The organism is Nocardiopsis sp. NPDC057823, from assembly GCF_042797335.1.
GTDB classification, from domain to species: Bacteria; Actinomycetota; Actinomycetes; order Streptosporangiales; family Streptosporangiaceae; genus Nocardiopsis; species Nocardiopsis changdeensis.
Genome location: NZ_JBHVLR010000003.1, coordinates 345,138 through 397,490, shown reverse-complemented (window position 1 = coordinate 397,490; position 52,353 = coordinate 345,138). Strand labels below are relative to the sequence as shown.

General features: G+C 72.0%; 69 protein-coding genes and 1 tRNA gene (1 of these 70 cut by a window edge). 24 read left to right on the top strand and 46 right to left on the bottom strand.

What is annotated here, in order from left to right:
* Window positions 1-464 carry the 3' portion of an alpha/beta hydrolase gene (locus tag ACFVNO_RS08585; protein WP_355269388.1) on the top strand. 424 nt of this gene lie to the left of the window's left edge, so 464 of the gene's 888 nt are visible here — the last part of the coding sequence; the start codon falls outside the window, past its left edge; its stop codon occupies window positions 462-464.
* Between the two features lie 45 nt (window positions 465-509).
* Here ACFVNO_RS08585 and ACFVNO_RS08580 read toward each other — a convergent pair whose 3' ends face one another.
* Together ACFVNO_RS08580 and ACFVNO_RS08575 are read right to left on the bottom strand one after the other, a co-directional pair.
* Window positions 510-1,259 (bottom strand): SDR family oxidoreductase, encoded by a 750-nt coding sequence (locus ACFVNO_RS08580; protein WP_355269386.1) that lies wholly within the window; start codon window positions 1,257-1,259, stop codon window positions 510-512.
* Complete coding sequence (locus tag ACFVNO_RS08575; RefSeq protein ID WP_355269384.1) at window positions 1,256-2,080, bottom strand: SDR family NAD(P)-dependent oxidoreductase; 825 nt, start codon at window positions 2,078-2,080, stop codon at window positions 1,256-1,258. Before ACFVNO_RS08575 ends, ACFVNO_RS08580 begins: the two co-directional genes overlap by 4 nt.
* 189 nt (window positions 2,081-2,269) lie before the next feature.
* On the opposite strand from ACFVNO_RS08575, the gene ACFVNO_RS08570 reads away from it, so the two are divergent.
* From ACFVNO_RS08570 to ACFVNO_RS08555, 4 genes are all read left to right on the top strand, one after another.
* Complete coding sequence (locus ACFVNO_RS08570) at window positions 2,270-2,716, top strand: type II toxin-antitoxin system PemK/MazF family toxin (protein ID WP_220559642.1); 447 nt, start codon at window positions 2,270-2,272, stop codon at window positions 2,714-2,716.
* Window positions 2,717-2,889: 173 nt separating this feature from the next.
* On the top strand, window positions 2,890-4,164 hold the full coding sequence (locus tag ACFVNO_RS08565; protein ID WP_355269381.1) for a glutamate-5-semialdehyde dehydrogenase: 1,275 nt from the start codon (window positions 2,890-2,892) through the stop codon (window positions 4,162-4,164).
* Window positions 4,165-4,448: 284 nt separating this feature from the next.
* A complete protein-coding gene (locus tag ACFVNO_RS08560; protein ID WP_355269379.1) occupies window positions 4,449-5,420 on the top strand; it encodes a hypothetical protein in 972 nt (323 codons plus the stop codon).
* A gap of 119 nt (window positions 5,421-5,539) precedes the next feature.
* Complete coding sequence (locus ACFVNO_RS08555; protein ID WP_355269377.1) at window positions 5,540-6,271, top strand: alpha/beta hydrolase; 732 nt, start codon at window positions 5,540-5,542, stop codon at window positions 6,269-6,271.
* Between the two features lie 81 nt (window positions 6,272-6,352).
* Here the strand turns inward: ACFVNO_RS08555 and ACFVNO_RS08550 are convergent, their stop codons facing one another.
* Complete coding sequence (locus ACFVNO_RS08550) at window positions 6,353-7,402, bottom strand: M48 family metallopeptidase (protein ID WP_355269375.1); 1,050 nt, start codon at window positions 7,400-7,402, stop codon at window positions 6,353-6,355.
* Window positions 7,403-7,804: 402 nt separating this feature from the next.
* Between ACFVNO_RS08550 and nadD the strand changes: the two genes are divergently transcribed.
* The 6 genes from nadD to map all read left to right on the top strand — a co-directional run bounded on the left by nadD (window position 7,805) and on the right by map (window position 11,371).
* Entirely contained in the window at window positions 7,805-8,374 is a 570-nt protein-coding gene (gene nadD / locus ACFVNO_RS08545; protein ID WP_220559648.1) for a nicotinate-nucleotide adenylyltransferase, read from the top strand.
* Between the two features lie 17 nt (window positions 8,375-8,391).
* Entirely contained in the window at window positions 8,392-8,790 is a 399-nt protein-coding gene (rsfS, locus tag ACFVNO_RS08540; protein ID WP_355269371.1) for a ribosome silencing factor, read from the top strand.
* 40 nt (window positions 8,791-8,830) lie between these two features.
* A complete protein-coding gene (locus ACFVNO_RS08535) occupies window positions 8,831-9,454 on the top strand; it encodes a histidine phosphatase family protein (RefSeq protein WP_355269369.1) in 624 nt (207 codons plus the stop codon).
* 80 nt (window positions 9,455-9,534) lie between these two features.
* Window positions 9,535-9,607, top strand: a tRNA-Ala gene (locus tag ACFVNO_RS08530).
* A 400-nt stretch (window positions 9,608-10,007) separates the two neighbouring features.
* A complete protein-coding gene (locus ACFVNO_RS08525) occupies window positions 10,008-10,511 on the top strand; it encodes a pyridoxamine 5'-phosphate oxidase family protein (protein ID WP_355269367.1) in 504 nt (167 codons plus the stop codon).
* Between the two features lie 83 nt (window positions 10,512-10,594).
* Window positions 10,595-11,371: a type I methionyl aminopeptidase gene (gene map / locus ACFVNO_RS08520; RefSeq protein WP_355269365.1), complete on the top strand. Its 777-nt coding sequence runs from the start codon at window positions 10,595-10,597 to the stop codon at window positions 11,369-11,371.
* A gap of 25 nt (window positions 11,372-11,396) precedes the next feature.
* Here the strand turns inward: map and ACFVNO_RS08515 are convergent, their stop codons facing one another.
* The 4 genes from ACFVNO_RS08515 to ACFVNO_RS08500 all read right to left on the bottom strand — a co-directional run bounded on the left by ACFVNO_RS08515 (window position 11,397) and on the right by ACFVNO_RS08500 (window position 14,649).
* Window positions 11,397-11,957: a dihydrofolate reductase family protein gene (locus tag ACFVNO_RS08515; RefSeq protein WP_355269363.1), complete on the bottom strand. Its 561-nt coding sequence runs from the start codon at window positions 11,955-11,957 to the stop codon at window positions 11,397-11,399.
* A 1-nt stretch (window position 11,958) separates the two neighbouring features.
* On the bottom strand, window positions 11,959-12,777 hold the full coding sequence (locus tag ACFVNO_RS08510; RefSeq protein ID WP_355269361.1) for an alpha/beta hydrolase: 819 nt from the start codon (window positions 12,775-12,777) through the stop codon (window positions 11,959-11,961).
* A gap of 50 nt (window positions 12,778-12,827) precedes the next feature.
* Window positions 12,828-13,535, bottom strand: coding sequence for a helix-turn-helix domain-containing protein (locus ACFVNO_RS08505; RefSeq protein WP_355269359.1), 708 nt, complete (start codon window positions 13,533-13,535; stop codon window positions 12,828-12,830).
* A gap of 115 nt (window positions 13,536-13,650) precedes the next feature.
* Window positions 13,651-14,649, bottom strand: a complete 999-nt coding sequence (locus tag ACFVNO_RS08500; protein ID WP_378890698.1) for a helix-turn-helix transcriptional regulator — start codon at window positions 14,647-14,649, stop codon at window positions 13,651-13,653.
* 99 nt (window positions 14,650-14,748) lie between these two features.
* On the opposite strand from ACFVNO_RS08500, the gene ACFVNO_RS08495 reads away from it, so the two are divergent.
* From ACFVNO_RS08495 to ACFVNO_RS08480, 4 genes are all read left to right on the top strand, one after another.
* Complete coding sequence (locus ACFVNO_RS08495; RefSeq protein ID WP_355269355.1) at window positions 14,749-15,171, top strand: VOC family protein; 423 nt, start codon at window positions 14,749-14,751, stop codon at window positions 15,169-15,171.
* Between the two features lie 208 nt (window positions 15,172-15,379).
* A complete protein-coding gene (locus tag ACFVNO_RS08490; protein WP_355269353.1) occupies window positions 15,380-16,690 on the top strand; it encodes an ABC transporter substrate-binding protein in 1,311 nt (436 codons plus the stop codon).
* Between the two features lie 165 nt (window positions 16,691-16,855).
* Complete coding sequence (locus ACFVNO_RS08485) at window positions 16,856-17,704, top strand: sugar ABC transporter permease (protein ID WP_355269424.1); 849 nt, start codon at window positions 16,856-16,858, stop codon at window positions 17,702-17,704.
* Window positions 17,701-18,612, top strand: coding sequence for a carbohydrate ABC transporter permease (locus tag ACFVNO_RS08480; protein ID WP_355269351.1), 912 nt, complete (start codon window positions 17,701-17,703; stop codon window positions 18,610-18,612). Before ACFVNO_RS08485 ends, ACFVNO_RS08480 begins: the two co-directional genes overlap by 4 nt.
* A gap of 9 nt (window positions 18,613-18,621) precedes the next feature.
* Here ACFVNO_RS08480 and ACFVNO_RS08475 read toward each other — a convergent pair whose 3' ends face one another.
* The 3 genes from ACFVNO_RS08475 to ACFVNO_RS08465 form a co-directional block, all read right to left on the bottom strand.
* A complete protein-coding gene (locus ACFVNO_RS08475) occupies window positions 18,622-19,170 on the bottom strand; it encodes a TetR family transcriptional regulator C-terminal domain-containing protein (protein ID WP_355269349.1) in 549 nt (182 codons plus the stop codon).
* 261 nt (window positions 19,171-19,431) lie between these two features.
* Entirely contained in the window at window positions 19,432-19,617 is a 186-nt protein-coding gene (locus ACFVNO_RS08470; RefSeq protein WP_378890691.1) for a DUF397 domain-containing protein, read from the bottom strand.
* 9 nt (window positions 19,618-19,626) lie between these two features.
* A complete protein-coding gene (locus ACFVNO_RS08465) occupies window positions 19,627-20,478 on the bottom strand; it encodes a helix-turn-helix domain-containing protein (protein ID WP_378890688.1) in 852 nt (283 codons plus the stop codon).
* A 229-nt stretch (window positions 20,479-20,707) separates the two neighbouring features.
* On the opposite strand from ACFVNO_RS08465, the gene ACFVNO_RS08460 reads away from it, so the two are divergent.
* The 6 genes from ACFVNO_RS08460 to ACFVNO_RS08435 all read left to right on the top strand — a co-directional run bounded on the left by ACFVNO_RS08460 (window position 20,708) and on the right by ACFVNO_RS08435 (window position 24,329).
* A complete protein-coding gene (locus tag ACFVNO_RS08460) occupies window positions 20,708-20,881 on the top strand; it encodes a hypothetical protein (protein WP_378890685.1) in 174 nt (57 codons plus the stop codon).
* Complete coding sequence (locus ACFVNO_RS08455; RefSeq protein ID WP_378890682.1) at window positions 20,878-21,138, top strand: hypothetical protein; 261 nt, start codon at window positions 20,878-20,880, stop codon at window positions 21,136-21,138. Before ACFVNO_RS08460 ends, ACFVNO_RS08455 begins: the two co-directional genes overlap by 4 nt.
* 5 nt (window positions 21,139-21,143) lie before the next feature.
* Window positions 21,144-21,428 carry a hypothetical protein gene (locus ACFVNO_RS08450; RefSeq protein WP_378890679.1) on the top strand — a complete coding sequence of 95 codons (285 nt, stop codon included), beginning with the start codon at window positions 21,144-21,146 and terminating at the stop codon, window positions 21,426-21,428.
* A gap of 538 nt (window positions 21,429-21,966) precedes the next feature.
* On the top strand, window positions 21,967-23,103 hold the full coding sequence (locus ACFVNO_RS08445) for a DUF2637 domain-containing protein (RefSeq protein WP_378890676.1): 1,137 nt from the start codon (window positions 21,967-21,969) through the stop codon (window positions 23,101-23,103).
* Window positions 23,104-23,250: 147 nt separating this feature from the next.
* Window positions 23,251-23,721, top strand: coding sequence for a hypothetical protein (locus tag ACFVNO_RS08440; RefSeq protein WP_378890673.1), 471 nt, complete (start codon window positions 23,251-23,253; stop codon window positions 23,719-23,721).
* The gene (locus ACFVNO_RS08435; protein ID WP_378890670.1) at window positions 23,718-24,329 is read left to right on the top strand and encodes a hypothetical protein; all 612 of its coding nucleotides are present in this window, start codon (window positions 23,718-23,720) and stop codon (window positions 24,327-24,329) included. Before ACFVNO_RS08440 ends, ACFVNO_RS08435 begins: the two co-directional genes overlap by 4 nt.
* Window positions 24,330-24,352: 23 nt before the next feature.
* Here the strand turns inward: ACFVNO_RS08435 and ACFVNO_RS08430 are convergent, their stop codons facing one another.
* The 7 genes from ACFVNO_RS08430 to ACFVNO_RS08400 all read right to left on the bottom strand — a co-directional run bounded on the left by ACFVNO_RS08430 (window position 24,353) and on the right by ACFVNO_RS08400 (window position 27,939).
* Window positions 24,353-24,649: a hypothetical protein gene (locus ACFVNO_RS08430; protein WP_378890667.1), complete on the bottom strand. Its 297-nt coding sequence runs from the start codon at window positions 24,647-24,649 to the stop codon at window positions 24,353-24,355.
* A gap of 229 nt (window positions 24,650-24,878) precedes the next feature.
* Entirely contained in the window at window positions 24,879-25,070 is a 192-nt protein-coding gene (locus ACFVNO_RS08425) for a hypothetical protein (protein WP_378890664.1), read from the bottom strand.
* 207 nt (window positions 25,071-25,277) lie between these two features.
* Complete coding sequence (locus ACFVNO_RS08420; protein WP_378890661.1) at window positions 25,278-25,526, bottom strand: hypothetical protein; 249 nt, start codon at window positions 25,524-25,526, stop codon at window positions 25,278-25,280.
* Window positions 25,527-25,528: 2 nt separating this feature from the next.
* The gene (locus ACFVNO_RS08415) at window positions 25,529-25,819 is read right to left on the bottom strand and encodes a hypothetical protein (protein WP_378890658.1); all 291 of its coding nucleotides are present in this window, start codon (window positions 25,817-25,819) and stop codon (window positions 25,529-25,531) included.
* Entirely contained in the window at window positions 25,819-26,247 is a 429-nt protein-coding gene (locus tag ACFVNO_RS08410) for a hypothetical protein (RefSeq protein WP_378890654.1), read from the bottom strand. Before ACFVNO_RS08410 ends, ACFVNO_RS08415 begins: the two co-directional genes overlap by 1 nt.
* A 47-nt stretch (window positions 26,248-26,294) precedes the next feature.
* Window positions 26,295-27,296, bottom strand: coding sequence for a DUF932 domain-containing protein (locus ACFVNO_RS08405; protein WP_378890651.1), 1,002 nt, complete (start codon window positions 27,294-27,296; stop codon window positions 26,295-26,297).
* 154 nt (window positions 27,297-27,450) lie between these two features.
* A complete protein-coding gene (locus ACFVNO_RS08400) occupies window positions 27,451-27,939 on the bottom strand; it encodes an SWIM zinc finger family protein (RefSeq protein WP_378890648.1) in 489 nt (162 codons plus the stop codon).
* A gap of 153 nt (window positions 27,940-28,092) precedes the next feature.
* Between ACFVNO_RS08400 and ACFVNO_RS08395 the strand changes: the two genes are divergently transcribed.
* The 3 genes from ACFVNO_RS08395 (at window position 28,093) to ACFVNO_RS08385 (ending at window position 29,410) form a co-directional block, all read left to right on the top strand.
* Window positions 28,093-28,509 (top strand): hypothetical protein, encoded by a 417-nt coding sequence (locus tag ACFVNO_RS08395; RefSeq protein WP_378890645.1) that lies wholly within the window; start codon window positions 28,093-28,095, stop codon window positions 28,507-28,509.
* Between the two features lie 56 nt (window positions 28,510-28,565).
* Window positions 28,566-29,069, top strand: a complete 504-nt coding sequence (locus ACFVNO_RS08390) for a hypothetical protein (protein WP_378890642.1) — start codon at window positions 28,566-28,568, stop codon at window positions 29,067-29,069.
* A 68-nt stretch (window positions 29,070-29,137) separates the two neighbouring features.
* Entirely contained in the window at window positions 29,138-29,410 is a 273-nt protein-coding gene (locus ACFVNO_RS08385) for a hypothetical protein (protein ID WP_378890639.1), read from the top strand.
* A 60-nt stretch (window positions 29,411-29,470) separates the two neighbouring features.
* Here the strand turns inward: ACFVNO_RS08385 and ACFVNO_RS08380 are convergent, their stop codons facing one another.
* From ACFVNO_RS08380 to ACFVNO_RS08240, 29 genes are all read right to left on the bottom strand, one after another.
* The gene (locus ACFVNO_RS08380) at window positions 29,471-30,463 is read right to left on the bottom strand and encodes an N-acetylmuramoyl-L-alanine amidase (protein WP_378890636.1); all 993 of its coding nucleotides are present in this window, start codon (window positions 30,461-30,463) and stop codon (window positions 29,471-29,473) included.
* A 3-nt stretch (window positions 30,464-30,466) separates the two neighbouring features.
* Window positions 30,467-30,763, bottom strand: a complete 297-nt coding sequence (locus ACFVNO_RS08375; protein WP_378890633.1) for a hypothetical protein — start codon at window positions 30,761-30,763, stop codon at window positions 30,467-30,469.
* Between the two features lie 82 nt (window positions 30,764-30,845).
* Entirely contained in the window at window positions 30,846-31,160 is a 315-nt protein-coding gene (locus ACFVNO_RS08370) for a hypothetical protein (protein ID WP_378890630.1), read from the bottom strand.
* On the bottom strand, window positions 31,153-31,380 hold the full coding sequence (locus ACFVNO_RS08365; RefSeq protein WP_378890627.1) for a hypothetical protein: 228 nt from the start codon (window positions 31,378-31,380) through the stop codon (window positions 31,153-31,155). The genes ACFVNO_RS08370 and ACFVNO_RS08365 overlap by 8 nt, the downstream gene beginning before the upstream one ends.
* The gene (locus ACFVNO_RS08360; protein ID WP_378890624.1) at window positions 31,377-31,727 is read right to left on the bottom strand and encodes a hypothetical protein; all 351 of its coding nucleotides are present in this window, start codon (window positions 31,725-31,727) and stop codon (window positions 31,377-31,379) included. Before ACFVNO_RS08360 ends, ACFVNO_RS08365 begins: the two co-directional genes overlap by 4 nt.
* Window positions 31,728-31,751: 24 nt before the next feature.
* Window positions 31,752-32,240, bottom strand: coding sequence for a hypothetical protein (locus ACFVNO_RS08355; RefSeq protein WP_378890621.1), 489 nt, complete (start codon window positions 32,238-32,240; stop codon window positions 31,752-31,754).
* 2 nt (window positions 32,241-32,242) lie between these two features.
* Window positions 32,243-32,887 (bottom strand): hypothetical protein, encoded by a 645-nt coding sequence (locus ACFVNO_RS08350; RefSeq protein ID WP_378890618.1) that lies wholly within the window; start codon window positions 32,885-32,887, stop codon window positions 32,243-32,245.
* Between the two features lie 11 nt (window positions 32,888-32,898).
* Window positions 32,899-36,462 carry a hypothetical protein gene (locus tag ACFVNO_RS08345; RefSeq protein WP_378890615.1) on the bottom strand — a complete coding sequence of 1,188 codons (3,564 nt, stop codon included), beginning with the start codon at window positions 36,460-36,462 and terminating at the stop codon, window positions 32,899-32,901.
* A complete protein-coding gene (locus ACFVNO_RS08340; protein WP_378890612.1) occupies window positions 36,455-40,114 on the bottom strand; it encodes a hypothetical protein in 3,660 nt (1,219 codons plus the stop codon). The genes ACFVNO_RS08345 and ACFVNO_RS08340 overlap by 8 nt, the downstream gene beginning before the upstream one ends.
* Window positions 40,115-40,135: 21 nt before the next feature.
* Window positions 40,136-40,303, bottom strand: coding sequence for a hypothetical protein (locus ACFVNO_RS08335; RefSeq protein ID WP_378890610.1), 168 nt, complete (start codon window positions 40,301-40,303; stop codon window positions 40,136-40,138).
* A gap of 173 nt (window positions 40,304-40,476) precedes the next feature.
* Window positions 40,477-40,869, bottom strand: coding sequence for a hypothetical protein (locus tag ACFVNO_RS08330; RefSeq protein ID WP_378890608.1), 393 nt, complete (start codon window positions 40,867-40,869; stop codon window positions 40,477-40,479).
* A 91-nt stretch (window positions 40,870-40,960) separates the two neighbouring features.
* Window positions 40,961-41,485, bottom strand: a complete 525-nt coding sequence (locus ACFVNO_RS08325) for a hypothetical protein (RefSeq protein ID WP_378890606.1) — start codon at window positions 41,483-41,485, stop codon at window positions 40,961-40,963.
* Between the two features lies 1 nt (window position 41,486).
* A complete protein-coding gene (locus tag ACFVNO_RS08320; RefSeq protein WP_378890605.1) occupies window positions 41,487-41,903 on the bottom strand; it encodes a hypothetical protein in 417 nt (138 codons plus the stop codon).
* Window positions 41,904-41,906: 3 nt separating this feature from the next.
* Window positions 41,907-42,275, bottom strand: coding sequence for a hypothetical protein (locus ACFVNO_RS08315; protein WP_378890604.1), 369 nt, complete (start codon window positions 42,273-42,275; stop codon window positions 41,907-41,909).
* Window positions 42,272-42,595, bottom strand: coding sequence for a hypothetical protein (locus tag ACFVNO_RS08310; protein WP_378890603.1), 324 nt, complete (start codon window positions 42,593-42,595; stop codon window positions 42,272-42,274). Before ACFVNO_RS08310 ends, ACFVNO_RS08315 begins: the two co-directional genes overlap by 4 nt.
* A 9-nt stretch (window positions 42,596-42,604) precedes the next feature.
* Window positions 42,605-43,054, bottom strand: coding sequence for a hypothetical protein (locus ACFVNO_RS08305; protein WP_378890602.1), 450 nt, complete (start codon window positions 43,052-43,054; stop codon window positions 42,605-42,607).
* A gap of 3 nt (window positions 43,055-43,057) precedes the next feature.
* On the bottom strand, window positions 43,058-43,645 hold the full coding sequence (locus ACFVNO_RS08300; RefSeq protein ID WP_378890601.1) for a hypothetical protein: 588 nt from the start codon (window positions 43,643-43,645) through the stop codon (window positions 43,058-43,060).
* A 2-nt stretch (window positions 43,646-43,647) separates the two neighbouring features.
* Window positions 43,648-44,061: a hypothetical protein gene (locus ACFVNO_RS08295; protein WP_378890600.1), complete on the bottom strand. Its 414-nt coding sequence runs from the start codon at window positions 44,059-44,061 to the stop codon at window positions 43,648-43,650.
* A complete protein-coding gene (locus ACFVNO_RS08290) occupies window positions 44,058-44,477 on the bottom strand; it encodes a hypothetical protein (protein WP_378890598.1) in 420 nt (139 codons plus the stop codon). The genes ACFVNO_RS08295 and ACFVNO_RS08290 overlap by 4 nt, the downstream gene beginning before the upstream one ends.
* Window positions 44,478-44,535: 58 nt before the next feature.
* Window positions 44,536-46,017, bottom strand: a complete 1,482-nt coding sequence (locus ACFVNO_RS08285; protein ID WP_378890596.1) for a phage major capsid protein — start codon at window positions 46,015-46,017, stop codon at window positions 44,536-44,538.
* A gap of 5 nt (window positions 46,018-46,022) precedes the next feature.
* Window positions 46,023-47,003, bottom strand: coding sequence for an HK97 family phage prohead protease (locus ACFVNO_RS08280; RefSeq protein ID WP_378890594.1), 981 nt, complete (start codon window positions 47,001-47,003; stop codon window positions 46,023-46,025).
* 2 nt (window positions 47,004-47,005) lie between these two features.
* Window positions 47,006-48,433 (bottom strand): phage portal protein, encoded by a 1,428-nt coding sequence (locus tag ACFVNO_RS08275; RefSeq protein ID WP_378890592.1) that lies wholly within the window; start codon window positions 48,431-48,433, stop codon window positions 47,006-47,008.
* Window positions 48,430-48,627 carry a hypothetical protein gene (locus ACFVNO_RS08270; RefSeq protein WP_378890591.1) on the bottom strand — a complete coding sequence of 66 codons (198 nt, stop codon included), beginning with the start codon at window positions 48,625-48,627 and terminating at the stop codon, window positions 48,430-48,432. The genes ACFVNO_RS08275 and ACFVNO_RS08270 overlap by 4 nt, the downstream gene beginning before the upstream one ends.
* On the bottom strand, window positions 48,624-50,135 hold the full coding sequence (locus tag ACFVNO_RS08265) for a hypothetical protein (protein WP_378890589.1): 1,512 nt from the start codon (window positions 50,133-50,135) through the stop codon (window positions 48,624-48,626). Before ACFVNO_RS08265 ends, ACFVNO_RS08270 begins: the two co-directional genes overlap by 4 nt.
* Window positions 50,062-50,328 (bottom strand): hypothetical protein, encoded by a 267-nt coding sequence (locus tag ACFVNO_RS08260; RefSeq protein ID WP_378890587.1) that lies wholly within the window; start codon window positions 50,326-50,328, stop codon window positions 50,062-50,064. The genes ACFVNO_RS08265 and ACFVNO_RS08260 overlap by 74 nt, the downstream gene beginning before the upstream one ends.
* Window positions 50,329-50,547: 219 nt before the next feature.
* Window positions 50,548-50,859: an HNH endonuclease gene (locus ACFVNO_RS08255; protein ID WP_378890585.1), complete on the bottom strand. Its 312-nt coding sequence runs from the start codon at window positions 50,857-50,859 to the stop codon at window positions 50,548-50,550.
* 184 nt (window positions 50,860-51,043) lie between these two features.
* Entirely contained in the window at window positions 51,044-51,502 is a 459-nt protein-coding gene (locus ACFVNO_RS08250) for a hypothetical protein (RefSeq protein ID WP_378890583.1), read from the bottom strand.
* Window positions 51,499-51,762 carry a hypothetical protein gene (locus tag ACFVNO_RS08245; RefSeq protein WP_378890581.1) on the bottom strand — a complete coding sequence of 88 codons (264 nt, stop codon included), beginning with the start codon at window positions 51,760-51,762 and terminating at the stop codon, window positions 51,499-51,501. The genes ACFVNO_RS08250 and ACFVNO_RS08245 overlap by 4 nt, the downstream gene beginning before the upstream one ends.
* A gap of 320 nt (window positions 51,763-52,082) precedes the next feature.
* Complete coding sequence (locus ACFVNO_RS08240) at window positions 52,083-52,295, bottom strand: hypothetical protein (protein ID WP_378890579.1); 213 nt, start codon at window positions 52,293-52,295, stop codon at window positions 52,083-52,085.
* Window positions 52,296-52,353 lie beyond the last annotated feature (58 nt).

Here is a 52,353-nt window from a genome sequence, read left to right as displayed (position 1 = left end):
CGTTCGCGGGCGACTCCGCGGGCGGGGGGCTCGCGCTGGCCCTGGCCCAGACCCTGACCGGCGCGGGGCTGCCCGAACCGGCGCGGCTGATCCTGATCTCCCCGTGGGCCGACCTGACGATGTCCAACCCCGAGATCGCCGAGGTGGACGAGCGCGACCCCTGGCTGAGCCCGGTGGGGATGCTGGAGGCGGCGAAGTCCTGGTCGGGCGGCGACGACCTGTCCCTGCCCCGGCTGAGCCCGGTGTACGGGGAGCTGGCGACCCTGCCGCCCATGGACCTCTACATCGGCACGCGCGACGTGCTGCTGCCGGACACCCGCCGGCTGCGGGACCTGGTGGCCGAGGTCGGGGGTACGGTCCGGCTCAGCGAGGAGGAGGACGCCTTCCACGTCTACCCGCTGGTCCCCGTCCCCGAGGGCGGCCCGGCGCGGGCCGAGATCCTGCGGACCGTCCGGGACCTGTGAGCGCCCGCGGAGCCCGGCGCCGGACCGGGCGCCGCGGGCGCGGGGTCAGGTCAGGCGCCGCACCACCGACAGCGGCAGCCGTTTCATCAGGAACCCGATCGGCGCCCACGGCCAGGCGGGGACGTACGCCTTGGCCCTGCGCTTCTCGATGGCCGCGACCATGGCGCGCACCCCGGTCCGGGTGTCGACCATGAACCGGGTCCTCTGCTCGACCCGCTCGTTCATCTCGGAGCGGATGTAGCCGGGGTGGACGACCGACACGTCCACGCCCGGGACGCCCTCGGCCCGCACCCCCTCGGCGAGGGCGGACACGCCCGCCTTGGTGGCGGCGTAGACGGTCATGGACCGGCGCATGCCGCGCAGCGCTGACATGGACGAGATCACCACCAGGTGGCCGCGGCCCTGCTCCCGGAAGATCTCCAGGGCCGCCTCCACCTGGGCCAGCGCGCCCACGAAGTTCGTCATGGCGGTCTGCCGGTTGGCGTCGAACCGGCCGGTGCCCAGTGCCGCGCCCTTGCCCAGCCCGGCGTTGACGACCACCCGGTCCACGGAGCCCAGCTCGGCGGCGAACTCGCCGAAGACCCGGAAGACGGCCCCGTCGTCGGTGACGTCCAGGGCCCTGAGCACCACGCGCCGGCCGGGGTGGGCGGCGGCGATCTCCCCGCGCAGCCCCTCCAGCCGGTCCGTGCGCCGGGCGCACAGGCCCAGGTCGTAGCCGAGCGCGGCGAACTGGCGGGCCATCTCGGCCCCCAGCCCCGAGCTGGCCCCGGTGATGACGACGGTCCCCCTGCTCACGCCCGCTCCTTCGGGGTGGCGCCGCCGACGCGCTTGAGCATCTGCCCGGCCACCGCCCGCATGGCCCGGTCGTACAGGGGGCGGGCCAGCCGCTTGGCCAAGAACGCGCCCCTGGCCTGCGCGTCGGGGAGGATGAGGTGGGTGCCCCGGTCCACGGCCCGCACCACGCGGGCGGCGATGTCCTCGGCGCCCAGGTGCGACCCGTTGATGAGCGCGACCGCGCTGCGCTCCACCTCCGGGTCGCTGCCGCGCAGCGACGACGCCAGGTTGGTGCGGAAGAACGAGGGGCACACCACCGACACCCGCACCCCGAACGGGTGGAGCTCGTGGAGCAGGGTCTCGCTGAGCGCGACCACGGCCGCCTTGGTGGCGTTGTAGGAGCTCATCGCGGGCGGGTGGACGAGCCCGGCGGCCGAGGCGGTGTTGACGATGTGGCCCGACCCCCGGCGCTTGAACAGCGGGGTGAAGGTGCGGCAGCCCCGCACCACGCCGAACAGGTTGATCTCGGTGATCCAGCGCCAGTCGTCCATGCCCAGGACGTCGATGCGGCCCCCCGCGGCGACCCCGGCGTTGTTGACCAGGACGTCCAGGCCGCCCCAGTGCTCTTCGACCCAGGCCAGGGCGCCGGCCCAGTCGTCGTCGGAGGTGACGTCCAGGCGCAGGTAGTCGGCTCCGGCGGGCAGGCCCGCGGGGGCCCCTTCCGCCAGGTCGGTCGCCAGGACGCGGTCGCCCCGCGCGCGGAACTCCGCGACCAGGGCCGCGCCCAGTCCGGAGGCGCCGCCGGTCACCAGCACGGTGCGGGGGGTGGGGGAGGTGGTCATATCCGGCTCCGTGTTCCATCGGTCCGCTGTCGAACGACGGGAACCCGGTGCGCCGGGCCGGGTCCGTCAGCGGGCGCCCCGGCTCGCGGCGGGGCGCCGTGCCCACGATCCTAGTGAACGCCGTTCGGCGGCCCCGGGCCGGTCCCGCGCACGGGCGCCCGCGCCCGACCCGGGCCCTATCATGCGGGGATGAGCGAACGGACGATGCACCGCAGCGACGACCACCCCCACCGCGGCGAGGTACGTGAGATCCCCACCTCGGAGAGCGCCACCAGGCTCGTCTACGCCCCCGAACGGGACGGTCTGGCCGACGCGGGCGAGATCGTGTGGACCTGGGTCCCCTTCGAGGAGGACCCCTCGCGGGGCAAGGACCGGCCGCTGCTGGTGGTGGGCCGCCGGGGCCGCCGCCTGCACGGGCTGATGCTGTCCTCCCAGCGCCCCGAGCAGTGGGAGCGCCAGGACTGGCTGCCCATCGGCTCGGGCCCCTGGGACCGCGAGGGCCGCGACTCCTTCCTGCGGGTGGACCGCCTGTTCGAGTTCGACGAGGACGACATCCGCCGCGAGGCCGCCATCCTGGAGGAGAAGGTCTTCTGGCTGGTCGCCGACGTCCTGCGCAGCCGCTACGGCTGGACCTGAACCCGCGCGCCCGGTCCGGCCCCGGGGCCGGACCGGGCGCCGTCCCACCCCGTGGAATTCTCCGAGCGGTGCGGGGGCCGGGCGGATAGGCTGGAGCCTCACCCCGGCCCGGTCCTTCGACGCGGCAGGACCCGGGCGTGCGGGGCCCTCCCCGATCCCGAGAGAGTAACGCCATGAGTGACATCGAGCGCGAGGTCCGCGCGGTAGCCGAACGTGCGGGGGACGCGGCGGCCGACCTCGCCCCGCTCAGCCGGGCGGTCAAGGACGCGGCCCTGGAGGCGATCGCCGACGCCCTGGTCAAGCGGGCCGACGAGATCACGGCCGCCAACGCCCAGGATGTGGCGCGGGCCCGCGAGGACGGCACCTCCGAGGCCATGATCGACCGCCTCACGCTGACCCCGCAGCGCATCGAGGCGATCGCCGACGCCGTCCGGGAGATCGTCGAGCTGCCCGACCCGGTGGGCGAGTCCGTGCGCGGCGGGGTGCTCCCCAACGGCCTGGACCTGCGCCAGATCCGTGTTCCGCTGGGCGTGGTCGGCATCATCTACGAGGGCCGCCCCAACGTCACCGTGGACGCCGCCGCCCTGTGCCTCAAGAGCGGCAACGCCGCCCTGCTGCGCGGCTCCTCCTCGGCCTACGACTCCAACACCGCCATCGTCGGCGTCATCCGCGACGCCCTGGCCGGCACCGGGGTCCCCGTCGACGCCGTGCAGCTGGTGCCCGGCCGCACCCGGGAGTCCTCCCTGGCGCTGATGCGCGCCCGCGGCCTGGTCGACGTCCTCATCCCGCGCGGCGGCGGCTCCCTCATCCAGGCCGTGGTCCGCGACTCCACCGTCCCGGTCATCGAGACCGGGGAGGGCCTGTGCCACGTGTACGTGGACGCCGAGGCCGACCTCGACAAGGCGGTGGCCATCACCGTCAACGCCAAGGCCCAGCGCTGCTCGGTGTGCAACTCCGCCGAGACCCTGCTGGTGCACGAGGCCGTCGCCGAGGAGTTCCTGCCGCGGGTGCTGGCCGGGCTCGCGGAGGCCGGGGTGACCGTGCACGGCGACGCCCGGGTGCGCGAGGTCGCCGCGGCCCACGGGTCGCCCGCCGAGGTCGTGGAGGCCACCGAGGAGGACTGGGCCACGGAGTACCTGTCCCTGGACCTGGCGGTCCGGGTCGTGCCCACCGTGGACGAGGCGCTGGCGCACATCCGCCGCTACTCCACCAAGCACACCGAGGCCATCGTCACCGACTCCCTGAAGACCTCCCGGTACTTCGTGTCCCGGGTGGACGCGGCCGCGGTCATGGTCAACGCCTCCACCCGGTTCACCGACGGCGGTGAATTCGGTTTCGGCGCGGAAATCGGAATCTCCACGCAGAAACTGCACGCCCGCGGTCCGATGGGCCTGACCGAGATGACCTCGACCAAGTACGTCGTGACCGGTGACGGCCATGTGAAGTGAGCCGCCGCCGCCCGTGCGGGCCGCCTCCGGACGGCGTCCGGGGGCGGCCCGCGGCGTGTCCGGACCGGTCCGCCGGGGCCGGTCGCCGATCGTGCCCGGCCTCCGTTGTCACCTGGAACGTTTTCCCAGAGGAAACCTGGACAGAAGCGAATCTTCTCTCAGCGAGTATTCCCAAAGCGACGAGAGGTCGGTAATTTCACTGGGGTGTCTCACGACGCTCTTACCCCGCTCGAAGCACCCCGGGAGCGTCACCCCCACGGTCACGACGAAAGGAATCCCCCCGCATGAAGATCCGGAGCTCGGTCGCGGCCGCGGCCACGGCAGCCCTGGCCGTCGGCGGTGTCACGCTCATGGCCGCTCCCGCCCAGGCGGACCTGGTCACGCTCTGCTCGGGCCACGGCGGCGCCGTCACGCTGCCCACGGACCTCGCGGTCCCCGCCGGCAAGAGCTGCTTCCTGGACGGCACCGTCATCCAGGGCGACGTCACCGTCCGCAAGGGCGCGAACCTGCACATCCTGGGCGGTGAGATCCAGGGCCAGGTGATCGTCCAGCAGGACGGCTACTTCGACGCCTCCGAGACCACCGTCGACGGCCGCGTCGTCAACCGCGGCTCGTACGGCAGCTACCTGGAGGACAGCACCGCCGGTGAGGCGCTGCGCACCGTGCCGGTCGAGGGCGCGGCCAACGACGGCTTCGCGTTCGTCGTCGACTCCTCCGTCAAGAGCATCAACGCCGAGACCGGCGCCGTCTACGTCGAGGGCTCCCGGGTCGGCGGTGCCGTCAAGGGCACCGGCGTCGAGTACGTCGACATCTACGACTCCGTCGTGCGCGGCGCCCTGACCGTCAGCGGCTCCACCGGCGGCGGCATCCTCTGCGACAGCGAGGTCCTCGGCGCGGCGTCCTACACCGACGGCGCCGGCCCGGTGGCCGTCGGGGCGGGCGAGCAGGAGGGCTTCTGCTCGTCGGTCAACTACATCGACGGCACGCTGACCGTCACCGGCATCTCCGGTGGCGCCTACATCGACAACAACATCATCGGCGGCGACCTGGCCGCGTCGGGCAACACCCCGACCGCCCAGGTCGGCGACAACAACCGCGTGCGCGGTGACATCCTCACCCAGGAGGTGGCGCTGCGCTCCTTCAGCACCGCCGTGACGGAGGAGTTCGAGGCGCACCAGGAGGGCCTGGTCGAGGAGGTCGAGGCCGCCCGCGCCGAGACCGTCGACGAGGCCATGGCCGCCGGCCCGGCCTTCTAGGACCGAGGACAGCGGTACCCCTCCACGCGCATCGGCGCCGCCGGCACAGTGCCGGCGGCGCCGATCCCCGTCCGCGGCCTGCTACGGTGCGGGCGACGACGGCGTCGCGAGGAGACCCCATGCCCACCACCGAACGCTACGGCGACCACCCCAGCGGGATCGCCCACCGATGGGACCCCGCGGACGGGGGGACGGGCCCCGCCCCGGTGGCCGTGCTGCTGCACGGCGGCTGGTGGCGCGACCTGCACGACGCCTCCCTGATGGACCCGCTCGCCCGCGACCTCACCGCGGCGGGGTGGGCGGTGTGGAACGTCGAGTACCGGCGCACGGGGGAGGACGGCGGAGGCTGGCCGCAGACCCTCGACGACGTGAACGCGGCCCTGCGGTGGATCGGCCGCGCCCTGCGCGCGGCGCCCGAGCGGTACGACGGCGCCCGGGTGACGGCCGTCGGCCACTCCGCGGGCGGCCACCTCGCCCTGCTCAACGCCCTGGACCCCGGCACCCCGGTCACCGGGGTGGTCGCCCTGGCGCCCATCACCGACCTGGAGCGCTGCGCCCGGGCGGGGCTCGGCGAGGGGGCGGTCGGACCGTTCCTGGGGCCGCGCCCCGGCGCGGGGGCGTACACGGAGTCCTCGCCGCTGCACCGGGTCCCGATCGGACGGCCGCAGCTGGTGGTGCACGGCGACGCGGACCAGCGGGTCCCGGTCGAGCACAGCCGCGACTACACGGCGGCGGCCCGGGCGGCGGGCGACCGGGTGGAGTACCGGGAGCCGGCGGGGGCCGACCACTTCGCCGTCATCGACCCTGGGCACGCCGCCTGGGGCGAGGTCCGCTCCCACCTGGGGGTCTGACCGGGCGGGGCGCCCGGCCGGGCCCGGAAAGGGCGAAGGGGCGGCCCGCCGGGCCGCCCCCGTCCATCCGCCCCGCGGGGCCTAGTTGTCGGAGTTCCGGTTCTGGCCGGCCGACCCGTTGCGCCAGCGGTCGGCCACCGTGTCGAAGATCTTCCCGCCCGCGCTGGCCGCGCTGCCCGCGACGTCGCGCAGGGTGCCCAGCAGCGGGTCGCCGGTGCGCTCCCACGACTCCTTGTACGACTTGGCGGCGTTGCGCGCCTCCTCGCCGACCCGGGCGTCCTTGTCGGTGGAGCGGCGCGGGTAGTCGCCGTTGAGGATGCGCTGGTAGGAGCCCTCCTTCACCCAGCGGTCGAGCTCGGCCATGCGCACCACCGCGAACGGGTGGGTCTGCCCGACCAGGCTGAGCAGCTTGAGCAGGCCGTCCCGGGCGTCGCCGCCGCTCTCGTACTCGCGGGCCTGCTCCAGGAACGAGTCCGGGTTCATCTCGGCCAGGCGCGAGCCGCCCGCCAGCTTCATCAGCGCGCGCTTGCCCGCCTCGGGGTCCTGGGCGGCGAGGATGCCCGCGCGGTCGCAGGACAGCTCGGACTTGCGGTACCACTCCTCCAGCGCGGCCACGATGGCCTGGAGGCCGATGTAGCCCAGCGGCACCCACGCCACCCGGGTGGCCAGCCGGATCAGGGCCAGCAGCATGGTGCGGTACACGGCGTGGCCGCTGAGGATGTGGCCGACCTCGTGGCCGATGACGAACCGCTGCTCGTCGGCCTCCAGGAGGTCGAACAGGCCCGTGGTCATGACGATGAACGGCTTGTGACTGCCGATCGCCATGGCGTTGGGCTTGGGGTTCATCTGGATGTAGAGCTCGGGCACCTCGTCCATGTCCAGGACGTAGGCGGCGTCGCGCACGTAGTCGTACACGTGCGGGAACTGCGTGGGGCCGACGCGGACCGCACTGGACAGGAACATCAGGCGCAGGGCGCGCTCGTTGAACAGGCCGGAAAGGCGTTTGAAGACCTCGTCGAACCCGCGTAGGGAGCGCAACGCGACCAGGGCGCCGCGGTCGGCGGGATGCTCGTAGGCGCGGGGCGAGATGTCGGAGAGCCGGACACGGACGCGATCTGGTGAGTTGGACATACCGGCATGCTATGCGCCGGGGTCGCGCTTGGCCACGGTTTCGAGGCAACGAGATATGACGCGTTTCCCGGGCGGGGGCGCGGACCCCGGAGGGAGCCGGTGCGGAACCCGAGGCGGCGGCGGTGAAGGGGGCGGCCGGAGAGGGGGACGGGACGTCGGCGGTATCGGGGGAAGGTCAGGGGGATCCCGGGGGCGCCTCAGGGACGGGGCCCGCCCCGGCCCGCGGGAAGGAAGCGGGGCGCACCGTCGTTGTGCCTGTGCACCGGGGGACGGGGGCGGTGTCCTCCGGCGGCGTCGGCTAATCTCGGTTGGCCGATTCCGGCACGCCGGACCGAGGAACGGAGCAGTCGAGTGGTGCACGAGGACAACGGACAGCGGGGACGGCCCCCCCGCGTCGGCATCATGGGCGGCACCTTCGACCCCATCCACCACGGCCACCTCGTCGCGGCCAGTGAGGTCGCCCACCTCTTCGAACTCGACGAGGTGGTGTTCGTCCCCACGGGCAGACCCTGGCAGAAGGACCCGGAGAAGGTCACCCCGCCCGAGGACCGCTACCTGATGACGGTCATCGCCACGGCGGAGAACCCGCAGTTCCGGGTCGACCGCATCGAGATCGACCGCGAGGGGCCCACCTACACGATCGACACACTGCGCGAACTGCGGGCCGCCTACGGCCCCGAAGTGGAGCTGTTCTTCATCACCGGGGCCGACGCCCTGGGTGCCATCCTGGGCTGGCACAACGCGGACGAACTTTTCGAGCTCGCGCATTTCGTAGGCTGTAACCGGCCCGGTCACCGGCTCAGCGACTCGGGACTGCCCGAGGGCAAGGTCTCCCTGGTGGAGGTCCCCGCACTGGCCATCTCCTCGACCGAGTGCCGCGAGCGCGTCCGCAAGGGCGAGCCCATCTGGTACCTGGTCCCGGACGGCATCGTCCGCTACATCAACAAGACCGGGCTTTACCGAGAAAGCTGAAAGGCAGCAAGCACAACGTGACAGCCACCGACAGGGCGCTGGAAATGGTCAAGGTCGCCGCCGAGGCCGCCTCCGACAAGCTCGCCCAGGAGATCATCGCCTACGACGTCAGCGAGCAGCTCGTCATCACCGAGGCCTTCGTGCTCTGCTCGGCGCCCAACGACCGCCAGGTCCGCGCGATCGTCGACGAGATCGAGGACCAGCTGCGCCTCAAGGCGGGCGCCAAGCCCGTCCGCCGCGAGGGCGAGCGCGACGGCCGCTGGGTGCTGCTGGACTACGCCGACATCGTCGTGCACATCCAGCACGAGGAGGAGCGCGGGTACTACGGCCTGGAGCGGCTGTGGAAGGACTGCCCGACCATCGAACTGCCCGAGAACGCCCGCGGCGCCGAGCGCACCCCGCTCGACGAGCAGTAGCAGGCCCCCGGAACACCCCCGAGTGGAGAGACGCACCAAGGTGACCGACACCCGTCGCGTGCTGTTCTGGCGGCACGGCCGTACCGCGTGGAACATGGAGAACCGCTTCCAGGGCCAGACCGACATCGAACTCGACAAGGTGGGGCACGCCCAGGCCGACCGGGCGGGGCGGCTGCTCGCGACCCTGGAACCCGACCTGATCGTGGCCTCCGACCTCAAACGGGCCGCCGACACCGCGGGCTACCTCGCCCGCGCGACGGGACTGCCCGTCGAGTTCGACAAGGGCCTGCGCGAACGGTTCGGCGGATCCTGGGAGGGGTTCACCGGCAAGGAGCTGGCCGAGCGCTGGCCCGACCGGCACCCGCGCATGGACATCCCCGACGGCGAGCCGATCGCCGAGGTCGGGGACCGCATGCACACGGCGGTGGGCAAGGCGCTGGCACGCACCCCCGAAGGGGGGCTGCTGGTCGTGGTCAGCCACGGGGCGGCGCTGCGCGTGGGCATCTCCCGGATGCTGGGGATCCCCGACGAGCAGCGCGAGATCCTCGGACCGCTCAGCAACTGCTGCTGGTCGGTGCTCCAGCAGCGCCGGGGGCACTGGAGGCTCATGGAGCACAACGCGGCGAGCCTGCCCGAGCCCGTCGTGCTCAGCGACGACGCGTAATCCGTTTCGACGTTCGCACCGGATTCCGCTATGGTGTGGGAGTCGGCAGCGCACGACAGTGCGAGGTCCGACTCCCACAAGGGGCTATGGCGCAGTTGGTAGCGCGCCTCCATGGCATGGAGGAGGTCTGGGGTTCGAATCCCCATAGCTCCACTCGACTCTCAGACGACCCTGCTCGCGCGTTGGACGCGCTCGCAGGGTCGTCTTCGTCGTGCCTGCCGGGGGGAGACCCCCCGAACCCCCCGAGGTGACCCCCTGTGGCGGGGCCGCGTGAGTCGGGGGCCTCGGCGGTGCCTGGTCTTACATCGTGTGCGGGCTGCGCCCGGGGGGTCTTCTCCGAGACGGTCCGTTGTGGCGGGGCCGCGTGAGTCGGGGGACCTTGGCGGTGGGCGGTCTTGCATCGTGTGCGGGCTGTGCCCGCGGGGGTTTCTTCGAGGTGGCCCGCTGTGGTGGGGCGTCGGGGGATCTCGGTGGTGTGCGGTTCGGGTGTCGGGAAGGGGCGGGGGCTCCGTCCCCGGGTAGGAGTGGGGACACCGACGAAGGGGTGACCGTCATGCGACCGAACGAGATCGCCGAGATCCTGGACCGACCCGTCAGCCGGGAGCTGCTGGCCCGCGACATCACGCGCCTGGCCTACGTCGCCACGGACGGCACGCCGCGCAGCATCCCGATCGCGTTCACCTGGAACGGCTCCGAGATCGTCCTGTGCACCACGAAGAACGCCCCGAAGCTGCGCTCGCTGCGGGTGAACCCCATGGTCGCCCTGACCATCGACACCGAGGTCCACCCGCCCAGGATCCTGCTCCTCCGCGGGCGCGCCGAACTGGACGAGGTCGACGGCATCCCGGAGGAGTACCTCCGGATGAACGGCACCTACGAGATGACGCCCGAGCAGCGCGTCGAGTGGGAGGCCGAGGTCCGCTCGCTCTACGACGGCATGGTGCGGATCGTCATCACCCCCACCTGGGCCAAGCTCATCGACTTCGAGACGACCCTGCCCAGCGCGGTCGAGGAGCTGGTGAGGCGGCGGGACGAACGCCGGAGCGGATCGGCCTGAGAACGGCGGCGCGAGGACCCTCGAACCCGTGGAGCGGTATAGTATGGCCGGTATAGTTATTTGAGACGCGGGAAGGGCGCCCCATGATCGAGATCCTCAACCCCACCGAGCTGGCCCGGGCCGGAGTCACCGGCGCCCTGGTCGGGGACATCCTGCGGACGCTGCGGAGCCGCTGCGAGGTCGGCACGAACCTCCTGGACATCGACCGGTGGGCCCGGGAGATGATCCTCGAGGCCGGGGCGCAGTCCTGCTACGTCGACTACGCGCCCTCCTTCGGGCGCGGGCCGTTCGGCCACTACATCTGCACGGGCGTCAACGACGCCGTGCTCCACGGGCGGCCCCACGACTACGCCCTCGCCGACGGCGACCTGCTGTCCCTGGACCTGGCCGTCTCCGTGGACGGCGTCGCCGCCGACGCCGCCATCAGCTTCATCGTGGGCGAGTCGCGGCCCCCGGAGAGCGTCGCGCTGATCGACGCGACCGAGCGCGCGCTGGAGGCGGGGATCGCCGTCGCCGGGCCCGGGGCCCGCATCGGCGACATCTCCCACGCCATCGGCTCGGTCCTCCGGGAGGCCGGATACCCGATCAACACCGAGTTCGGCGGCCACGGCATCGGCTCGACCATGCACCAGGACCCGCACGTCCCCAACACCGGGCGGCGCGGCACCGGGTACAAGCTGCGCCCCGGCCTGATGCTGGCGCTGGAGCCGTGGGTCATGCAGGACACCGACCGGCTCGTCACCGACGCCGACGGGTGGACGCTGCGGAGCGCGACGGGCTGCCGGACGGCGCACAGCGAGCACACGGTCGCCATCACCGAGGACGGGGCCGAGGTCCTCACCCGGTCGGCGCGCGGGTGAGGACCGGCCGCCGCGCCCGAGCGGGTCAGCGGGCGCGGCGGTGGACCGTCACCAGCACGCCGTCCCCGTAGACCGTCGCCTCGGCGAGCCTCCAGGCCGACTTGTCGGCGGTCTCGCCGAACAGCCTGCGGCCGTGCCCCAGGAGGAGGGGGAAGGTCATGAGCCGGATCTCGTCCACGAGGTCGTGCCCGACCAGGCCCCGCACCAGGGAGAGGCTGCCCGGGACGGAGATCTCGCCGTCCACCTCCTCCTTCAGCGCCGTCACCTCCGATACGAGGTCCCCCGAGAGCACCGTCGTGTTGTTCCACCGCGGCTCGGTGAGCGTGTTCGAGACGACGTACTTGGGCATCCCGTTGTACTTGTCCGCGAGCGCCCCCTCGTACTCGGGCCAGGCGGACGCGAACCCCTCGTAGGTCCGGCGCCCCAGCAGCAGCGCCCGCGCCCCGAACGCCTCGTCCTCCTTGAACTTCTCCCCCTCCCCGCGGTCCACCTCGAAGCTCCAGTTCGGGTACCTGAAGTCCTCGCCGCCCGGCGCCTCGGCGACACCGTCCAGCGAGACGAACTCGGTCACCACGAGCCGTCCCATGTCAGCCCTCCTTCCCGGCGAACGCCCGCAGCACGGGCGCGAGCACCTCCGGCGCGGCGCTGTGGTTCTCGCCCGGCACCACCTGGAGGGTGGCGGTCGGCAGGTGCCCGGCGACCGCCCGCGCGCCCGCGGCGAGGAAGGGCCAGGTCCGGTCGCCGTGCAGGACCAGCACCGGGACGTCGACCCCGTCCCACAGGTCGGCGCGCAGCGGCCGGCCGGACATGGTGTCGCCGAGGTTGCGGCCGTCGTAGGCGATCGTGTGCGCGATCGCCTCCAACCCGGGCCACATCTCGCTCCCGCGCACGTCGCCGAGGAACTCCGGCGGCATCCCCACGGCCGCCGTCATGAACAGCTCCACCGCGTCCCCCGGCCGTCCGGCGGCCACGGCCGCGTCGAGCCGCTCGACGTAGTCGTCCGGCAGCGGCGGTCGGGAGTCGTCGACGACGACCGGCGGCTCGAACAGCACCAGCCGCGCGACGGGCACGCCCGCCTGCGCCGCGTTGAGCGCCAGGTGCCCGCCCGAGGACCAGCCGAACACCGTCACGGGCCGCCCGCCGCCCTCCCTGTCGATCACCGCCGCCAGGTCCTCGAACTCGCGCTCCACCGTGTACGGCGCGGTGTCGCCGCTGGCGCCCCGGCCGCGCCGGTCGTGGTTGACCACCCTGAAGCCGTCGGCGAGCAGCTCCGCGACCGCCGCGTTCTCCGGGGTCGTCGCGCGGTGCGCGGTCGCCCCGTCGATGATGACGATCGGATCGCCCTCGCCCCACGCGCTGTACGCGATGACGGTGCCGTCGGCGGAGGTGACCGTTCCCTCGGACATGTCCAGCCCTTCTGTCGTCCGCGGTGGCCTCCCACCGCTGTGACCCCAGACTAGGAACCGGCCGGGGGCCCGGTCTTGTACAGAAGCGACATCGTCCCCCGCCCCTCCTGCAACTGGGTGGCCGTCCGCCCGATGAACCGCTGGAGCGAGCGGGCCAGGTGCGGCTGGTCGTAGTAGCCCAGCCGGTGCACCACGTCCAGCGGCGCGGTGCCCTCGCCGAGGAGCAGCGCCGCCTCCCGGGCGCGTTCGATCTGCCGGATCGCCCCCTGGGTGAGCCCGGTGGCGGCCGCGACGCGCCGCTGCACCGACCGGGTCCCCACCCGTGCGATCCCGCCCCAGACCACCTCGTCCACGAGGGGGTCGCGGGAGATCACCCCCGCCCGCGCCAGCCGTGCCACCAGGGCCTCGGCGTCGTCGAAGCCCGGGACCTCCCACTCCCGGCCGCCCAGCACGAACGTGCGCTCTGTGACGTGCGGGCTCTCCACGGCCGAGTCGACCAGCCGCGGCAGGTGCGGCAGCACGGTCCCGTGCGCGAAGGTGATGCCCAGCGACTCCGAGTCGCCCGCCAGCTCCACGCTGGACGCGGCGGTCTCGGGCCCGCGGACGGCCGCGTGCCCGCGGCCCCCCTCCTCCCAGAACACGAGCTCCCAGGTGGACGTCGCGACCGAGGTCATGGCCTCGAACCCCGACGCCCGCCCCCGCCAGACGCACGCCACGTGGGGCGAGTCCGACATCCTGTGCAGGCTCTCGATCGCCATGGTCTCCTCCGGGTCCGGTCCGTGGTGCCATCATCGCCGCGGGCACCGACACGGGGCCACCGGCGACCGGGGATCCGCCCCTGGACGGTCCGGCGGCGCGGGGGCGCTGCGTGGTTCAGAGGGCGCCGCCCGCTCTCCGGCGGGTGGCCGCCGTGCAGCGGTCGGCCAGGCGGGCGCAGGCGTCCGCCAGTTCGTCCGGACCGACGACCTCGAACCCGGCGTCGAACCGGCCGACCGCCGCGGCCAGGCCCGTCCACGACCACGAGTACAGGACGAGCCGGCACCGGTCCGGGCCCGCCTCCTCGACGGTGCCGTCGCCGATGTAGGGGGCCGCCGCGGCCGCGGGCAGGTCGAGGAGCACCTCGCCGCGGCAGGGCGGGACGCCCGTCCCGTCCGCGCCCCGGAACCGGGCGGCGACGAAGGCCGCGGCGTCCCCGCCCGGCGGCTCGCGCGGGGAGAACCGGGGACCGGTGGGCGGGCGTGGTGTGATGCGGTCCGCCCGGAAGGTGCGCCAGTCGCCGCGGTCCAGGTCCCAGGCCAACAGGTACCAGCGCCCGCCCCGGGCCACCAGGTGGTGGGGCTCCACCCGGCGCGGCGGGGGCCCGAGGGGACCGTCGTCCCGACCCGGTGCGGCGTAGTCGAAGCGCAGCACCTCGCGGGCGTGCACGGCCGAGCCCAGCGCGGCCAAGACGCCGCCGCCGACCGGCGGCCGGGACCCGGGGTCCTCGGCCGCCGAGGCGTCCAGGGTGTCGATCCGGCGGCGCAGCCGGGCGGGCACGAGACCGCGGACGGTGTGCAGGGCGCGCACCGCGTCCTCCGCCAGGTCGGAGCCCTCGGGGTCGGCCGCCGCCAGCCGCAGCGCCAGGGCCAGGACGGTCGCCTGCCCGTCGTCGAACATCGGCGGGGGCCGATCGGCGCCCGCGTCCAGCCGGTAGCCGCCGTCGGGGCCCTTGGCGGACGCCACGGGGTAGCCGAGCTCGCGCAGCCTGTCGACGTCGCGGCGCACGGTGCGCGGGCTGACGTCCAGCCGCTCGGCCAGCAGGGGGCCCGGCCAGTCCCGGCGGACCTGGAGGAGCGAGAGCAGCTTCAGCAGCCGCACGGAGGTCTTCTGCACGCCCTGATCCTGCCGGGGGAAGAGGCCACCCCCTGTCCGCTTCCCCTGCGACCTTGTCCGCGGGGCCGCCGGACGGCGGCCCGGAACAAGGGAGCGACCATGTCCATCACCACGACGACCCATGCCAACTTCCGGGGCGACGCCCGCGCGGCGCTGGAGTTCTACCGGGACGTGTTCGGCGGCGACCTCGCCGTGACCACCTACCGGGACGCCGGCGGTGTCACCGACGAGGCCGAGGCCGACCAGGTCATGTGGGGGCAGGTGGAGTCCCCCGCGGGCTTCCGCCTGATGGCCTACGACGTGCCAGGGCACACCCCGTGGAGCCCGGGGGAGCGGCCCTACTTCGTGTCGGTGCGCGGCGACTCGGTCGAGGAGGTCGCCGGGTACTGGGAGAAGCTGAGCGAGGGCGCCGCCGTCGTGCAGCCCCTGGGGGAGTCCGCGTGGGCGCGGGCCTACGGCATGCTCCGGGACCGCTTCGGCCTGACCTGGGTCCTGGACGTCCCCGCGGCCCACGGCGCCTGACACACCGCGGGCCCGGTCGGGGACCGGGTCCGCGGCCCGCCGCCACCGCCGTCCCGCGGGCCGCCTTTTCCGTCCGAACCCCGTGCGAAGACTTGCCCTCGCTTTTCCACACCGCGCGCGAGGATGTTTCCGTGCCGTTTCCGGGGAGATGACTCCAGAACACGCTCGACCGAACGCGTACCGTCACCGGGAGTGGAAGGAGAGGCCCATGTTCTTCCTGCCGGGCCGCGGACCGCGGGGGCGCCGGACGCGGGCCGCGCGTCCGCTCGCGGCCGGAGCCGCCGCCCTGCTGATGGTCCTGTCGTCCGGGTGCGGCGCGCCGCCGGGGCAGGAGGGCGGAGGGGCCGGCCTGGCGGACGACCCCCGGATCGTCTGGGCCGTCACCGGCGCCGACCGGGCCGCCCACGAGCAGGTCGCCGCCCTGTGGAACGAGACCCACCCCGACCGCCAGGTGGAGGTCTTCTTCCTGGCGCCCACCGCCGACGAGCAGCGCCAGGCCATGTTCCAGGACCTCCAGAGCCGGGCGGGGCAGTTCGACGTCCTGGGGCTCGACGTGATCTGGACGGGCGAGTTCGCCGACTTCGGCTACATCGAGAGCCTGGAGGACCTGCGCCCGGAGGTCGAGGGGGTGAGCCTGCCCGGCGCCGTCGACACCGCCCAGTGGCGACAGGAGCTCTTCGCCCTCCCGTACTCCTCCAACGGGGCCTTCCTCTACTACCGCACCGACCTCATCGACGAGCCGCCCCGGACCTGGGAGGAGCTGTACGAGACCGGGACGGAGGCCGCCGAGGAGGCGGGGATCTCCGGCTTCGTCGGCCAGGGGGACCGCTACGAGGGGTTCGTCGTCAGCTACCTGGAGCTGTTCTGGGCCGCGGGGGGCGAGCTGTTCGACGAAGGGCAGACCCGGAGCACCTTCCTGGAGGGCGACGCCGCCTCCACCGCCCTGGACTTCATGACCCGGGCCCACGCCACCGGCTTCTACGCCGAGGGCTACGACTCCATGGTGGAGGACGACGCCCGGGCCCTGTTCCAGGCCGGTGAGGCGGTGTACATGCGCAACTGGCCCTACGCCGTGCCGCTGCTGTCGGGCGAGGCCGGAGAGGAGAGCGCGGTCGCGGACGACTTCGCCGTGGCCCCGCTGCCGACCTTCGACGGCGAGGGCACCACCAGCGCCCTGGGCGGGCTCAACAACGCCGTGAGCACTCTCAGCGACGAGAAGGAGGTGGCCCGCGAGTTCGTCCTGTGGGCGGCCACCGACCCCGGGGCCCAGGCCCTGCTGGCCGAGAACAGCCTGCCGCCCACCATGGAGTCGGTCTACGAGGACTCGGAGGACCCGAACTTCCGGATGCTCGGCGACATCCTGGCCGCGGCGCACGCCCGGCCCCCGGTCCCGGGGTACAACTCGCTCTCCCTGGCGATCCAGGACGAGCTCCACCCCGCCTTCCTGGGCCAGGCCGATCCCGGGCCCGCCCTGGAGGCCGTGGAACGCGCCGCGGACGACGCCCTCCGGCAGGAGTAGGACATGGCGACACGACAGAGCAGCGGACACACGGCGCAGGACCGCACGGGCCGGGTGCCCCGGCCGCGCGGGGGCGGGGACGGAGGAAGCGGGGGAGGCCGGACCTCCCGGGGCGGCGGCCGGGGGCCCCGCCGGAACCCGGGCCACGGCCTGGGCGAACGGGCCATGGGGAGGATCTTCCTGGCCCCCTCGTTCGCCTTCATGGCCGTCATCGCGCTCTTCCCGGTCTTCTACGCCGTCCTGATGAGCCTCTACGAGATCCGGGGCTTCAACCAGGACTTCACGGGGTTCGGCAACTACGCGCGGGCCCTCACCGACCCCGGCTTCTACAACGCGGCGCTCAACACCCTGGTCTTCACCGTGGCCTCGGTGACACTGGAGTTCGTGATCGGACTGGGCTTCGCGCTGATCATGCACCAGGCGTTCGTCGGCCGCGGCCTCACCCGGGCGGTGATCCTGGTGCCGTGGGTGATCCCCACCGCCGTCGCCGCCCAGGTGTGGCGGTACATGTTCGACCACAACCCGGGGTTCGTGAACGCGGTGCTCGGCACCGACGTCAACTGGCTGCGCGACCCGGCGTGGTCCATGGTCGGCATCATCGCCGCGGACGTGTGGAAGACCGCGCCGTTCGTGGCCCTGCTGCTGCTGGCCGGGCTCCAGACGATCCCCAAGGACTACTACGAGGCGGCCAAGATGGACGGCGCCGGGGTGCTCCAGCGCTTCCGGTCCGTCACGCTGCCGCTGCTGCGCCCCGCGATCGTGGTGGCGCTGCTGTTCCGCACGGTGGACGCGCTGCGCATGTTCGACTTCGCGTACGTGTTCGCCGGGTACTCCAACTCGCTGGCGACACTGTCGGTGTACGCGCAGCGCTTCCTCGTCGCCGAGCCCCGCCTCGGGTACGCGAGCGCGCTGTCCACCGTCACCTTCGTGATCGTCATGCTGGTCGGCCTCGCGTTCATCTCCCGGATGGGGCGGCACATGGTCGGCGACACGGCACGGGAGGTGAAGCGGTGACGATCTCGGAGCAGGACCGGGCCCGCGAGGCGGTGCGCGAGGCGCACCGGACACGGCGGGGGACACCGCCGGCCCTGGTCAACGCGCTCAAGCTGCTGGGCCTCGCGGTGGTGCTGCTGTGGTGCCTGTTCCCGTTCCTGTGGATGGCGATGACCAGCCTGCGCACCGGGTCGGTGGCGCTCACCGACCCCAACATCCTGCACGGGCCGTTCAGCCTGGACAACTACGGCCAGGTCTTCGACCTGGGGTTCCAGTTCGCGCTGCGCAACTCGCTGATCGTGGCGGCGCTGACCACGGTCATCTGCATCCCGGTGGCGGCGCTGGCGGGCTACGCCCTGGCCCGGCTGCCGCTGCGCGGGAGGTTCGTGCTGCTGGCCGTCACCCTGGTGGCGACCCTCTTCCCGCCGGTGGCGCTGGTCAACCCGCTGTACCAGATGTACCTGGAGCTCCAGTCGCTGACCGGGGTCAACCTGCTCAACAGCTACGCGGGCATGGTGATCCCGTACGTGGCGCTGACCCTGCCGCTGTCCATCTTCATCCTGGCCACGTTCTTCGCGGGCATCCCGCGCGAGGTCGAGGAGTCGGCGAAGGTGGACGGGGCCACGCCGTTCCAGGCGTTCTGGCGGGTGGTGGCGCCGCTGGCGGCGCCCGGGGTGGGCGCCGCGTCGATCCTGACCTTCGTGTACGCCACCAACGAGTTCCTGCTGGCGTTCTCGTTCGCGCCCCGCGACCTCAACGTGCAGACGGTCCCGGTGTTCATCGGCACCTTCCAGCGCGTCGGGTACGAGAACCCGATCGGCCAGGTCATGGCGGCGTCGGTGTTGGTCTCGGTCCCCCTGATCCTCTTCGCGCTGGTGCTCCAGCGCCGGATCGTGGCCGGGCTGACCTCCGGCGCGGTCAAGGGCTGAGCGCCGGGGTCACTCCAGGCAGGCGCGGACCACGGCGGCCATCCGCTCCCGGGGCTCGACGACCCCGGGGCGGGTGACCCCGCGCAGGATGAGCCCGTCGGCGTAGGCCATCAGGGTGCGCATCGCCGCCTGCGGGTCGGCCGCGCCCAGGTCGGCGAGGACGCGCGCGCCCCACTCCTGGATGAGGGCCGCGCCCCGGGACAGGGCGGCGGCGATCCGGGGGTCGTGGGTGGCCTCCACCGACAGCGCGTAACGGGCGACGGTGCGGACCCGGTCGGTGGTCACCGAGGCCTCGATGAACCGGGTGACGGCGTCCAGGAAGAGGTCGAGCGTCGGCTCCCCGGGCAGGTCCATCGCCGCCCAGTCGCGCCGGTCCAGCTCCTCCAGCCGTTCCACGACGGCGGTGACGAGCGCGTCGCGGGTGCGGAAGTGGTTGGAGGACGACCCCCTGGGCAGGCCCGCCGCGGCGTCCACCCGGCCGTGGGTGAGGGCGTGCACGCCGCCCGTGCCGAGCAGGGTGATGGCGGCGTCCAGGGCGCGTTCGCGAGTCTCCGACATGGGGGAACTATAAACGTAGTGAACGCATCGAACGCTGTCCGGCCTGCGGGAACACCAGGATACCGGGAACGCTGTCCGACCCATAGTGGGTCCGTGAAAACAGGGCCCGACGGTCGCACTATCAGGGAGAACGCCGGGGCGCCACGGTCGGTCGGCCTCTGGTCGGGGTCATCGAACGGGGGTACAGTGTTCCTGGGTTGCTTTCAGGCAAAGCACGAACGGGCCCTCAGCTTCGGCTGAGGGCCCGTCTCGTTGCCATGGTTACCGGCGCACGTCCGCCAGGAACGCGCTCCACTCGGACGAGGGGAACAGCAGGTGCCCCTGCTCCGGGTTCTGGCTGTCCCGGACGGCGTTGGCGCCAGGGGTGTCAGCGACCTCGACGCAGTCCTGCGTGGTCGGGCCGCTGTAGCTGCTCTTGCGGAACTTGAGGTGGGTTGTCTCAGGCATGGGTGCTTCCTATCGGTCCAGCAGGCCCCGGATGTAGTCCCGTGACTGGTCTACGGGCAAGGCCGCTGCCTGTACATGATCGTATAGGTGTTGGTAATGCGTGACCTGATGCGGTTTTTCGAGGTACAGCTCCTCGCTGAGGACCTCGATGTAGACCACCGGCGGGTCAGGGGCGGGGAACTCCAGGAGGACCATCTGCCCGGTCATGGCGGCGTGCAGGCCGTGACTCAGTGGCAGGACCTGGATGCCGATGTTCGGTTTCAGGCTCGCCTCGACGAGGTACTCCAGCTGGCTGTTCAGCTCACGCGGGATGCGGGCCAGGGCGGCCTCGTCGATGATCGCCCACAGGGTCGGGACGGGCTCGGTGTTGAAGATCGACTTCCGGAACATGCGGGCCTGGACCCGCAGGTTCAGCTCCGTCTCATCGGCCATGCCGCGCGTGGCGATCATCGCGCGGGCGTACTCGGGTGTCTGGAGCAGGCCGGGGATGGTCATGCACTGGTAGGTGCGGATCCGGCTGGCCTCGGACTCCAGGCCCACGAACTGGCCGGACCCGAGCGCGTCGCCGAAGCTCGCCCACCACCCGCGCTGGTTGCCCTCCCGGGCCAGGGTCAGCAGGTCCTGGCGCTCGTGCGGGTCGGTGATCTCGTAGATGTCGAGCAGCAGTTCCAGGTCGTCCAGGGCGAGGCGCTTCCAATCCGCTTTCTCCATGCGGATGAGCTTCGACAGCGACCAGCCGCGCGGCTTGCCGCTCCGCCGCTTGGCCTCGGCGGCGATCTCCTCGGCCGTGTACCCCCGCTGCTCCCTGATGTCCCGTAGCTGACGCGCGAGCCGCTTGCGTCGCAAGGTTGGGCTGCTCACGTCAGGGTCGCTCCTCGGGGCCTTTGTCGGTCGGCGACCCGATCCTATGGCTGCCCTGCCCGAATCTGGCATTTCGTGCAACCTCCACGTCGCAGCGGCATGTCAGGGAAGATTCTCGCATCCATTTAAAGATGGCATTGCAAATTTTGGTCACTCGGGGGCACTATGGAGACACCTGAAAGCGAGCCGGGCCACCCACCCGGCACCCTCACCCCCAGGAGGTCGCCCCGTGCGATACCTGCCCAGCTGTTCGGCGTATCTCGCCGAGCACCGCCCCCCGGCGCGCTGGCGCCGGCCCCGCACCGCGGGGCGCCCCCGCACCTACGTCACCCACCCCGCGGGTGACCTCGCCCCCCTGGCGCTGGCCGTCGTCCGCCTGCTCACCGCGAGGGGGCTGCGATGACGAAGCGCGACGAGATCCCGCAGGGCCTCGTGTTCGAGGTCCACGAGCTGCCGCTCGCCGACCTCCGCGCGTGGGCCGCCGCCCGCGGCGTCGAGGTCGACTACGCGGGCCCGTCCCTGGAGGGGCGCATGATGTACGCGGCCGTCTCCGGCCGCCAGATGCGCGTCACCCGCACCGCCACCCTCGACCCGCGCCGCACGCCGATCCTGTGGCACAGCCCGCTGTGCAGCCCCGGCCGCGAGCGGGAGCGGTGGTGACCGCCATGGGTATCGAGGACGCCCTTACCGCCCTGCTCCAGGGCAGGTGGACGCTCACCACCGAGACCGACGACGACGGCGTCGCCAAGATCGTCGCCTACCGCCCCGTCGGGTGGACCGGCCCCGGCGACCCGCACGAGCGCCTGGAAGCGGACGACACCCAAGGCATGTGGTCCCTGCTCGTCCGCCGCGAGGACCTCGACGCCCCCGAACCGCCCCGGCCCGAGGTCTCGCGCATGCGCGGGATCGGGAAGGACCTGCCGGGCCTGGGCTGGGCCGTCGGCGACTGACCCCCGCCCGTCCGGACCCCCTCGGCCGGGCGGGCGGGATCCAGACCGCGGCGCCCCACCCTGTGGCCGACACCTGGGGAGGGCAGGCGCCGCAGCCCGACCGGCATGGTGTGTCGGGCAGGGCGGGGCGTCCCCCTGGGCGCTCCGCCCTCTGAACCATCGCACCGAGGTGCGATCCGCGGTCCTCCTCTTCGTGGGGGCGAGGAGGACCACCACCGTCCGGTCTCTGCGAGCCGGACACCTGGGTTGGGTCCCCGTGATGGCCCTACCCACCAGGGGCCGCCGGATCTGGAGCCGGCGGCCCCTCCATGAGCCCCGCGCGCTCGGAACTTCGGCGACCCCTCCGTGCCGGGCGCGCGGGCCCCACCACGGCGGCCGGGCAGCCGGATAAGTGCCCGCGCGATGGCTCCGGGCTGATCGGGAGCCATGATCTGCAATCGCGCGGGCCGCCGCCCCACACGAAGAAGGCCCGGCCGGGTGCGTGAACACCCGGCCGGGCCGACCTCTTCCAGGACCACCAAGGACGCAGGAAGAAGCCATGAAGAAGATACACGGCCCTGAGGACGCCCCGTCGTCCCTGCCCTACTACGCGACGATCACCGGGAGCCTGGCCATCGCGGTCGGGCTGGTGGTCGTCAGCTACGGGCACATCAGGAAGTTCGCCGCTGCGGCCGGGGCGGCCGCCTGGGAGGCCGCGGTCATTGCTGCCACAGTGGACGCCCTGGTCGTGCTCTCCATCGCCGCCATCGGGCACGCTCGCGGCCGCGGCCACCAGCCGCCGGCCATGGCCAAGATCGCGCTCATCGTCGGCATCCTGGCCACGACGGGCGCGAACATCCACCACGGCCTCGACCACGGGTGGATGGGCATCGTCGTCAGCCTGTGGGTGCCCGTGGCCGCCGAGCTGGCCTACCAGCTCGCGATGGCCGCGGTGAAGATCGGCCCGCACGGCCACGGCCGCGACGGCCGCGCGGTCATCTGCGCGCGGCCGATCCCGGTGGCCGCGGTCACCGCCCGCGTGGACGGCCAGCGGCGGGCGGCCATGGCCGCCGTCGAGGAGGAGCGCCGCCGCCTGGCCGCGCGGCCGCGGGTGTGCGGCGCGGTCGTGACCGTGGCGGCGGCCATGGGGCGCGTGTCCGCCCAGCGGGCCGCGGTCGCTGCCGCGGCCGCCGAGCAGGACGCGGCCATGGCCGCGCGCCCGGCCATCTGCGGCGGGCGGCTCGTGGCCGCGGACACGCTGACCGCGCACCTGGCCGCGCCGGACCGGCCCGAGATCTGCGGGTCCTTCATCCCCGTGGCCGAGGTGACCGTCCCGGCCGTCGACGACCGGCCGGTCATCTGCGGCCGCCTGGTGACCGTGGCCGAGCTGCTCGCCCGCACCCCCGTGGCCGACCCGGCGGCCGCGGCCACGAAGGAGCGGGCGGCCGCGCCGAAGCCCCGGGCGGCCAAGGCCACGGCCACCGCGGCCCTGGTGGCCGCGCGCGAGGACGCGGTCATGGAGTGGCTGACCGACCCCGACGCGGGCGATGACCGCGTGGCCACGGCCACGGGCGCGGACATCGTCGGCCTCCTGGCCGAGCGCGACCTCGGCGAGGTGTCCGAGCGGACCGCGCGCCGCCTCCTGTCCGCGGCCAAGCGCGAGCTGTCCGGCCAGCCCCGCCTGGCCGCCGTGTAGACCCCGCGGCCACCGGGCAGCGCGCCCGACCCAGTGGCCGCGGACCCCCGGCCCGCGTGGCCGGGTCCGGCCGGTCGCCCGTTTCTTCCCCGCGGGCGGCCGGCCACCTCTATGCTCCGATCACCAGCTCGTGATCGGAGTCCCCCCATGTCGAAGAAGTGGATCATCGGCCTCAGCATCCTTGGCGTCCTCGTGGTCATCGCCGGGATCATGAACGCCACCGGGATGCTCGATGACGTCGACCCCGCCCCCGTTGAACCGGCCGCGGAGGCGCCGGCCACCCCGAGCCCGGAGGAGGAGGCCTCGGAGATCGACACCGAGGCGGCCGCAGACCTGGCCGAGCAGTCCGCCCTGTGGGACGAGTGGGAGGAAGCCGCCAAGGCCGAGGCCCACGTTGAGGCCGTCCGCGCGGTCGAGCCCGCGTTCGTCGCCGACGAGGACCTGATCGACCGCCAGGCTGGGCGCACGGTGAACACGTGCCAGGACATCCACGACGGCCTGGAGGGCGCCGAGCTGACCGACCGCGTGGTGCAGCGCATGTCCGGCGGCACCGCCACGATCGACGCCGCGCAGGCGGAACAGCTCATCAACGCGATGAAGGAGCACGTCTGCCCATGACCGGCGACCAGATCATCGCGACCGCAGCCGTCGCCGTGGCGCTCGTGTCCATCATCGCGAACGTGCTCATGTGGCTGGAGGCCCGGCGGTCTGCGGAAGCCTCCGAGCGTTCCGCCGCATCTTCCGAGAGTTCCGCGGCCGACAGTCGCCGCATGGCCCGCCTTGGGCTCGACCAGTACCACGACTACCTGCGGCCACGTGTGCCGGGGCGTGTGCAGACCGACACTGTGGAGGATCCGAACCGTCCGGGCCGGTACATGGTCCAAGCCCTCATCACTCTCGAAGCCGGGGAGGCGCCACCACGCGACTACCGCGTCTCTGTCACCGGGCACACGTTGAACAGCACCATGTGGCTCAGCGGGGCTTTCACGATGCGAACGGGCCGAGAGGAACGGTACTTCCTCGGGAGCATCTCGCCCGGCGATCCCATCAAGATCGTCGAGCTGTCGGTGAAGTTCTGGCCCAACGACGCCGTTAGCGGCGACTCTGGGCTTGACCCCTGGTCGTGCCCCTGCGGACTCGACGATCAGGACGCCGGGCACTGGCGCGCTCGTGTTCCCGTCGACTTCGACCCGAGCGCCATCGGCGATCCCAGGTATCTGCATTAGCGAACGCCTCGACAGGAAGGGAATCAGGCTTCGGGGCCGGCCTTCCGCGGCCGTCCTCCGCCGGCGCCCTTCCCCGGCCGGGCCCGAGCCCACTTGTCGATGGTCTCGGGCTCCCACACCGGGGAGCGCCCGAAGACTTGGTCGGGCGGCGGGAAGTCGCCGGGGCGCGGCGCGCCGTCACGGCGCCGCTTGGCGGCGTGACGGTGGTAGCCCTCCACAGTGGCCGCGGTGAGCGGTCCGCCGTCGCGGCCGGTGATCTGGTGGTGCTCGGCCAGGTAGGCGGGCAGCTCGGAGAGCTGCAAATACGTAGGCACATTCACCGTGCGTATGTTACACGCGGACGGTGCGCGTCGGAAGACGCGCGCGGCCGCAGGACCGGGATAGCGTGCCGCAGGCGCGCCCGCAGGAGGTCGCGAACACCGGCGAGATCCCGCCCGCCCGCACCAGCGACGGGGCGGGCCTTCCGGAGCCTGCCACGAGGCCCGCGCGGTCCCGGTGGGGCGAACACGAAAAGGCCCCCGGCGTCAGCCGGGGGCCTTCTTCGTCGCCCTACTGGGACTCGCCGTCCCGGTCCTGGTCGTCCTCGAAGAGGGCGGCCAGGGTGTCCGGGACGGTGATGGCGCGGGCCTCGTGGCAGGCGGCCAGCATGGCGGCGTCGATGGCCATCTCCGGCGCCAACCCAAGGGCCCGCCCCGTCGCGTAGGTGCGGAGCAGGGCGGACAGGATCTCGTTGGTGTTCATAGCGACCTCCTAGGGTGTGACAAGGTCGCGTCATCCCGGGACAAGGGCGCGCGCAACCCGCCCGAGGAACGAGGGCGGGTTACCCCTCCGCCGACGCCCCGCGTCCGCGCCCGGACGCGGCGACGCCCCGGGGGGTTGTCACACCCGATCCCCGGGGCGTCTGTCCCCTCGCGCGGGAGGTCGCACTACCGCACGGGGGAGTCCAGTCTACGAACCGCGTGTGCGGTCGTAGAGTGTGGCGACGTCTCCGATGTTGGCGGCCTCGTGGGCGCCGATCACCGCGCAGGCCTCGGTGAGCGCCTTGACGCGCTCCATCGCCAGGGCGAGGCCGTGCCGCCGGTGGGAGAAGTCGATGTTGGGCCAGACCTCGCCGGTCTCGGCCAGGATCTCCGCGACGGTCCCCCACTCGTTGAGCGCCAGCTCGACCATGCGCTCGCGCTCGCGTGCCGTGCTCATCCTCAGCTCTCCTCTCGCGAGCCGAACTCGTCGAGCCCGGCCTGCCGAAGGTGGACGTGCAGGTCGTCCGGGTCGGTGTCGCTGCGGGCGTGAGACCTCAGCCAGCCCCCGGCGGTCTCGGGCGCACCGCAGACGGTGAGGAGCGATGCGAGGTCCTCGGCCTCGGAGCAGGACAGCTGGGGGCCGATCTCGCCGACGAGGTCGGAGTCCGACCAGGTGTCGACGAACCGGTCCGCCAGCTCGGCGTCGAGCAGCAGGACGCGGCGCTCGGGGTAGGCGATGTGGACGGCCATCACCACGGCTCCTCTCGCAGTTCGGCGGCGTGGATGTCCACGGCCTCACCGCCCGGGATCTGGAGGAACAGGAGCTGGGTGGTGGGGCACGGCCACAGGTAGGCCTGCCCGGACTGCGGGGTGCGGCACCCGCTGCACTGGCCCGACTCGGTCGGGGAGTGCAGGTCCAGGACGGCGAGGGCGGCCTCGGCGAGGTGGTCGTGACCGGCGGCCCGGACCAGCTCCTCCAGCCGGTAGCGCGTGGACCCGATGAGGGCGTGCGGGCACTCGCCCCGTTCGGCGCGGCGCAGGTCGTGGCGGAACGCGGTGGACGTCAGGCGCTTGCGGGGCAGGGCGCGGGCGTGCTCGGCGGCCTCGCGCTGCGCCCACGCGCGCATCATGGCGGCGAAGTCCTCGTCGGAGGCGCCCGCCCAGTCGGAGTCGGACATCGGGATCCCCTTTCCGGGGCCCCGGCCGGAGCCGGGGCCCGCAGGTGTCAGGCGGCGAGACGGAAGGCGTCGAAGGCCTGGTGCTTCAGGCCGATGACGCGGGGCTGGATGAGGGTGCGCTCGGCGCGTGCGACCTCGGCGGTCACGCGGCCGTTGCGGACGGGCGCGTAGTGGTCCAGGTACTCCACGACGCTCTGGTATCCGGCCCACGCGGTGCCCCGGATGGCGGCCTGCGTGGGGGCCTCGGTGAACAGCCGCTCGGCCTCGGCGAGGATGGCCCGGCGGTTGGCGGTCTGGCGGTCGGTCGGGTCGGTGGGCTCGGGCCAGACCTCGGCGCGGAGGATGTCCATGAACCGCCCGTCGGTCAGGGTCTGGTCGATCATGCGCTCGGCCTCGGTCTGGAACCCCTCCAGGTAGGTGAAGGTCATCCCCAAGGCCTGTCGGGCTTCGGCGATCTTGGTGGTGGCGCCGGAGGTGTGGCGGATGGAGTACACCGACCGGGCGTCCCGCAGGGCGGCGGCCTGCGTGTTGGCGCACACGATGCGGACCGGGGAGACGATCAGGCGCATCGCGGCGGACCCGTCGTGGGCGTTCAGGGCGGCCACGTACAGGTCGAGTTCGTCGGTCCCGCCGACGCGCATGGTCTCGGGCAGGCGCATGGTCACGAAGATCTCGCGGCCGCCCCGCAGGGACCCGGCGGTCTCGAAGTGCGCGCCGGACTGGTCGATGATCGCTTCGAGGACGTCGGTCAGCTCCTCGTTCTGCACGGGGCGGTAGCGGTCGCCGACGACGCCGAGGACGTCGGGGAGGCCGGTCTCGGGGTGGGTGCGGACGGTGGCGTAGGCGTCGGGGACGGCCAGGGTGGTGCCGCCCTCGGTGATCTGGAGCGGGGTGGTGTGGACGTTCCAGCGGTCGAGTCGGGCGGTGCGCAGCGCGGTCGCGCCGCTGAAGGTGTCGGGGAGGACGGTGCCGAGCCGGTGCCAGGCGTCGACGCGGGCGGAGACGAAGGAGGTGGAGCCGTCGGAGAACCTCTCCAGCTGGTGGGCCATGGTGGGTGCGACCTCTCGTGAGGGTGGAACAGAAACCTTGACACGGTCACCGTGTCTATGTTTAGTATATGCGGTTGTGCCGACATTTGCCACGATCAGCGTGGCTAGGTTTTGGGTCCCGCGCGCCGGGACGGGCGGCGCGCGGGACCGGCTCTCAGGCCTCCGCGCCTGCGGTCGCGGAGTCGTAGGCCCGGCGGTAGCCCTGCGCTTCGAGCCGCTGCCGCGTGGCGGGAACGGCGCTGGTGGGGATGCGGCGGGAGGCGACCAGTGTGCGCGTGGCGCCGTCGGTGAAGTAGTGCCGCTCCTGCCAGCCGCCGGGCGGGACCGGCGTGAGGGTCACGGTGAAGGCCACGCCGTCCGCCTCGCGGGCGTAGGCCTCGGTGACGGGCTCGGCGGGGGCGGCCTTGGTGGCCAGGTTGCGGGTCAGGATGACCGCGAGCCGGTGGTAGCAGCGCAGCCCCTCACCGAGCACGTAGGCCGGGCAGGTGCACAGGTCGGGGGTGGTCATGTAGCTGGTCTCACCGTCCGTGGACAGCACCGAGTACACGTCCTCGTGGATGGGGTGGATGTTGCCCCGGTCCACCAGCAGCAGGGCCCGGGACTTCTGGTCGGTGGTCCAGGTGATCCGCGCGGTCCGAGTCATGGGGGCGACCTCCTTGTAAATCCTTGACACGTTCACCGTGTCTATGTTTAAGTGTACCCGGATGTGCCGACATTAACCACGTTGAGCGTGTCTAAGTTTCGTGTTTCCTGAACCCCCCGCGGCCCGTGCGGGCCGTCGTGTAGAAAGGTCGCCATGGGAGCCATCCAGGAACCGAGCCCCGCCATGGGCGGGTGGGGCGTCGAGTGCCGCAGCGAGTCCGCGTACCTGTCCGACGACATCCCCGAAGGCGACGGCCCCGGCCGGTTCACCGTCCGACCCGACGGCGTGGCCCTGCCCATCAAGCACCTGCACCACCTGCTCGCCTGCGTCGACCTGGCGTGGGACTGGTGGATCCGCAACGGCACCGGCGAGATCGGCGACGGGTGGACCACTCAGGTCACACGCGACGGCGACACCGTGGTGATCACCGGCATCCGGACCGCGCCGAGCCTGGCCTACGCCCACGAGCAGGGCCTGACCACCGTGCACATGCTGGAGCCCACCTACGCGGAGCTGCCCGACCTGCACCGGAAACTGAACGACGTGATCGCCACGGGCATGGACGCCTGACCCCGACACCACTCGCGCCACCCGCTCCGGCGCCTCGACTCCGAGAGAGATCCCCCATGAAGCGAGTGCACACCGTCACGTTGCTCCTCCTCGTTGCCGCGCTCACCTCCTGCGGCACCACCGAGGCCCCCGGAGCCGACGGCGCCGAACCCACCCCGGCCGAACAGGCCATCACCGTCGAGCTGGTCACCGACGACGGATCCATCGGCCAGAACCACGACGACGAGTACTGCGTCTGGCGCAACCCGGAGTACGTGCTCCGCGATGGCTCCGGCGACATCATCGCCACCGGCACCCTGGAGAGTGTCCTGCCCGGTGAGGCTGAGGCCGGCGGCGAGCCCGCACAGCTCGGCCAGGTGCACAGCACCGAGCCCTACGAATGCACCATGGCCGCCAACGTCACGGCGCCGGAGTCCGACTTCTACGAGCTGGAGGTCACCGCCACCGAGATCGCAGGAGTGACCTACGGTGAAGGCGGTGGCGCGGACTTCGAGCAGACCTCCGCCACGGTGACCTTCTCCCTGGAGGACGCACAGGAAGTGGTCGAGGTCGAGTTCTGAACGGTCACCCCCGATCGATGGCGGCGTGGCTTTCTGTGATCAGGCCAGGTCAGGCTTAGATTCGGTGCATGAATGGTGAACTCACCGATCTTCAGGTTCGCGCCCTTGCCTATATCGAGGAGGCCGGGGGCGGAACTGTATCTGGACAGACGGCCGCCGAAGCCCTCGGCGTGGAGAACGACGGGGCCTTCAAGGAGGCCATGGAAGACCTCAAGCACTTCGAGAGGGCCATTCTTCACGTCTACCCGATCGAAGTAGACCAGCTGCCGGACCCTGGGATTCTGAGCTTCGGCGGGTTGACCGAGAAGGGGCGCGCTTTGCTTGAGGAACATCGCTCCTGAGGCATGCGAAAGAGGCCCGGCACCCCACACGGGATGCCGGGCCTCGGTGCTGTCCGGGCGTCAGCCGAACATCTTCCTCCAGGTCTTCGGGCCGGTGAGCCCGTCGACGTCGCGGCCGGTGAACCCGGCGCGGCGCTGCCACGCGGCGACACCGTCCTTCGTCTTCGGCCCGTACCGGCCGTCCTTCTTCACGCCGACCTTGTCCTGGATCTTGCGGATCGCGGGCCGGTCCCGCTCCCAGAACCCGGAGTGGTTCCGCGGGTCGACGGACTCGGGCCCGTACCAGTGCCCCGCGGGCAACGGGTACGGTTCAGCGCCGCCGGTGCGCTTCAGGTACGCGGCCTCGGTGACCTTGCCCCACAGGCCGTCGACGGTGACGCCCAGCTCTTCCTGGAGCCACTCGACTCCGGCGAGGGTGAGCTTGCCGAACTTCCCGTCGACCTCCAGGCGGGGCGTGTACCCGAGGTCGTTGACGGCCTCCTGCTGGTCTCTGACCGGCCGGACGCTGGTCATGTGCGGGACTGTGCCCCCGCCTCCGCTCCCGCCGCCGGGGGCGGGCGTGCCCGACCCGGCGCCGGCCAGGGTGCCGTCGGCGATGAGCCGCTTCGTCGGCGTCCCCGGGCAGGACGTCGAGATGAACTGGTAGTGGCCGCGGATCGCGGAGGCTACCGCGCGCCGCTGCCGGATGTAGGTGCGGTAGTCCCGCCACGCCTGGATCATCTCGGGCGTGGGCTTCTCGTTGCCGCCGACCATCATCTGGATGGAGTACCAGGTGCTGTTGCCGCCGGGCTGCGCCGCCTGCTGCCGGTCGAGTCCGCGCATCTCGAACACGTACCCGTGCGGGCAGGCGAGCGCCGAGTATCCGCCTCCGGCCCAGCCCTGGTTGAGATGCTGCCGGTGGACCCTGCGGACGTAGTCGTAGCACGCGAGGTGGGGCTTGCCGATGAGTCCGATGGCGCCGCCGTTGTAATGGGCCACGCACCCCTTGGTGGGATTGGCGTAGCTGCCGATGCTCGCCGGGCCGCCCCACATCTTGCGGGTGATGAGCTTCATCGGTCAGCCCTGCTCGTCGTCGGCGACCATCTCGTCGCCGAGGTGCACGTCGAGGAACGCCGTGTCGGCGGCCTTGACGGTGCGGGGCGAGTACACGCTGGCCCGGCCGAGCAGGGTCACCAGGACGCCGACGATGCCCTCGACGTAGTGCTCGCCGAACACGCCGGTGAAGGACTGGCCGTTGACGAGCATCTCGTAGCCGACGAACCCCACGGCGACGAGGAACGCCAGGTAGGCGAGGGGCTCCTTGGTGGGTCGCAGGTGCTCGCGGATCGTGGCCAGGACGGTGGACAGGGACATGGTGGTCTCTCCTCAGAGGCGGGTCGCCCGGGGCTGGCCCGGACGTGAAGAAGCCCCGCGCTGGGGCGGGGCTCGGCGGCGCTCAGGCGCCGTGATCGTGGGGGTCGCGCGCCCGGCAGCGGACGCGCCGGTGCACGATCCAGGCCGTCGCGATGGTGACCGCGGCGGCGACGAAGATGACGAGGCGGGCGGCCTCGTGTCCGGGGAAGTCGCCGCCGAGGTTGCGGGCAACGACGAGGGTGAGGGTGATGGTCAGTACGGCCAGTCCGGCGACGAACAGCCGGCCGCCGCTGGAGCGGTACCAGGGGGCTCCGAGCAGGTAGTCGAGCAGGAACCCCCAGGTGAGCAGTGCGGACAGCACCGCCACCCACGTGCCCGCCTGGTACAGGTCAGGCATCACGGCCTCCCTCCAGGAAGTACAGGAACAGGTCGCCGAAGTGGTTCTCCTCCCTCAGGCGCCGGTGTCGGGCTACGACCTCCCGCGCCTCCGGGTCGCGCGCCTCGGCCTCGGCCAGGTCGGCCTCGGTGGCGTCGCGCATCGCCGCCAGCTCCTCCGGGGACAGGGGAGGGTCGGGGGTCCGGCGGCGTCGGCACAGGCGTGGGAGTCGGAGCCTCATCGGACATCGCCCTCCTCGGGCGTCTCGACGATGGTGCGCAGGGCATCCAGGCTCGCCGCGGCGGTGCGGGCGGCCTCGGTGCCGGCCGCGGCCTGGGTGGCGTACAGGTCGGCGCGCTTGCGCTCGGACTCGTACAGCTCCCGCATCTGCTTGAGCTGTTCGTCGCGTCCGGCGACGATCCGCTCGTGGGTGGCCGCGGGGATGAGGCGGCCGGTCGCGAGCAGGTACAGCCCGTACACGACGACGGCGAGCAGGGCGCCCGCGATGCCGACGTCCGCCCACGGGATGAGGCCGAGCAGGCTCGTCATGGTGGGGTCCACGGCCGCGAGGTCACGCGCCGCCCGCACCGCGGCCCCTTCTGCCGGGGCCGCTCACTGGGCCACGTCCGACTCGACCGCCAGCTTGAACTGGGCGTGGACGACCTTGCGCGCGACCGAGTCGTTGTGGCCTGCGAGGAAGGCGACGGGCGTGCCGGGGTGCACGAAGATCTCGTGGTGCTTGGTGAAGCACTGCATGCCCGGAGACGGGGGCCGGTGGTCGGTCGCCGTCGAGTCCGCGCCCGTGGTCAGGTCGAGGGGGTCGCGGACGAACCGGTCCCTCAGCTCCGAGTACCCGCCGGCCTCCCAGTGGATGTTCGCGGTCAGCGTCGCCCAGCCGGCCACCCGGGGCCAGATCAGCCCGGACCGGTCGTCGGAGTCCCAGGCCCCGATGGTGTACCCGTCGGGCTGGGCGACCTGGTGCATGGTGTGCGCGTCGTAGGACTCGGAGCTGCCGAACGGGAACCGGATGATGTGGTACCCGCCGTCGGCCGGGATGAGCTGGGGGGTGTCGCGGATCAGGGAGCACACGTACGTCGCCACGGTCAGACCTCCTCGGATTCCAGGGACGTGGTCTCGTAGAAGATCTGGCAGTGCATGAACGCACCGGTCGACGTGGCGGGCGCGGAATCGGACCAGTTCACGAGGTTGCCGCTGGCCTGGCCGGTGTCGAACCTGAAGCGGTCGATCTGCGCGCCGGTGCTCCCGGAGAAGATCATCGCGTGGCCCGCGTGCCGGGTCGTGTCGGCGGTCGAGGTCGCCAGCTGCGCGATGCCGAACCACCGGGTACCGACCTCCGCGGGGAGGTTCGTCGGCAAGCTCATCGCGTAAGGGCCCGAGCCCATGTTCGTCGTGGACCCGCGGGCCCACGTGAGGCGCAGCTCCACGACCCGGCCGGGCAACCTCCGGTACTTGCCGTTGAGGGTGCCGTTGCCGATGGACGGGTTGGTGCTGTCCGCGGTCCACAGCGGCGTGTACTCCTTGAACGGCCCGTGGTAGAGCAGCGTCTCCCACACCGAGCCGGTGTACAGCACCAGGGACTTGGTGTCGGTCTCGTAGATCATCTGCCCCTCGACGGGGTCCGGCGGGCGGGTGCCGGAGGTGACGACGGCGATGACCTGCTTGGCCAGGTAGGCGTTGACGTCGGCGGCCTTGAGGACCTCACCGACGAGCCACGTCTTGAACCCCACAGGGGCTCCTCTCAGAATCCGAGGGCGTTGTGGTCGAGCTGGCCGAGGATCGGCTCGTCGAGCACGAGGAACGCGGTGCGGGTGGCGGACTGGAGCGAGATGGTGGTCACCCAGTTGTCGGGGGTGATCTGGTGCTGCACACCCCGGACGATGCAGTCGCGGGAGATGACGTCGCCGCCGCCGGGCGGGCGCCGGCGGATCCGGATGCGGTCGCCGATCTCCAGGCCGAGCGCGAGCGGCATGGCCCGGCCCGGGTTCGAGCGGGGGGTGAGCACGAGCCGGTCGAACCGCACCTCGGGGTCGCGGGCCTGGTGCAGGACGAAGTGCGCCCACGCGCTGGCGGTCTCGTCGTCCTGCACGGGCAGGGTCGCCTCATACGTGCGGGGCTGGTACTGGGCCACGGACTGTTCGTCGCGGGCGACCTGCGGGGTGGTGCCCTCGCCCTCGCGGGTCGCGGCCACGATGTTGATGAGCTGGTCGTCGTCGGTGGTCAGCTCGACGTCACGGAACCGCACCTCGGGGTCGCGGTCGCCGAACACCGCCTGCGGGTGCACGGACCGGAAGTCCGTCGACAGGGCGGTGCGGCGGCGGAAGCGCAGCTTTCCGCCGCCGGTCATGTACAGCTCTCCCAGCTCGGCCTCGGCGGCGGCGCGCATCTGCTCCAGGCCGCCGCCCGCGAGGTCGGTGGCGATGAGGGTGGTGTCGCCGGTGTCGATGTCCCGGTCGACGTCCGGCCACTCCAGGGCGTCGAGGATGCGGTCGATGCGCGCCCCGGTGTCCTCCCCGGCGCCGACCGGGGTTTCGGCGGCGGTCAGGGTGTGGCCCTCGAAGACCTTGAAGGCGTCGGTGAACGTCACGCTGGTGGTGGATTCGTTGGGGTCGGACCAGGTGACCGGCCAGGCGTCGGAGTGGCCGCGGAGCAGGTCGTAGGTCATCTCCGGGGGCTGCCACGGGCGGAGCGGGCCCCGCTGCGCACTGAACGCCTGCGCGTAGGCGAGCACCGTGCCGAGCGGGATGGTGCCGTCGGTCCAGAGGCCGACCTGCATCCCGTACAGGACCCGGCCGGGCAGGACGGTGCCGGTCAGGGACACCCGGTGCCAGGCGTCTGGCTCGGGCGGGGCGGGCACGAAGCTGGAGGCGATGGCGTCCTCGGCGAACGTCCCGGACGCGCCCACCAGGGACACGCCGACGATGTGCTCGAACACCTCGGAGGGGATGTACAGGTACACCGAGAGGGTGACCTGCTCGCCCTCGCCGATGGACCCGCCGGTGAACCCCGCCACGATGGTGGCCGCGTTGTGCGCTTCGAACAGGTTCGAGCCGGTGCGGGTGATGGCCAGCGCGTAGGGGCCGAACAGCGGCGGCGGGTCCACGTCGGAGGCGACCGACAGGGATGTCTCCCCGTTGGAGGTCCACCCGGTGGTGGTGCCGTCGGCGAAGTGCGGGTTCGTGATGAGGTTGTCGCGGGTGCCGTACCGGGCTCGGATGCGCATCGGCCGGCCGGTGGTGACCTGGGAGCGCCCCGACACGACGTAGGGGCCGTCCAAGTTGGTGGGGTCGAAGCGCCGGTCCCGGTTGTCCAGGACCAGGGCGCACGTCCCGGCGTCGTAGGACACGATCGGGGACGACACCCGGTCTGAGCCGCGGGAGATGTCCGCGGACCGCACCAGGTGGGAGATGTCCTCGAACACCATGTCGCCGGCGAGGAGGTTGGTGTCCAGGCGGCCGCGGGTGGGGTCGTCGAGGTGGAAGATGAGCGGGTCCGTCGCCGACACGAACGACGCTTCGAGGATGAGGGTCGGCATGCCCTTGAGCGGTGAGGACTGGCCGACCTCCACGGCCACCCCGGACGAGGGCGGGGTCTGCTCGCCGCGCCGGTACTCCACGAGCAGCCACAGGGCGGTGACCCGCCGGTGCACGCTCGCGGAGGTGACGGTGGTGTACCCGATCTCCGCGTCGTCCAGGCGCGCCGGCGCCCACCGCTGGTCGGTGGCGTCCGGGTCGAGGTGGGAGGTGAGCGTGTACAGCGACACCGGGCCGACACCGTGGGTGGCCCACCCGGCGGTGGCGCAGTCCAGGGTGGACCCGGTCACGGTGGTGCCGTCCGGGGAGGTGAGGGTGAGCGCCAGGTCGCGGGTGCCGGTGGTGCCGATGGAGCCGACGCGGGCGCCCACCTGGAGGAGCATGATCGTGTCGGTGTCCAGCAGCATCGGCGGCCGCGCCGCCAACGCGAACCGGTCGGCGGCCGTACCGGAGGCGGACCGCCACGTGAACGACTCGGAGTCGTCCGGGGTGAGGTCGCGGATCTCCTGCCAGTTGTCCCCGGCCGGGGAGGACCACTGGGTGAGCGCCCCGGCGGCGTTCGGGCGCATGTGCACGATGTGGCCCTCGCCGGGCCAGGTCTGTGCGCCGTCGCCGTTGATCGCGATGTCGTCGAGGTACAGGTCGACGGTGGCGGGCGTGCACACCCCGAGGCGGAACCGGTTGATGTTCTCGCCGATGGTGATGGGGTCGGTGGTGTTGGCGAACAGGGTGCCGTCGAGGCGGGCGCCGACGCCGCCGTTCAGGGGGCCGACGCGCAGCTCGACGCGGTGCCACACCGACAGCGCCAGCGGGGCGGACGCGGATCCGATCTGCGCGCCGGCGACCTCGTCGTCGTCCCACAGCTGCAACTGTCCGGCCGCGGTCAGCCGGACCGAGGCGACGACGAGGTTGGCGTCGTCGACGGCCTGCACGACCGAGACCGTCTCAGCGGGGAGGGCGTCGACGCGCACGTACACCCGCAGGTACCACGGGGAGGTCTCGGTGGCGGCGACCTGGTGGGAGATGAACCCGACCTCGGTGGTGGTGGCGCAGCGCAGGGACGCCAGGCCCGAGCGGGCGATGTCCGTGGAGATCGCGATCTGGCCGTTGCCGCCGTCGAACTCGACCCCGTCCACCAGGCTTTGCAGCTCGAACCCACACGACCACGCCCGGTTCTGCGCCAGGACCGGTTCCGGGACGGGGCGGAGCAGGACCGCGGTGGCGGCCATGACCCCGGAGGTGTCGGCGGCGACCCGGTACTCGGGCGGGGCGCCGTCCGCGGCCAGGACCGCGTACCCGCTGATGATGGACCGGGGCAGGTCGGTGATGGTGGTCAGGCCCACGCTCAGGCGCTTGGGGGTCTCGTCCCAGTGGAACCCGAACACCATGAGGATGTCGTCGGCCAGGCCCGACAGGCTCGGCACGACGATCTCGGAGATGCCGCCGTTGTGGTCGTGGGCAGTGGACACCACCTCGACGTTGCGCCACACCTGGAGTTCGACGAAGTGCCAGTGGTCGCCGGAGAAGCTGAAGGTGTAGTTGGCCGGTTCGTCGTCGGCGCTGTGCTGGTACACCCAGTTCGCCACCGAGTTGCCCTCGAACTCCTGGGCGACGACCTCCGTCCACCCCGCGGGCGGGGTGATGGTCGACTGGTCGTTGCTGGTGACCAGCGCGAGCAGCAGGTCGCCGTCCTGGGTTTCGGGAGGCACGTCGACGACGACGTCGGTGACGAACCCCCCGGCGGTCGCGGACGCGATGTAGTGGTCAGTCACGCCGCCACCGCTTACCGTTGCGCTTCTCGTACTCCTGGATGGCCTCCACGGTGGCCTTGCCGACCGCGGCCTTGTCCGCGTTCGGCGGCACGACGACGGTGATGGTGTAGGTGCGGTGGTCGCCCATGTGCTCGGGGCGGCGCAGCTCCTCGGGGCCGCCGGTCCGGTTGTTCACCAGGTTCAGCCCCGGGGCGAGCACACCCCCGTTGTCGAACACCGCGGCCTCGCGGCCGCTGGAGCCGCCGGTGCCGCTGCCGCGGGTGCCGGCCACCTGGTCCCCGGCAACGGGAGCGAACCCGTACACGCTGGAGTAGAGGCGGTCGTGGGCGCCGCGGGCGTGCTTGCCGATGACGACGCCGGCCGACCCGCGCGACTCGACATTGACCCCCATCAGCGTGCCGCTGGTGTGCCCGACGCCGGCGTGGGTGATGCCGACCATGTACGGCGACTTCAGGCCCCGCACCCACCCGGCCGGGGCCGACCCGCCGCGGAAGGCGTGCGTCGAGTAGCGCCGGAAGTACGGGCCTACGCCGCGGATCGAGTTCTCGATCGCGCCGGTGAACCCCGAGCAGTCGTAGCCCCTGGGCCCGGCGCCGCCCCAGATGTACGGCTTCCCGGCCTGGTTGCGCGCCCACCGGGCGGCCCGCTGGAGCCGCTGGGAGGCGTTCTCCAGGCCCACCCACCCGGCGGCGCCGCCGGCCATGGAGGCGGCGTGGTCGGAGTCGGCCTTCTTGAACCGGTCGAGGATCTTGTCCCGCCAGGCGGCGAACATCTTGTAGGGGATGGCCTCGAAGTTGTTGCCGGTCGAGTAGTCGCCCTTGAGCCTGTCCCGCAGGGCGTTGAGGGGCTTGGTCGCCCACTCCTTGACCTTGCCGACGATGCCGTCCCACTTCGAGGACAGCCACTCGCCGACGATGCCGCCCCTCGCGTAGCCGTCCATGGAGTCCAGCGGGGGCTGGCCGCGCGCCACGTCCGAGGCGGACCGTGCCAACGGCACGTCCCGGAACTGCGACAGGTCCCGGCCGGACATGGCGGCCCGGTTGACGGCGTGCAGGCGGGCGCGCTCGTAGGGGTCCTTCATGGCCTCGCTCACGTACACGCCTTCGCCCTCGCGCATCGGCCGCAGATGGGTGTCGCCGCCCCGCCAGCTCGACCGGCCGGGCAGGATGCCGCCGCGGGAGAAGCCCTTGGGGAGCTTCATCTCCGACAGCTTCTTCAGGCCCGGGACCTTGTCGGCGACCTTGTTCCACAGCGGCACGACCCCGTCGTTGTAGACGGTGCGGATGACGAACTTGACGGGCTTCCGGGCGACCTCTTCGAGCTTGTCCCAGACCTTCTTGATGCCGTCCTTGGCGCGGGTGAACGCCGCGATCATCTTGTCCTTGAGCGTGGTCACCGCGGACACGATCCGATCCCGCAGGCGCAGCGCCTGGGCGATGTGCCAGGCGACGAACGCCGCGAAGATGGCGCGCACCCGGTCCCGCAGCGAGGTGATCCGGGCGACGAACCCGGACACGAGGGCGGCGATGGTCGCGACGATCCGCTGGTGGAAGCCGACGACCTTCGCGATCACCCAGGTGACCAGGGCCAGGAAGATCGCCTTGCCCATCGCCCACAGCCGCTGGAACCAGGAGACCACCCCGTTGACCAGGTCAGGGATGATGCTGTTGCCGACGATGCGGTTGTACAGGTCGACGATGGGCTGGATGATCGCCTGGTACAGGGCGAGGAGGATGCCCTTGATCAGGGTGACGGCGCCGTTGAAGATCGCGACGACCGCGGTCCACAGGCCCGAGAAGACGCCCTTGACGCCCTCCCACATCCGGCCCCAGTCGCCGGTGAAGAGCCCGATGAAGATGTCGAGGATGCCCGAGATGATCGACAGGGCGCCGGAGAAGACGCCGGAGATGATCTGCCACGCGGCGACGACCACGGACTTGACCAGGGTGAACGCGGCCTTGAGGCGGCCGACGACCGTGCTCATCAGGAAGCCGACGACGAGCATGACCTTGTCGCCGTGGTCGGCCCACAGCTCCGACAGCCAGCCCATGACGCCGCGGACGATCTCGGTGATCTGACCGAAGATCTTCTGCAACTTCGGGGTGATGGTGCCCCACCACTCGGTGACGGCGGCCCACGCCTCCAGGGCGGTCGCCTTGATCTGCGGCCACACCGAGGACCACCAGGCGAGGAGGGCGTCCAGGCCCGGCTTGAGGGCGCCGTGCCACAGCGCGTTCCAGCCCGCCTTGATGCCGTTCCACACCGCAGTGACGGCGTTGCGGAACCCCTCGAACTTCATCCACGCGAGCACGACGATCGCGATGAGGGCGACGATCGCCAGGACGATCCACGTGATGGGGTTGGCCAGCAGCGACGTGTTCAGCGCCCAACTGCCGGCGGTCCACGCCTGCCAGGCCTTGGTGACCAGGCCCACGGTGGTGACCAGCGGGCCGACCACGGTGGCGATGAGGATGAGGGTGCCGACCAGGGCCACACCGGCGGCGGTCAGGGCCAAGACCTTCTTGGGGTTGTCCGCCATCCAGGAGGCCAGGCCCCCCAGGGCGGGCATCAGCTCGGAGCTGATGACGCCGGTGATGGACCGCCACACCGCCCGGAACTGGGCGGCGGGGCTTTCGCGCATCGCCTGGTTCGCGGCGTCGGTGGCGCCGGCCACGTCGGTGAGGGACGCCGTCGCCGGGTCCATCGCGGAGATGACCTTTGGGCCGAGGTCCTCGAACATGGTCCCGAACAGGGCGACGCCGATGGCCTCCTGCTTCACGGGGTCGCCGACCCGGCCGATGGCCTGGATGATCTCGGACATGGCGGCGGAGGCCGTGGGGCCCCCGGCGGCGATCCTCTGCGCCATGGAGTCGGCGTCCATGCCGAGCAGCTCGAACGCCTCCGCAGAGGACTTCGAGCCGTCGATGGCCCGGATCGAGAACTCCTTGATGGCGTCCGCGGCCAGGTCCGAGTTGCGGGCCCCGGCGGCCACGGCCGCCGACACCATGCCCAGCGACTGGGACCCGGTCAGCCCGAGGGCGTTGAAGGAGGCGCTGTACTCCTCGATGGTGTCGAGCAGCTCGGACTGCATCTCGGCGGGCAATCGCTGAGCAGCCCTGGTGATGAGGTCGAACGCCTCCTGGCCGGAGGAGGCCAGGTCGTTGCGCAGCAGCTGCCCGACGCCGCGCGTCACCCGGGAGACGTCCTCACCCATGACGGAGGCGAGCCCGAGCGCGGACTGCGACATCGACGTCAGCTCGCGGTCGGTCAGCGACCCGAGGTCCTCGACGTTCGCGCCGATCCCGCGGATCGCGGCCTGGACCTCCTCCACGGAGGAGCCGTAGTTGTCGGCGTACAGGCGCCCGGCGATCTCTCCGGCGCGCGCGGCGTCCTTCGCCGACAGGTTGAGCTGCGCAGTGAGGGAGGCCTGCGCCCCCGACAGGTCGAGGGCGTCCTTGAAACCCACGGCCAGGGTCCCGGCCGCGGCGGCTCCGCCCGCGGCGGCGATCGGCGCCATGGACTCGCTGATCTCCTGGCCCTTGCGGATCGCCCGAGCAGCGAAGTTGTCCAGGTCCTTGCTCGCGGAGCCCAGGCCCTTCTTCAGCAGGTTCCGGGCGAAGAGGCTGAACCCGAGGGAGGTGATCGTGGCCACGCCGAAGAGCCCCCCTCGGGTTCAGATGGTGGTGGTGTCGTCCTCCTCGACGTCGTCGAAGAGGCCCTCCAGGTCGCCGTCGTCGGCGTCCTCTTCCGGGGGGTCGTCCTCACCCGGGGTGGTCCCGTCCGGGCGCATGTGGCGCTCCAGCTTCGGGATCTTGTGCTGGTCCTTCTTGTCGGTGTTCACCGCGATGAGCAGGATCTGGAGTTTGCGGATCTCCTCGACGAGGACCGCGGCGGTCTCGTCCCGCCAGGCCGGGCCGATGGGGCCGTACAGCTCCTCGTAGGCCAGCCATTCGGTGATCTCCCGGGCGGGGATCCGCTCCAGCAGCTCCGCGACGGTGTAGCCGAGAGCGAGCGCTAGTCGGAAGACGACGGCTCGTCCCGGTCGGCGCTGAAATCCTCGATCAGCTCCGCCAGGTCGTCGTCGCTCATGCCGGCCAGGCGGGTAGCGACCTTGAAGACACGCTCCAAGGCGGCCGCGGACTTCTTGCCGAGCGCGGCGACGTCCTCGATGGAGAAGAGCCGCCGCCCCTCCTCGTCCACGACGGTCATGACGACCAGGCGGGCGCGGGCGTTGGACAGCTTCGACGTCTGGCCGGTCTTCTTGTCGACCAGGGACGCCTCGAAGGAGTCGCGCTCCTTGCCGGTGATGCCGCGGACGCGGACGGAGCCGCCCCACTCGGGGACGTGCACCTCCTCGTACGCTTCGTCGTTGACGGCGAGGATCTGGTCAGCGGTGAGCAGGGCCACGGGGGCCTCCTTCTCCATCACGGGTTTCGCGGGTTGGGTAGTGAGTGGCCCGGCCGGGAACCCGCCGCCCGGCCGGGCCACGATCAGGGGGTCACCCGCCGGCGCGGCGGATCTCCTCGCGGGCCTCGTCGAGGATCTGGGTCATCCCGGCCTGGAACTCCGGCCGCATCTCGCCGAGCGGCCGGACGAACCAGTCGAAGCCGCCGCGCTGCTTGGCGGTGCGGTTCGGGAACTCCTTGGTCTTGAAGACCGGGTGCGACCACTCGTCGACGACGTCGAACGCGCGCGGCAGGAACGCCTGGGCCCGGGTCGGCATCGACGTGACGATGCGCAGCCCGACGCCCTTGCGGCCGCCGGTGGACGCCTGCACCTTCACCCCGGCGGCGATCGCACGCCGGGTCTGCTTGCGCTTGTGCGGGCGCTTGGTCGTGCCGCCCTTGACGCCCTTGGACGGGAGGTTGCGGGCCTTGGGCTTGACGACCTTGGCGCCCTGGCGGGCGACGGCGCGCATCTTGGAGCGGATCTTCGCCGGGGCCTTGGAGTCGACCTTGCGCATCGCGTCGACGACGCGCTTCAGCTCCTTGCCCGCAGCGACCTCGAACTCCTGCGAGGCCATGTCAGCTCGTCGACCGGGAGATGCCCTGCCGCTGGGACGGGAACGTCACGCTCGTCTCGCTGAGCGAGCCGACGTCGCCGGACAGCGGCTGGTACTCCAGGAGGATGCAGGTGCCCTCGTACTCCGGGTTGGAGGAGGACACCGCGGTCGACCGCGGCCGCACCACGACCTGGAACTCCACCTCGCCGTCCCACAGCGGGTACAAGGTGTCGTCCACACTGGAGGCGTCGTAGTCCTGCTGGAAGTTGATCGTGAACGAGTCGTCCTTCAGGCCGGCGACGCGCTCGCGCCCGGCGCCGCCGAAGTTCGTCGTCTCGACCTCGTCCTTGGTCAGCTGGATCTCCACGGACGAGGTGTGGGAGCTGAAGTCGACCCCGTTCACCTCGATGTAGCAGTCCTTCAGGACGACCTTGGCCATGGCCTACTCCTTCTTCTGGTCGGCCGCATCGGCCGGGTCCTGGGCAGCAGAAAGCCCCGCGCTCCGGCGGGGCTTCGTGGTCTTCTTCGCGGGTGCCGCCTCGGGGGGCGGGTCCTCCTCGGCGAGCACACCCACCGGGAGGGGGTCCTCCTCCGGGGCGTCCATGGGCAGGGGAGGCGCGGGCTCGGGCGGGTCGTCCGGCAGCAGCTCGATGTGCCCGGCCGCCACCAGCACCTCGGCCTGGTCGGCGGTGAGCAGGATCTCGCCCTCCTCGCCGCGGGCCATGCCCTTGACGCGGCGGGGTCCGATGACGCGCACACGGGTGAGCCGCGGCACGGGGTGGCCGGGGTCCAGCGAACGACGGGCCGTCACAGCTTCACCACCGCCCGGGTCACGCCTTCGGTCGCCGACCAGGTGATCTCGGCGACCCCGTCGACGTTGCGGTACTGGGCGATCAGCGGGATCCACAGCTCGCCGGTGTCGGCGGCCAGCGTGTACACGCGGTCGGGGAACGCCACCCCCGACGGCAGCGTCGCCTGACCGGCGATCGTCACCGTCCGGGAGGCGACGTTGGTGTTACGGCACACCAAGTAGGTGCGGCCGCCCGTCTCGGCGGTGTCGGCCGCGGCCGCCGCCCCGAAGGTGGGGGCGGTCCCGGCCGCGGTGACCGTGTGGGTGGGAATGAGAGCCACGGCTGTCTCCTAGGTGGCGCGGACTTCGACGAGCCACTCGCCGCCGAAGTAGGGGGCTCCGGACCACTCCATGGGTCCGGCGAAGAGCAGGGCGGGCACCTGCACGAAGTCGGCGATCATGACGCCTCCCTCGTCGACGAGGGGCTCGCTGTCCGCCTCCAGGGCGGCGACGACGCTGCGCTCGCCGACGGGGTCGATGTAGGCGTCGAGCTGGTGGACGGCCGACTCCTCGTGGGCGGCGCTGACGAGGACCCGCAGGGTGAAGATCATCGGGTTGCCGCCCCGGAACGTGGACCCGTAGTCGACGCCCGGGGTGGACGCGGACCCGCCGGGGACACCGAGGACGAGCATCGCGACGGGCGGCGCGGGCTGCAATCCGAAGGTGGGGCGCACCACCAGGCCCGGGATGCGGTCGAGGCGCCTGACGAGCGCCTCGCGGACAGCGGTCACGGTGGCCATGGGTCATCCCCCCAGGAGTCGGCGGTGCCGGTACGGTGCGAGCTTGGAAGCGGCCATGCGCGAGTCCCGCACCCGGGCGACCCCGTAGTCGTCGACGCCGACGATCCCCAGGGGCGCGGTGCGCAGGGTGAAGGTCTCAGCGCCGAGGATCTTCGCGGCCTGGATCACCGGGTCGGGGACGGCCTCCCACCCCCACCGGGCGGTCACGGTCAGCTCGGTCCGTCCGGCGCGGAAAGCGCGGCCGCGGGGGCGGATCTTGTAGAACGGCCACCCGGGCTGGCCGTTGACGACACCGTTGCGGGGCTCCAGCGCGTAGTCGCCGGGGTCCCACTCGGTGCCGTCCACGGACACCACCAGGCCGGCGGCGGTGTGGAAGTCGTCGACGTAGGTCCACCCGGAGAAGTCCGCCAGGTAGGTGCGCGGCGACGGCGACCCGGCGTCGTTGAACTGGCGGCCGCAGTGCGACTCGATCTCGCGGGAGACCGAGTCGACCGCGGCCTCGAACTCCTCGCTCTCCTCCGGGCGCTCCTTGGTGACCGACATGTAGTCCCGCAGCTCGTCGGCGGTGATGTACGGGGCACCGAGCGCCATGGTCAGCTCCGCGGGATCGGGGTGCGCCGGGCCTCGGACAGGACGATGAGCGCCCCGTACACGCCGCCGGTCACCGGGGAGCCCGCCACGGTGGTCACGGCCCGCAGGTACCGGGCGCCGCCGGTGTAGCCCTGCTCGTAGGTGCCCGCCGCGGTGCCGCTGTCGAGGCTGATCGCGGGGCCCTGGAGGTGGGCGGCGTCGACGTCCGACCAGTTCGACCCGTTGTCGGATTCCTGGAGCTTGAGGGCGTGGGTGCCGTCGGTGATGTCCCCGGCGACGACCACGAGCATCGCCGACCGGAAGTTCGACAGGTCCGGTTCGGACCTGTCCACGGTCGACCCGTTGGCGGTGGCACTGATGGTGTCGAGGCCGATACTGACCCGGGTGGTGGTCGAGTTGTAGACGCTGCGCTTCACTTCTGGCCTCCGCTCCTGCGGGTGCGGCGCCGGGCGGACGACGCGGCTTGGGTCTTCGGCTCCCCGTCGGAGGGGTCCGGGGTGTCGTCCTCGGTCTCGGCCGACTCGGGCTCCTGCACCGGGACAGTGGTGTCGTCGGACTCCCCGTCGGAGGGGTCCGGAGTGGTGTCGTCGGCGCCGGCCGACTCTTCCGGTGTCGGGGCCACGTCGCGCAGCTCGCCCGGTTCGGCGGTGGCCGCCTCGACACGGCGCGGCGGCCGGGTCGTGCGGTCCACGTAGTTGCCGACGTCCTCGAACCGGCCCGCGCGCTCGCGGTACCGGGGGTCGGATTCCTCCATGAGCGTGCCGGCCGGGACCACACGGACCCGCCCCTCGACGGGCACGGCGTAGGCCTTGCGGCTCCTCTTGATCGCCATCGTGTTCCTCGCGGATAGGGGCCCCGGCCGCCCCGGGCAGGGCGGCCGGGGCGGGTGGTCAGGTGACGTTGAGCAGCCGCATGCCGGCGTCGTTCACGCTGTCGGCGCCGACCCGGTAGTAGGCGTACCAGCCGCGCTGACCGGACGGCCGGTTGTTGCCGGTGTGGAACAGGTGCGGGATGAACTCGACCGACATGCCGATCCGGTCCGCGATCACGTAGTTGGACAGGTCGCCGTAGGCCAGCACGTAGTTGTCCTGGGTGGCGTTGATGGTGCCGTCCATGGCCTCCGCCTCCAGGGCGGGGCGGCCGAGCAGCTCACCGGGCATGCCGTTGCCGATGCGCTCCCACATCTGCGCACCGCCCGCGGTGTCGAACTGGCGCACCAGGTTGTAGATGCGCCGGTTGCCCAGCCAGGACGCCGACTCGCGGTATCGGGCCGCGAGCGAGTCGTCCATGGCGTAGACGTCCTCGTCGGCGAACACGTCCGTGGTCTCGCTGGCCACCACCGAGCTGGTGCCGGTCAGCGCGGTCACGATGCCGGTGGGCTGCCCGGAGCCGGAGCCGGTGATGAACGCCGCCGCCTCCAGGGTGTCCTTGCCCGCGGCCAGCAGGCGCCCGACCTCGGTGGTGACGTTCGCGGCGTCCTGCATCGCCTCGATGCTGATCGGTACGAACCCGTCCGCCTTGTGGACGGGCACGGTGGGCTGAGCCAGGGTCGGGGAGTTGTCCCCGGCCTCGGTGCCCTCACCGGCCCACCGCCAGGTGACCTCTCCCGCGGACACGCCGTGCCACACGTCGCCGGTCGCGACGACCTGCCGTGCGGCGCGGCGGATCTGGTTGAGGGACCCGTCGGAGGTGATGATGATCGTCGGGTCGAGCTGGAACGGCACCAGATAGCCACCCGCGTTGTCCGTGAGGGACATGGCGCGCTCCAGGGCGCGCTGCTCGTCCGGGGTGATCATGTGCTGCCGGTTCGTGGCCATCTTCGACCAGGCCCGCAGGTACACGGGGCTGGAGGTGGCCAGGCACAGCTTCGCGATGTTCGCGTCGGTGTCGTCCCAGCGCTCCAGGATGTCGGTGGCCGAGGAGCGGATCCGGTCGTTGGTGCCGGACATGCGCTCGACCGCGGACAGCGCCCGCGCGTGCAGCTCGCTGGCCAGCTCCTCCCGGGACCGCCCGAACGTGCGGATCTCGGACAGGTCCCACGGGTCCCTGAACCGGCGGTCCTCGACGCTGTCGGGGTTGAGGATCGGGTCGTGGTCGTACCCGTCGCTGCTGTTGACGGGGGTACCGCGCTCGGTGCGCAGGTGCAGGGCCGCCGGACCGCGGTCCACGGCCTGGGTGGCGGACCGCACCCGCTGGAGCGCTGCGGTGCGTTCCAGCTGGCGGCGGTGCGCGTCGACCTCGGCGAACTCACGGGTGAGTTCGTCGAAGGCCTGGTCGTCGGCCTCGGTCAGGTGCTCCAGCTCCTGGAGGCGGGCCAGTTCAGCCTCGATGTCCCGCAGGCGGATGCACGCCTGGCTGTGCGACAGTTCCATGCCGCTCACTCCGTTTCGATCTCGGCGAGGCGCGTGCGCATCAGGGCGCGGACCTCCGCGATGTTGCGGCGGGTGCGCTCGCTGTCGGTGGTGGGCGACGGGTGCCCTGGGGCGGGCGGCGCGTCGTTGTCGGTGGGTGCCGGTGTCTCCGGGTGCCCTGGGGCGGGCGGCGCGGTCCGGACATGGGAAAGCCCCGCGCTCCGGCGGGGCTCGGGGGACGGGTGCCCGGGTTCGGGCGGCGCGTCCGGGGGCGGCCCGAACAGCAGCTCCCTCGCCACGGCGAGGCGCGTGTCCGGGTCGCCCAAGTCGTCGATGGGCGGGGTCGTGCGGGCGTGGTCGCGGGCCAGGGAGGCGCGCACCTCGCGGGCCAGGGAGGCGTCGGAGCGCACCAGGTCGGCGACGGTGCGGGCCCGCACTCCGACGGACGTCTCGGCGTAAGCCGGGAAGACCACCGGGCCGACCTCGTGCAACTTCACCTCGGTGATGGTGCGGGTGATGGGCCCCCGGTCGCCGGGCATCCACAGCAACTCGTACAACTCGTCGTCCTTGATGAGCTTGCCGTCCTTGTCGCGCCACTCATCGCGCACGACCTGGAAGCGGAAGCTCATGCCGGTGACCGCGCCGTCGGCGATGGCGTCGCGGATCGGCTGGATCAGCCAGTTGTCAGACAGGCGCGCGGACAGCCACAGCCCGTGGTCGTCCTCCTTCAGTTCCTGCACGGACCCGAGCGGGATGGACCCGATGAGGGGGTGGCGGCCGTGGTCGAACTGCACCACCGGGGTTCTCTCCCGCAGGGACTTGCGGAAGGCGCCCTTGCGGATCTGCTCCAGGAAGGTGCCCTCCCAGGAGTCGATCTCGGTGAAGGTGTCGAAGACGGCGCCGTACCCCTCCAGGGTCCGGCCGTCACCCGCCTCGTCGTCGGTGTCGGCGGCGCGGAAGTCCACCGAGCGGATCAGGTCATCGCGCTGTAGTGTCGTCGCGCTCACGGTCACTCCTCACCCTCATCGGGCGTGTCGTCGTCGGGGTCGGGTGCGGGTTCACCGTCGTCCTCGTCGTCGGTGGCGGCGGCAGGGTCGGTCGGCTGGAGCTGGATGCTCAGGGCGCCGGTGTGCTCCAGCAGGGTCCAGTCGTGCGCCCGCACGGCGTTGACCACCGAGGCGGGGGTGAAGCCCTCCTTCACCAGCTCGGCGATCGTGGCGGCTTCGCGGCCCTGGATGTCCGCCTCGTCCTTGGTGTCCTCGCGCAGGAACGGGACGTGCCGGGCGTCGTACCACAGGCGCGCACCAGAAGGGCGGGGGAGCAGCGGGGCGAGGGACCCGACGGCGTTCTGCCACAAGGGATGCACGGTCCCATCGGCGAAACGCCTTCTGGCCTGCGCGTAGTTGCTGTAGGTCGCGGCCTGGAGCCCCTCGGACAGGCCCACGATCACCGGCGGAACCCCGCCCGCGGCCGCGATGCGGGTTTCGCCGTGGCCCTGCATCTGCTTGAAGTTCATGGCCTCGAAGCTGGCGCCGACCACGGTGACGTCGGCGCCGCCGCCCAAGTACATGGTCTTGTAGGCGTTCTCGATGCCGGTGTGGGAGGCGTCGAGGACCTCCATGAACTCCTTGAACTGGTCGACCGTCACCGTCTCCTTGAGGGAGACGGCGAGGTTCGGGGTGGCGGCGTTCGTGAAGAACTGGCTCTTGTGGTGGTTCATCTGGCCGTCGATGCGGATCTCCCGCAGGACGGGGGTGAGCCAGCTCATGCCGCGGTAGGTGGCCAGCGGGTCCGGGATGGGGGCGAACCGGGCGACCTCGTCGGGCAGCAGCGGGATGTAGTCGCCCTCGCCGCTCTCCTGGTACAGGTAGCCGATCAGCCGGTGCCCGAGCACCCCGCCGCGGAAGCGCCGCGGCTCCAGGACCATCGTCACCCAGTCCGGCCGCAGCCGGACGATCTCCCCATCCACGACGGTGGCGTAGAAGTTCCCCGCCAGGTCCACGTCGGTGATCATCCTGATCAGCAGGTCCTGGGTGGTGCCGCCGGACCAGGGGTTCTCCAGGATCTCCAGGTCCGCGGTCCCGAAGAGCCGCGACGGGCCCGAAGACGACAGGGACTGCCAGGTCAGCCGCACCCCGGAGAACACCATCATGCGCGCGAGCATGGTCGCGAAGATGACCCCGTTGGCGGCGTACGCCGACGTGGCGTAGCCCTCCAGGGAGTTCGTGATCCGCTCGGCCGGCGACCCGCTCAGGGTCTGCTGCACACCGAGGGTGGATCCCATGTGCGCCCACTGGGAGAGCTGGTGCACGTAGTCGTCGATGCTGGTGATCGACCGCTCCCCGGACGGCTCCGAGATGTACTCGACGGGGGGCTCTGCGACCGGGCCGGGGGCGGCCGCGGGCGCGGGGGACAGGAGCTGGCGGAGGAGGCTCACGATCCGGTGCCCTCCTCATCAGGGTCGGTGTCGGGGGTCGGCGCCGGTGCGCCGGCGGTGGGCAGCAGCAGGGCGGCCAGGATCACGACGGCGCCGACGGCGACCAGCGGCCACGCACCGAACAGCCACACCAGCCCGACGGTCATGACGACCAGGCCGACGACGACCGCCACCAGGGCTTCGGTCCGCGTCACCGGTACATCACCCACGGCGCGGACGTCTCCTGCGGCACGATGTGGCCCTTCTTCGAGTAGCCCCAGACGGCCAGGGTGCTGGCCTCCAGGGGCGAGATGTCGGTGACGGCGCCGCGCCGGTTCCACGCCTTCAGGTCCGCGAGGTCGCGCCAGGTGACCCCGGCGACGGCGGCGTTCAGCGGCGCCTGGTCGCGGTGGCGGAGGATGGGCGGGTTGCCCTCACGCGGCACCGCGCCCGAGTAGTAGGTCATGCAGGCGCCCGCGTACTCGCGTGTGGACGGGCTGAGGGTCTCCACACCCGCCTCCTCCAGGCGGGGGATGAGAGCCCCGGCCGGGCCGCCCCGGTCGACGACGAACGCGCACGGCCCCCAGGTGTCCTGGAGGTGCTTGGCGCGTTCGACCATCCACCCGATGCCGGGCCGGTGGTCGAGCTGCTCCTCGTCGGCCGAGGTGATCTCGGTGTGGAGCAGGCCGTCCTCGCGGGCCCCGGCGACGGCGATGCACCCGTAGGACAGGTCGGGTGTGCACGCCAGCGCGAAGCACACCGGGTCGAGGGGATCGGAGTCGAGGTCGGCGATGGCCTCCCAGTGCTCCTGGGAGATGACCAGCCAGCTCCGGCCGGTGCTGTGCCAGTTCCCCACACCGAGGCGCTCGCGGGCGAAGTCGGTCGGCGACAGCATCGCCTGCTCGTTCTCGACGGACTCGGGGTTGAGGCGGATGCCCAGGCCCGGGTTCGCGCGGCGCACCGACTCGGGGTCGTCGACGTCGTCGTGCTCGTCGCAGTCCGCCGGGCAGAAGTCGGTGTGCGGGTCGATGCTCCACTCGAAGTACGCCAGCCGTCCGGGGTTGTCGCCGAGCGCCCGCTCGCGGACCCGGGAGATGACCTCGCACGGCGCGAGGTTCTTGTCCGGGGAGCTGGTGGTGTACCAGGTCTGCGGGTTCTCGGCGGTGCCCAGGGTCGGGATGAGCGCGGCCATCCCGGCGTCGGTGAGGTTGTACGCCTCGTCCAGGATGACGACGTCGCCGCTGAACCCGCGGCCGCCGCCGCTGCTCCTCGTGGCGAAGAGGAGGCGACGCCCGTCCTTGAGGTGGACGCCCTCCTCGCCGTGGGAGAGGGCGAACCGGGCGACCCGCTTGGCCAGGTCGGGGGTGCGCTCGATCAGGCCCCGGATGCGCAGGAACGCCTCCTTGGAGGTCTTGAACTCGTGCGCGCTGTGGATGATCGTCTTCTCCCCGAAGAGGAACAGGCCGGCCAGCTCGCGCGCCTCCAGGATCGAGCCCTTGCCGTTCTGCCGGGGGACGACGACGGCGACACTGCTCGCCGCCCACGTCCCGTCGGCGCGCTCCCCGAGGGACTCGTCCAGGACCCAGGCCTCCCACGGGTCGAGGATCAGACCCGCGGTGGCCGCCAGCTCGACGGCCTCCTGCCCGGCGCTACTGATCCTCGGCGGCGCCGTCCACAGGCGGGGGCGCTGCTCGCCGACGAGCCCGGCGAGCGGCGAGGTCATCGACGCTGTCACCGCTCACCCCCGCTCCGAGTCGATCGAGTTCGTCCGTGATGATCCGCAGCTCGCGGCTGAGCGCGGGCGCCTCCTTCGGGGAGGCCTTCTGGAGTTGGCGCGCGAGGTGGTCGCGAAGACCGGCGAGCTGGGTGGCGCGGTCGCCGGAGGCGAGCGCCTGCTGGAGCTTGCTGACGGCCACGGGCCCACCCCCTCTGGGGAAAATCGCGCGGGGAGAAAAACGGTTTCGAGGGGCAGCGGGGTCAGCCGGACTTCCGGTTTCTCGCGGCCGGGGTACCCCCCACCCCTCCTCTGACCTGGGGGGATGCCGTGACCCCGTCCTCCAGGGGGGCGGAGGGGTTCCCTCCGGAGAGGACCTGGAGGGCGGGGCCGTTGTGGTCCCGGCGGCGGTGCGTGGGGGTCACCACCGCCGGGAGGCGTTGGGGCGTGGCCGCGGTTCGCGGTTGCCGCGCGCGGAGTTGCACCTGCGGTGGGCCTCGCGGGCGTTCGCAGGGTCGAGCGGGTCACCACCGCGACTGAGCGGCACACGATGGTCGAGCGTCCAAGCTTCGCGGTGGTTGGGGTCGGCGGCGGTGAGGACCATGTCGATCGGTCGGCCGCACAGCCAGCACGTGTTGGTGCCTTCGTCCTTGAGCCACGCCTTGAGGCGTTGGAGGGGGCGGCCGCTGCGGCCGCGCCGGTAGTCCAGGGCGGTGGGGTCGTCGGGAATCACCGGGGTCTCCCTGGGTGCGGGCCGGGGCGGGCCGGTGGTGTGCGGCGAACTGCAAGCCTGGGAGTTGCTTGCAGGTGGCTTGCAGTGGGGTGCGGGCGGCCAGCACCTGGTGGACGGGGTGGCGGGGCGGGTACCTGGCGGGGGTGCCCTGTGGGGCGGCAGGGGTCCCCGGATTGTGGGGGGCCTACCAGCGGCGTGAGGCCCCGGCCGGTTGTACGGGGGTGCGGTGGTCGGCGAAGTCCCCGCGAGCCTTGGCCGTGTACCACCGCGTCACCGCGGCGAGGTGGCCGGTGGTGCGCTCGGTGCGGCACCGTGCGGTGACGACGTCCTGCCCGGGGTCCATGACCACGAGGGTCGCACCGTCGCGCCGGTAGGCGGCGAGGTCGTGCGGGGCCGGGTGGGTGTGGATGAGGTAGACGTCCACGGCGGCGGCGTGCTTGAGGGCCTCGCGCAGGGCGGCCCGGCGGGCGACCATGGTGACCTCCTTCAGCACCTTGGGGTGCCGGTGGGTCGGGGCGCCGGTGCCGGCCAGGGCGACGGCGAGGCGGTCGTAGTCGATGACGATGTCGTGGGCGCCGGCGCGGTCGAGGACCCAGGTGGTCTTGCCGGACGCCGGGGGGCCGATGATGACGGTGAGGCTCATCGGACCCTGAGGATGCCGTGGATCAGGCCCTGCTCCTTGAGGCCGCGGATCCGGTCGGCGATGGCGGACCGGGAGGAGGCCGGGCGGTCCTCGAAGCTGTCCATGACGACCACGATGTGCGGGCCCCGCAGGCCTCGAAGGGTGCGGGCGTCGGTCACGTGGATGTGCTCGCGGTCCGGGGCGTACTGCTTGGCCCACTGGCGGGACTCGTCGGCGCTGCTGGAGCAGACCAGGTAGGTGGGGTCGCCGTGGGTGTGCATGGCGTCTCCTCGGGCTGGTGTGTTGGCGGAGCGCCCCGGACTGCCAGCCACAGTCAGTCCGGAGCACTCGACGCCGTCCCCGCCGCCGTGCGGGGAGCGAGGGGCCCGACGCGCCGCACGGGGTCCGAGGTGCGGCGGCGTCGGGCGGGCCGGGCCGGTGGAGGTGCCCCAGATGGTGTGTGCCGCGCGAAGGGCGGGCCTCACAGGTTTGGGTCTTACCTCTCCAGCTTCCCGGGGCATGCGAAACGCCCGGGGCCGTGGGGGCACTCCGGGCGTTGCGTGCAGAAGTTCGATCTTCGATCACCATAGGACACGCTAGGTCAAGCGGTCAATCTCGGGCCGGGTCGGCCGGCGCGTCGGCGGCGGCGCTGGGTGGCCTCGACCTCGAACAGCTCGTGGGCGTTGACGTACCGGCCGAGGCGAAGCGTGAGGTGGCCGTCGGCGATCCACCGGTTGATGGTGCGCACGGTCACCCCGGCCTCGGTGGCGGCCTGCTCCTTGGTGTACCAGCGGTGGCGCGGATCATCGGACATTAGGACCTCCCCATCCGGCTGGGGAGGTTACACGGTGCGGCGACGATCCACAGGCTTC

What these genes read in the sequence shown, in the direction of transcription:
- ACFVNO_RS08575 (WP_355269384.1), bottom strand. Translation starts at nt 2,080, where the DNA reads ATGACCACCTCCCCCACCCCCCGCACCGTGCTGGTGACCGGCGGCGCC.
- ACFVNO_RS08570 (WP_220559642.1), top strand. Translation starts at nt 2,270, where the DNA reads ATGAGCGAACGGACGATGCACCGCAGCGACGACCACCCCCACCGCGGC.
- ACFVNO_RS08565 (WP_355269381.1), top strand. Translation starts at nt 2,890, where the DNA reads ATGAGTGACATCGAGCGCGAGGTCCGCGCGGTAGCCGAACGTGCGGGG.
- ACFVNO_RS08560 (WP_355269379.1), top strand. Translation starts at nt 4,449, where the DNA reads ATGAAGATCCGGAGCTCGGTCGCGGCCGCGGCCACGGCAGCCCTGGCC.
- ACFVNO_RS08555 (WP_355269377.1), top strand. Translation starts at nt 5,540, where the DNA reads ATGCCCACCACCGAACGCTACGGCGACCACCCCAGCGGGATCGCCCAC.
- ACFVNO_RS08550 (WP_355269375.1), bottom strand. Translation starts at nt 7,402, where the DNA reads ATGTCCAACTCACCAGATCGCGTCCGTGTCCGGCTCTCCGACATCTCG.
- nadD (WP_220559648.1), top strand. Translation starts at nt 7,805, where the DNA reads ATGGGCGGCACCTTCGACCCCATCCACCACGGCCACCTCGTCGCGGCC.
- ACFVNO_RS08525 (WP_355269367.1), top strand. Translation starts at nt 10,008, where the DNA reads ATGCGACCGAACGAGATCGCCGAGATCCTGGACCGACCCGTCAGCCGG.
- map (WP_355269365.1), top strand. Translation starts at nt 10,595, where the DNA reads ATGATCGAGATCCTCAACCCCACCGAGCTGGCCCGGGCCGGAGTCACC.
- ACFVNO_RS08515 (WP_355269363.1), bottom strand. Translation starts at nt 11,957, where the DNA reads ATGGGACGGCTCGTGGTGACCGAGTTCGTCTCGCTGGACGGTGTCGCC.
- ACFVNO_RS08510 (WP_355269361.1), bottom strand. Translation starts at nt 12,777, where the DNA reads ATGTCCGAGGGAACGGTCACCTCCGCCGACGGCACCGTCATCGCGTAC.
- ACFVNO_RS08505 (WP_355269359.1), bottom strand. Translation starts at nt 13,535, where the DNA reads ATGGCGATCGAGAGCCTGCACAGGATGTCGGACTCGCCCCACGTGGCG.
- ACFVNO_RS08495 (WP_355269355.1), top strand. Translation starts at nt 14,749, where the DNA reads ATGTCCATCACCACGACGACCCATGCCAACTTCCGGGGCGACGCCCGC.
- ACFVNO_RS08490 (WP_355269353.1), top strand. Translation starts at nt 15,380, where the DNA reads ATGTTCTTCCTGCCGGGCCGCGGACCGCGGGGGCGCCGGACGCGGGCC.
- ACFVNO_RS08485 (WP_355269424.1), top strand. Translation starts at nt 16,856, where the DNA reads ATGGGGAGGATCTTCCTGGCCCCCTCGTTCGCCTTCATGGCCGTCATC.
- ACFVNO_RS08475 (WP_355269349.1), bottom strand. Translation starts at nt 19,170, where the DNA reads ATGTCGGAGACTCGCGAACGCGCCCTGGACGCCGCCATCACCCTGCTC.
- ACFVNO_RS08470 (WP_378890691.1), bottom strand. Translation starts at nt 19,617, where the DNA reads ATGCCTGAGACAACCCACCTCAAGTTCCGCAAGAGCAGCTACAGCGGC.
- ACFVNO_RS08455 (WP_378890682.1), top strand. Translation starts at nt 20,878, where the DNA reads ATGACGAAGCGCGACGAGATCCCGCAGGGCCTCGTGTTCGAGGTCCAC.
- ACFVNO_RS08450 (WP_378890679.1), top strand. Translation starts at nt 21,144, where the DNA reads ATGGGTATCGAGGACGCCCTTACCGCCCTGCTCCAGGGCAGGTGGACG.
- ACFVNO_RS08445 (WP_378890676.1), top strand. Translation starts at nt 21,967, where the DNA reads ATGAAGAAGATACACGGCCCTGAGGACGCCCCGTCGTCCCTGCCCTAC.
- ACFVNO_RS08440 (WP_378890673.1), top strand. Translation starts at nt 23,251, where the DNA reads ATGTCGAAGAAGTGGATCATCGGCCTCAGCATCCTTGGCGTCCTCGTG.
- ACFVNO_RS08435 (WP_378890670.1), top strand. Translation starts at nt 23,718, where the DNA reads ATGACCGGCGACCAGATCATCGCGACCGCAGCCGTCGCCGTGGCGCTC.
- ACFVNO_RS08425 (WP_378890664.1), bottom strand. Translation starts at nt 25,070, where the DNA reads ATGAACACCAACGAGATCCTGTCCGCCCTGCTCCGCACCTACGCGACG.
- ACFVNO_RS08420 (WP_378890661.1), bottom strand. Translation starts at nt 25,526, where the DNA reads ATGAGCACGGCACGCGAGCGCGAGCGCATGGTCGAGCTGGCGCTCAAC.
- ACFVNO_RS08415 (WP_378890658.1), bottom strand. Translation starts at nt 25,819, where the DNA reads ATGGCCGTCCACATCGCCTACCCCGAGCGCCGCGTCCTGCTGCTCGAC.
- ACFVNO_RS08410 (WP_378890654.1), bottom strand. Translation starts at nt 26,247, where the DNA reads ATGTCCGACTCCGACTGGGCGGGCGCCTCCGACGAGGACTTCGCCGCC.
- ACFVNO_RS08405 (WP_378890651.1), bottom strand. Translation starts at nt 27,296, where the DNA reads ATGGCCCACCAGCTGGAGAGGTTCTCCGACGGCTCCACCTCCTTCGTC.
- ACFVNO_RS08400 (WP_378890648.1), bottom strand. Translation starts at nt 27,939, where the DNA reads ATGACTCGGACCGCGCGGATCACCTGGACCACCGACCAGAAGTCCCGG.
- ACFVNO_RS08395 (WP_378890645.1), top strand. Translation starts at nt 28,093, where the DNA reads ATGGGAGCCATCCAGGAACCGAGCCCCGCCATGGGCGGGTGGGGCGTC.
- ACFVNO_RS08390 (WP_378890642.1), top strand. Translation starts at nt 28,566, where the DNA reads ATGAAGCGAGTGCACACCGTCACGTTGCTCCTCCTCGTTGCCGCGCTC.
- ACFVNO_RS08385 (WP_378890639.1), top strand. Translation starts at nt 29,138, where the DNA reads ATGAATGGTGAACTCACCGATCTTCAGGTTCGCGCCCTTGCCTATATC.
- ACFVNO_RS08380 (WP_378890636.1), bottom strand. Translation starts at nt 30,463, where the DNA reads ATGAAGCTCATCACCCGCAAGATGTGGGGCGGCCCGGCGAGCATCGGC.
- ACFVNO_RS08375 (WP_378890633.1), bottom strand. Translation starts at nt 30,763, where the DNA reads ATGTCCCTGTCCACCGTCCTGGCCACGATCCGCGAGCACCTGCGACCC.
- ACFVNO_RS08370 (WP_378890630.1), bottom strand. Translation starts at nt 31,160, where the DNA reads ATGCCTGACCTGTACCAGGCGGGCACGTGGGTGGCGGTGCTGTCCGCA.
- ACFVNO_RS08365 (WP_378890627.1), bottom strand. Translation starts at nt 31,380, where the DNA reads ATGAGGCTCCGACTCCCACGCCTGTGCCGACGCCGCCGGACCCCCGAC.
- ACFVNO_RS08325 (WP_378890606.1), bottom strand. Translation starts at nt 41,485, where the DNA reads ATGGCCTCGCAGGAGTTCGAGGTCGCTGCGGGCAAGGAGCTGAAGCGC.
- ACFVNO_RS08320 (WP_378890605.1), bottom strand. Translation starts at nt 41,903, where the DNA reads ATGGCCAAGGTCGTCCTGAAGGACTGCTACATCGAGGTGAACGGGGTC.
- ACFVNO_RS08305 (WP_378890602.1), bottom strand. Translation starts at nt 43,054, where the DNA reads ATGGCCACCGTGACCGCTGTCCGCGAGGCGCTCGTCAGGCGCCTCGAC.
- ACFVNO_RS08300 (WP_378890601.1), bottom strand. Translation starts at nt 43,645, where the DNA reads ATGGCGCTCGGTGCCCCGTACATCACCGCCGACGAGCTGCGGGACTAC.
- ACFVNO_RS08290 (WP_378890598.1), bottom strand. Translation starts at nt 44,477, where the DNA reads ATGGCGATCAAGAGGAGCCGCAAGGCCTACGCCGTGCCCGTCGAGGGG.
- ACFVNO_RS08285 (WP_378890596.1), bottom strand. Translation starts at nt 46,017, where the DNA reads ATGGAACTGTCGCACAGCCAGGCGTGCATCCGCCTGCGGGACATCGAG.
- ACFVNO_RS08265 (WP_378890589.1), bottom strand. Translation starts at nt 50,135, where the DNA reads ATGACCTCGCCGCTCGCCGGGCTCGTCGGCGAGCAGCGCCCCCGCCTG.
- ACFVNO_RS08250 (WP_378890583.1), bottom strand. Translation starts at nt 51,502, where the DNA reads ATGAGCCTCACCGTCATCATCGGCCCCCCGGCGTCCGGCAAGACCACC.
- ACFVNO_RS08245 (WP_378890581.1), bottom strand. Translation starts at nt 51,762, where the DNA reads ATGCACACCCACGGCGACCCCACCTACCTGGTCTGCTCCAGCAGCGCC.
- ACFVNO_RS08240 (WP_378890579.1), bottom strand. Translation starts at nt 52,295, where the DNA reads ATGTCCGATGATCCGCGCCACCGCTGGTACACCAAGGAGCAGGCCGCC.